This window comes from Pseudomonas sp. TH07, assembly GCF_016651285.1.
GTDB lineage: Bacteria > Pseudomonadota > Gammaproteobacteria > Pseudomonadales > Pseudomonadaceae > Aquipseudomonas.
Window position 1 is genome coordinate 5,335,029 of the sequence record NZ_JAEKED010000001.1, and the last position, 54,454, is coordinate 5,389,482.

Sequence of the window (54,454 nt, forward strand, 5' to 3'; positions counted from 1 at the left end):
CGCCGGTGTGACCCTGTTCACCCTGGTAGCACTGCTGATGCTGGTGCTGATCTGCTTTATCGCCGGACTGCTGGCCAAAACCGGCCCGGCTTCGAAGTTGCTCAATGCCCTGGAAGAAAACGTCCTCGGCAAGATCCCCGGCTACGGCTTGCTCAAAGACGCCACGGCTCACCTGGCCGGCCTGGAAAACGTCGAAGGCGCTCGAGTCGGCCTGATCTGCGAAGACGAGGGCTGGCTGTTTTGCCTGGTCCTGGAAACCCAGGGCACATGGCTCTCGGTGTACATACCAGACGCCGGGCCGGCGGGCGGCTCGTCCGGTGAGGTTCGGCTGGTCAGCACCAACCAGGTACGCCCCACCGAACTGGACTGGATGCCGGTGCTGGCCTGCGTACGCCGCGGCGGGCATGGCGCGTTGAAGCTGGCAGCGCCCTGGCTGCCGGAGTAACCGCTGCAGTTGGGCTCTATCGGGACCCGGGCAGCCTTTTGACCTCTCAGGCGATAAAGTCGGCTGGCCTTTTCCAGGTGACTCCTGCTACAAACCCTGGCGCTGTCGTCATTACTTTTACTGCGCAGAGGAGTTGCACATGAGCCAATGGCCTGACACCCGAATTATTGACTTGCTGGGGATCGAACTGCCGATCATTCAAGCTCCGATGGCCGGAGCCACCGGCTCCGCCATGGTTATCGCGGCGGCCCAGGCCGGCGCGCTGGGCTCCCTGCCCTGCGCCATGCTCAGCCCGGAACAGATTCGCCAGGAAGTGCAAAACATTCGCCAGGCCACCCAGGCCCCTCTGAACCTGAACTTCTTCTGCCACCAGACGCCTGCCCCCGATCCCGAGCGCGATGCCCAGTGGAAAAACCTGCTGCAACCCTATTACCGCGAACTGGGTGCCGACTTCGACGCGCCAACCCCGGTCAGCAGCCGCGCGCCCTTCGACCACGTGAGTTGCGAACTGGTGGAGGAACTGCGCCCGGAAATCGTCAGCTTCCACTTCGGTTTGCCGGAGCCCTCACTGCTGGAGAGGGTCAAGGCCACCGGGGCGAAAATCCTGTCGTCGGCCAGTACTGTCGATGAGGCCGTCTGGCTCGAACAGCATGGCTGCGACGCGATCATCGCCATGGGCTACGAAGCCGGCGGCCACCGGGCGATTTTCCTCGGCGAGGATCTCAACAGCCAGGTCGGGACCATGGCCCTGGTGCCGCAGATCGTCGACGCGGTGACGCTGCCGGTGATCGCGGCCGGTGGCATCGGCGATGCCAGGGGCATTGTGGCCGCGTTTGCCTTGGGCGCCTCGGCGGTGCAATTGGGCACGGCCTACCTGTTTACCCCGGAGGCCAAGATCAGCGCAGCCCATCACCAGGCCTTGCGCAGTGCCAAAGAGAGCCAGACCGCACTGACCAACCTGTTCACCGGCCGCCCGGCACGGGGCATCGTCAACCGGATCATGCGTGAAATCGGTCCGATCAACCCTCTGGCCCCGGCCTTCCCCCTGGCCGGTGGCGCCTTGATGCCATTGCGCGCCAAGGACGACGCCGACTTCGCCAACCTCTGGTCAGGCCAGGCACTGCGCCTGGGGCTCGAGTTATCCACCCATGAACTGACCCGGCGCCTGGCTGAGCAAGCCCTGGCCAAGCTGGCCCGGCGCTGAGGGTTCGCCACCACGATTGCACCCGTGGTGGCGCGCCGTTCACCCCATCCAGCAGCAGAGTTCCGTTCGTCGGCGATTCGCTATATATTCCGCTATACAGCGATTACCCCCCTTGCTTCGGTGCAGTCCACTTCCAACAACAAACTGCCCAGCGCACTTGCCCTCAACGGAGCCGTTTCATGACCATTCGTGCCTCAGGATTTGCCCCGACTTGCCTCGCCACCCTCCTCGCCGTGTTTGCCTTTGGTTCGGCCCAGGCCGATGAAGTGCAAGTCGCCGTTGCCGCCAACTTCACCGCGCCGATCCAGGCCATTGCCGCTGACTTCGAAAAGGACACCGGACACAAACTGGTCGCGGCCTACGGTGCCACCGGGCAGTTCTATACCCAAATCAAAAACGGCGCGCCGTTCGAAGTGTTCCTGTCGGCTGACGACACCACACCGCAAAAACTGGAAACCGAAGGCGACACCGTCAAAGGCTCGCGCTTCACCTACGCCATCGGCACCCTGGCCCTGTGGTCGGCCAAGGAAGGTTATGTCGACAGCCAAGGCAAAGTGCTCAAGGAAAACCAGTATCAGCACCTGTCCATTGCCAACCCGAAAGCCGCACCTTATGGCCTGGCTGCGACTCAGGTCCTGGCCAAGCTCGGCCTGACCGACCAGGTCAAGAGCAAGATCGTTGAAGGCCAGAACATCACCCAGGCCTATCAGTTCGTGTCTACCGGCAATGCCGAGCTGGGGTTTGTCGCCTTGTCGCAGATCTACAAGGACGGCAAAGTCAGCAGCGGTTCGGCGTGGATCGTTCCGGCCGAGATGCACGACCCGATCAAACAGGACGCGGTGATCCTCAACAAAGGCAAGGACAACCCGGCCGCCAAGGCACTGGTTGACTACCTCAAAGGCCCGAAAGCCGCCGCCGTCATCAAATCCTACGGTTACCAGCTCTAAATGCCGCTGGCGAGTGCCGACTTTTCCGCGATCTGGCTGACCCTGAAGCTGGCATCGTTGACGACCCTGATCCTGCTGGTCATCGGCACTCCGATCGCCCTCTGGCTGTCGCGCACCCGCTCCTGGTGGCGCGGGCCGATCGGCGCGGTGGTGGCCCTGCCCCTGGTGCTGCCACCGACGGTGATCGGCTTTTACCTGCTCCTGGCCCTTGGCCCCCACGGCTATCTCGGCCAGCTCACCCAGTCCCTTGGGCTGGGCACCCTGACCTTTAGTTTCAGCGGCCTGGTGATAGGTTCGGTGATCTACTCCATGCCGTTTGTGGTCCAGCCGCTGCAAAATGCATTCTCGGCTATCGGCACCCGCCCACTGGAAGTGGCGGCGACGTTGCGCGCCAACCCGTGGGACACCTTCTTCAGCGTGGTCCTGCCCCTGGCTCGCCCCGGGTTCATCACCGCGTCGATCCTGGGTTTCGCCCATACCGTCGGTGAGTTCGGCGTGGTGTTGATGATCGGCGGCAATATCCCGGACAAGACCCGGGTGGTCTCGGTGCAGATCTACGATCACGTAGAAGCCATGGAATACGCCCAGGCCCATTGGCTGGCAGGGGCCATGCTGGTGTTCTCGTTCCTGGTGTTGCTGGCGCTCTACTCCAGCCGCAAGACCAAAGCCGGCTGGAGTTGAACCCCATGAGTTCCGAGATTCGCGTCAGCCTCACCCTGGATTATCAAGACTTTGCCCTGGACCTCGACCTGCAGCTTCCGGGGCGCGGTGTCACGGCCCTGTACGGCCACTCCGGCTCGGGCAAGACCACGTGCCTGCGCTGCATCGCCGGGTTGGAAAAAGCCGGGCAAGGCCTGGTACAGATCAACGACGAGGTGTGGCAGGACAGCCGCAGGAAGATCTTCGTCCCACCCCATAAGCGCTCCCTGGGTTATGTGTTCCAGGAAGCCAGCCTGTTTCCCCACCTGTCGGTGCAAGCCAACCTCGAATTCGGCCTGCGGCGCATCCCCCGCGCCCAACGCAAAGTCGACATGGCCCACGCCACCGACCTGCTGGGCATCGGCCACCTGCTCGAACGCCATCCACATAACCTGTCGGGCGGCGAACGCCAGCGCATCGGCATTGCCCGCGCCCTGCTGACCAGCCCCAGGCTGTTACTGATGGACGAGCCCCTCGCGGCGCTGGATGCCAAGCGCAAAAGCGAGATTCTGCCCTACCTCGAACGCCTGCATGACGAGTTGGATATTCCGGTGCTGTACGTCAGCCACTCCCAGGACGAAGTTGCGCGGCTGGCCGATCATATCGTGCTGCTCAGCGAGGGCAAGGCAATGGCCAGCGGTCCCATCGGCGACACCCTGGCCCGGCTCGATTTGCCCCTGGCCCTAGGCGACGACGCCGGCGTGGTGATCGAGGGCCGGGTCAGCCACTATGACGCCAACTACCAATTGGTGACCCTGCAACTGCCCGGCAGCCAACTGACGATACGCGTGGCCCATGCGCCCCTGGCCATCGGCAAGAGCCTGCGCTTCAAGGTGCAGGCACGGGACGTCAGTCTCAGCCTGCAAGCCGGCGAACACAGCAGCATCCTCAATCGCCTGCCGGTCACGGTCAGCCAGGAAACTGCCGCCGACAACAGCGCTCACGTACTGGTGCGCCTCGATGCCGCCGGCACACCGCTGCTGGCACGGATCACCCGCTTCTCCCGCGACCTCCTGGCACTGCACCCCGGCCAGCAGCTGTGGGCACAAATCAAGGCGGTCGCGGTCCTCGCCTGAGGCACTCGAAAATCCTTGGCACGACTGCCGGGCGCCGTGGTCAATCCGATACAGGCCCGCTCGTTTTGCCAAGGATTACTGCCATGCCCGACACTACACTGCCCGTCGACCTGCCACCCGACCTGCATTACGTCGATGACAGCCAGCCCGGTATCCGGCGCAAAAAACTGCGCGGCAAATTCTACTACTTCGACGCCGATGGCCAACGTATCAAGGACCCGGACGAGATCAAGCGCATCAACGCCCTGGCTGTGCCGCCGGCCTACAGCGATGTGTGGATCTGTGCCGATCCGCGCGGCCACCTGCAAGCCACCGGCCGTGATGCCCGGGGCCGCAAGCAGTACCGCTACCACGCGCGCTGGCGCGAAGTGCGCGATGCCGACAAATACTCGCGCATGCTGGAGTTCGGTGGCGCCCTGCCAAAACTGCGCCGGCAACTGGAGGCGCTGCTGGCGGCGCCCGGGTTCAGCCGGGACAAGGTCATGGCCACCGTCATCACCTTGCTCGACGCCACGCTGATTCGCGTCGGCAACAGCCAATATGCCCGCGACAACCGTTCCTACGGCCTGACCACCCTGCGTAGCCGGCACGTTGAAGTCAAAGGCAGTGCGATCCTGTTCCAGTTTCGCGGCAAGAGCGGCATCGAGCATCAGATCACCATCAAGGATCAGCGCCTGGCCCGCATCATCAAGCGCTGCCTGGAGCTGCCGGGGCAAAACCTGTTCCAGTACCTGGACGAAAACGGTGAGCGCCACAGTGTCAGCTCCTCGGACGTCAACGCTTACTTGCAAACCCTGACCGGCGCCGATTTCACTGCCAAGGATTACCGCACCTGGGCCGGCAGCACCCTGGCCTTGGCGGTACTGCGCGAACTGCAATGGGAGTCGGAAACCGAGGCCAAAAAACACATCGTCGAGATGGTCAAGGACGTCTCCCGCCAACTGGGCAACACCCCGGCCGTGTGCCGCAAGTGCTACATCCACCCCGCCGTGCTCGACAGCTTCCTGCTCGGCGAACTGGCCAAGCTGCCAAAGCCCAGGACTCGCAAGGGGCTCAAGGCAGAAGAGGTGGGCCTGGCGATGTTTCTGGAAAGCCTGGTGGATCAAGTCGCCGCCAGTTGAAGCAAACCCGGGTTGTCAAAGGCCCGGGCTGCGCGTTAGGCTGTGCGCCTTCCCCCGTTCCAGGACGATTGCCGACGTGAACAACTAAGCCTTCCAAAATGTATTCGCAACAAGCCGCTCTGGCGCTTGTTGGCTTTTTTCGACATTTTCTGGAGGTGCTGATGACTCACGTCACACGGCTGCCTGCGCTGGTCTCTTTGCACCAGCTGAGTTTTCAATTGGCCAATGGCCAAACCCTGTTCGAAGCCCTCGACCTCAGTTTCGACCACCTGCCTACCGGCCTGGTCGGGCGCAACGGCGTGGGCAAATCCGTGCTTGCACGCTTGATCGCCGACGAACTCGCCCCTACCAGCGGCAGCATTCATCGCAGCGCCCGGGTGAAATACCTCGCCCAGCAACAGGACATCGCGCCCTGCCACAGCGTTGCCCAGGTCGCAGGTCTGGCTGAGGCTCTGGACGCCCTTGAGCGATTGGGCGCTGGCAACGCCTCGCTTGAGGACCTGGAGCAACTGGATGAACGCTGGGGTCTGGCCGAACGCCTGCGGCGCCAGCTGGACGCTGCCGACCTCGTTGATATCGGGCCAGGCACGGCAGCGGCCCACCTCAGCGGTGGCCAGTTGGCCCGCGTCGCCATGATCGGCGCCCTGCTGAGTGGGGCCGATCTGCTGGTGCTGGACGAACCGACCAACCACCTCGATGCCCAGGGCCGGCGCTGGCTGCAGGCACAACTGCAACAGTGGCGTGGCGGCCTGATCGTGATCAGCCACGACCGCCACCTGCTGGCCCACATGCAGCGCATCGTCGAGCTGACGCCCCAGGGTGCCCGGCTCTATGGCGGCAACTATGCCGTGTTCCAGCAACAGCGGCTGACCGAGAGTGACGCAGCCCAGGCCGCCCTCGAGCAGGCACGAACCGAACGCAGCCGGCAGCGCAAACGCCTGCAGCGCGAACACGACACCATCCTGCGCCACGCCGCCGGCGCCCGCAAAAATGCCGACACCGCTAATGTTTCCCGCTTCGAGCGGGCCAAGATGAAAGGTGCGGCGCAGGACATCATGGGCCACGTGCGCCATGCCCATCAGGCGCAAAAAACCGAGCTCGACCAGCAGGTCAGTCAGGCCTACGCCCGGGTGCTGCCAGACGCGCCGACTGTGGTCACACTGCCCGGAACCGCAGTGCCCGGCGGCCAGCAACTGTTCTGCCTGACTGCCGCACAACTGCCCTGGCTGCCCGCCAATGCACCTTCGAGCTACGTCACCTGCAGCGCCAGCGGGCCGTTGCGGATTGCCCTTCGCGGGCCCAATGGCTGCGGCAAATCGACCCTGCTGAATATGCTCGCCGGCAACCTTCAGCCCTTGAGTGGTGAGTGCCGGGTTGGGGTCCAGGGAGCCTATCTCGACCAGCAACTGGCCCTGCTCGACCCCGAGCGGTCGATTATCCAGCACCTGGGTGTGCTCGATACGCCATTGAACGAAGGCGAACTGCGCAGTCGCCTGGCACAGCTGCAACTCGATGCCCGGCGGGTGACCCAGCCTTGCGGCCAATTGAGTGGCGGCGAACGCTTGAAAGCGGCGCTGGCGGTCGCCTTGTGGAGCGCAACTCCCGCCAGGCTCCTACTGCTGGACGAGCCCACCAACCACCTGGATCTGGAATCGATACAGGCCTTCGAAGCGGCGCTGCGGGGCTTTCCCGGGGCGATGGTGGTGGCGTCCCACGATGAGGATTTTCTGGCGGCCCTGGCGCCCAGTCATCAACTGCAATGGACCATCCAGGGCTGGGTCTTTACCCAGGTCACGCCATGAATCCGTTGCCCGGCCGTACGGTTGCAGCCCAGGTTTCAGTCATACGGCCTTACAGCAAAATACCGTGCGACGGCAGGCCACATGATAATGTTCCGCCGCCCATCACCAACAAGGATCGTTAAGCCATGAAATTCGGTTACACCATCGTCTACGTCCCAGACGTTGCTGCCTCGTTGACATTCTTTGAACAGGCTTTCGGCTTCAGCCGCCGGTTCCTGCATGAGTCCGGCACCTATGGCGAGCTGGAGAGCGGCGCCACCACCCTGGCCTTCGCCGCCCATGAACTGGCGGCCATGAATTTCACCACCGGTCACGTCGCCGCACACTCCTCGCCGCAGCCCCTGGGTATCGAACTGGGCCTGGTCACCGACGATGTCCCTGCGGCTCATGCCAAGGCCCTGGCCCAGGGCGCCAGCGAACTCTCGGCTCCCAGCGCCAAGCCCTGGGGGCAGACGGTGTCTTACCTGCGCTGCCCGGACGGGACCCTGGTGGAGTTGTGTACCCCGATCCACCCCTGAACCTGCGGCGTCTATCTGAGTTTGACCGCGGTGCCGGTGACAAACACCACCACCATCCGACCACGACCTGACGACATGCTGATTTCGTAATCAAGGCCAACCACCGCGTCCGCCTGAAGCACCTCGGCGCGCTGGCGGATTTCCTCGGTGGCCTGGGCCCGTGCCTCTTTCAGGGCACGCTCCAGGGTCTGTGAACGACCGCCGAAGAAGTCGCGCAGGCCGGCAGATAAATCGCGCACGACGTTGATGCCCTGGACCGACTCGGCGCTGACGATATCCAGGTAGGCGGCAATCGTCCGGCCTTCAATGCTGTGGGTGGTGGTCAAGATCATGCTGTTCTCCCTGGTCCAACCTGCGCGCCAGCGTGAATACGGCAGCGCACGTAAAAAGCTATCGACACCCGGAGGCATCGCTGCAAGGTGGGCAATAAAAAAGCCCCGCTCTTAGGCGGGGCACGTCTCAAGGCTTCAGGGGCCGCTCTTCATCGCGCTCCGAAAGACTCTTGCCGTCGTCCGGGTGCTTCCAGGTCTGTGGCGGCGGCTCATCGTGCTCGACAAGGTCCCGATCCAGGTCCTGGTCCTGCGGCTGTTGAGGGTGGTTTTTATGCTCGTTAGTCATGCCCAGCTCTCCTGCAAAGGGTCAGATCCAGCCTTGTTCAGGGTAGAACATCTGTCGGCGGATACCCCGGCCCCGCAGGCCACCTTGACCAGGAAATGACTCACATCCTTGCCGTGGATCAGGCAAAGATGAATTTTCTTTCACTGTGCCCGGTGCCATCGCTGGTTATAGTCCGCCTGCTCATTCAAGAAACTACGTTCGCCCGCTCTCCCGCGGGCTTTTTTTTGCCTGTTCAAAAGACCGAGGTCGGGACTGACGTATGCCTCGACCCGCCTCATTCCAGACCAGGTAGCTCCTTGCAGTCTTTCAAGATGGATTCTTCCTCGGCAGTGTGGTCGGCAGCCATAAACGACAACATGCCGCGGTCGCCCTTGGTGTGCCAGCGATAACTGTTCTGTTCGTCATCGGCCACATACAACGCGCCGGAGCCGGACTGGCTGATGTGCATGGGAATCAGATGCCCTTTGTACTGAAGCGTGGCGAACGAGTCGCCATTGGGCAGGTTCAGATAAGCCGCCTCGATGCGCATTCCGCCTTCGCACTGGTAGCGAGCAACCGTACTTTGAGCTCCCTGCTCTTGAGAGTCGTCGGCTTGATCGAGGTCGTCCGTTGCTGCGTGGCTCAACAATGGCGAGGCCAGAAACACCAGCAAAGCAGCGAACCTGAAACGTTGAGAAAGCATGGGCTGAACCCTGGAAAATTGATCGTCCCTATCGGACGTTCGAGGCAGGGTTAAGTTCATGTCGAAGGGCATGCGCCGGAAGGGGAAGTTTGCAGTGCGGGCCGATAAAACCTGTTCAATCGGACAACCAATAATGTGCGCAATTGTGAAGGTGAAACAGTGGCTGCGACTAAATTTCAGGCAAAAAAAATCCCAAGTAGCTGATGGAAACTTGGGATTAAAAATGCATAAACCGTGGTAGGTGAACGCGACGCAATCTTATCTTATCGGCAGCAGATGTAACAAGATATTTGACGCCTTTCGTCGGAATTAAAATCACCTAAGTCCTTAAATAACCACATGTTTTTAAAGGTGTACGGTTTACAGGGATTAATTATCGCCCTGTTTTGGCGCACTTTTAAGGCGCTGAAACGGTGGCTGAAGTTCGATAAAACCAATGGCAATAACAGCCTTCTGTCCAAGGCAGCAAACGCAGGGCCCCACCGTATAAAACGCCCCAAAAAAGTGCGCGCACCAACAGCCCGATATTTGCCGAATCTTTCCTTCCTGCGTCCAAAATGCCCACCCGGGGAGGTGTCGCAAAAAGACGTGTCAGGCGCTTTGCGGGCAAAAAATTTGAATTTCGTGAGACGGGGCCAGGTCAAGAAGAGTAAGCACAGTCAATCTGACGAGGTAATAGCCATGACCATCGAAGCAGAGACACTTGTCCAACTCGCCGAAGCGCTTCAACACCAGGGCCTGGTGTTGGTTTGCGATGTGAACTTTATCCGCGCACCCTATCGTCACAACCATCGCTGGGTATGCCGCGTCGAGTGACAGCCTCCGACGCCGAATACTCGGTGCGCGTTCAACGCTGACAGTGCCAACAGGCTGTTAGCGTTGTTTCAGCGCTGACCCTGAGCGTCAAATAAATCTGAAACTGCGCTTGTTTAGCCCTCTTCTTGCGTGCCATTCCCCGCCTTAGCTCGCCTCTGCGGGCGTCACACGCTCATAAACTTTCTTGTTGTGCAGCAACAAGTTTATTTGTTGGACGCCTCCCCCCCGAGCCGCAATGATGCGGGCCACTGACGCTCGACCTTCCAGGTCAAATAATAAAAAACCGAGTCGGGCTGCCCGCCAAGCTCAGGAAGCGAACCAGACTGCTGGTCTTCTTCACTTCCGGCTTTTCTGGCGCCGCGGCACGCTGCTAAGGACCTCCACTCCATGCAAACTGTTGTGAACTTATGGCCGCTGATAGGCGTGCTCGTCATCGTGGTCGGCTTTGTCCTGCGCTTCAATCCGCTGCTGGTGGTGACCGCCGCCGCGATTGCCACGGGCGTTGCCGCTGACTTTTCCCTGGAGAAAATCCTCGCCGCCATGGGCGACGGTTTCATGGAAACCCGTGCCCTGCAACTGATCCTGTTATTGCCCCTGGCCGTCATCGGCCTACTTGAACGCCATGGCTTGCGCCTGCACGCGCAGAACTGGATTGCACGCTTCGAACGGGCCACCGTCGGGCGCCTGCTGATCATTTACCTGTTTGTTCGTGAAAGCACGGCCGCCATGGGCCTGACCAGCCTTGGCGGTCACCCGCAAATGGTGCGGCCGTTACTGGCCCCCATGGCGGAAGGCGCCGCGGAAAAACGCTATGGCCCGCTGCCGCAAGTGCTGCGTCACAAGGTCCTGGCCATGTGCGCTGCCACCGATAACGTGGGGCTGTTTTTTGGCGAGGACATCTTTGTTGCCTTCGGCGCGATCGCACTGATGCACACCTTCCTGCTGGGCTCGGGGATTGATGTCGAGCCGCTGCATATCGCCTTCTGGGGCATTCCCACCGCGATTTGCGCCTTCATCATTCACGCGATACGCCTGCACCGATTCGACCGCATGCTGAGCCGCAAACTGTCGGCCACCGACCGCCATGCCTCCCCAGTGGAGACCGCAGCATGATCATCTCCATTGAGTACCTGTACTGGTTGGCCGGGGTGCTGCTGCTGATTACCGCGGGCATGATCCTGGTTGACCGCAGCCATCCCAAGCGTTGGTCCAGCGGCCTGTTCTGGCTGTTGTTCGCCATGGTCTTCCTGATTGGCGAGCGCCTGCCCACGGTCGTGGTAGGCGCCGGCGTGGTGCTGATGGCGCTGATCGCCGGCCTGGGTGGCGTGGGCCGCGGCGCTCACGCCGAGTTGCATGTCAAGGCGGCGCGAGCCAGTGCCGGACGCCTGGGGCACAAGCTGTTCATTCCCGCGCTGGCGATCCCGCTGACCACGGTAATCGGCTCGGTACTGCTCAAACACTATGAGATTGGCGGCGTACCGCTGCTTGACCCGAAAAACACAACCTTTGTCTCCCTGGGCCTGGGCTGCCTGATCGCCCTGGCGCTGGCCTGCTGGCTGACCCGGGACACGCCGTTGCAAGCCTTGCGCGAATCGCGGCGTCTCACCGAAGCGCTGGGCTGGACCATGGTCCTGCCGCAGATGCTGGCGATGCTCGGGCTGCTGTTCAATGACGCGGGTGTCGGCAATGCCGTGGCTCACGTGGCCACCACCTATATCAACCTGGACTTCCGTCTGGTTGCGGTGATGGTCTACGTGCTGGGCATGGCGCTGTTCACGGTGATCATGGGCAACGGTTTTGCTGCGTTTCCGGTCATGACCGGCGGTGTCGGCGTGCCGGTACTGGTGGGCGTGTACGGCGCCAACCCCGCAGTGATGGCGGCGATCGGCATGTTCTCCGGCTACTGCGGCACGCTGATGACGCCGATGGCGGCCAACTTCAATATCGTGCCGGCTGCCCTGCTCGAACTGCCCGACAAGAACGCCGTTATCAAGGCCCAACTGCCGACCGCGCTGATGATGCTGCTGGTCAATATCGTTCTTCTTTACCTGCTGATGTGAGGCAATGATGCGTACTGTGCTGCTGACGGGTTTCGAACCCTTCGACCAAGACACCATCAACCCATCCTGGGAGGCCGTGCGCCGCCTGGACGGCACCGACCTGTGTGATGGCGTACGAATCATCGCCCGCCAGTTGCCCTGTGCATTTGTCACCTCGGGTACGCGCTTGAATGAACTGCTCGCCGAGCACAGCCCGCAGATGGTCATCGCCACCGGGCTGGCCTCGGGTCGCAGCGAACTGTCCATCGAGCGCGTGGCGATCAACCTCAACGATGCGCGTATCCCGGATAACCTGGCCTATCAGCCGATAGACACCCCGGTAGAGGCTGGTGGCCCGGCGGCGTACTTCAGCACGCTACCGATCAAGGCCATGGTCAAGGCGCTGCGCGAGGCCGGGATTCCTGCGGCGGTGTCGCAGACCGCCGGCACCTTCGTCTGCAACAGGGTGTTCTACAGCCTGCAGCACGCCCTGGTCGGTTCAGGGGTCCGCAGCGGGTTTATCCACGTGCCCTACCTGCCCGAACAGGTTGCGCGCAGTGCACCCGGGCAACCTTCACTGGCTCTGGAAACACTGGTCGAAGGCCTGCGAATCGCCGCGTTGAGTGCCTGGAACACCCAGGCCGATATTGCAGAAAGCGGCGGCCAAGTCTGCTGATTCCGCACAGCGCGATGAGGGGCACCGCCTCGCGCCGACATTGACTTCTCGGCAGCACATCGCCAGGATCCGCCGATGACCAACATTCGCCACACCGCCATGATGCGCCCGTACATGACCGCCTTCGGCGGGTCGTGAGGGCATACGCAGCGGTGTTGACGTATGACCAAAAGGCCCCGCCAGCGATGGACGGGGCCTTTTGGTTTCCGGGTCCTGCTGGCTTTCAAGGAGAAACGCCATGCTCACATTCAGACCCGCCAGGGAAGCGGATGCCCAGGCCTGCTGGGACATCCGAGTTGAGGCCATAAGAGCCGGCTGCTCAAGGGTGTATAGCCCCGAGCAGATCCGGATCTGGACCAGCGACAGCCCGTCCCCCGCCTATGCCGCCATGGTCGAGCGCCACTACCAGTTGGCAAGCATTGAGCAGCAGATCGTCGGCACCGGGATGATCGATCTGCAGAGCGGCAAAGTGGATGCCATTTTTATCAGGCCAACGTTCATGGGCCTGGGTGTAGGCCGGCAGATGCTGGCGCACCTGGAGCAACTTGCCCGGGAGCGGCACCTGCACCAAGTAAGCCTGGAGTCGACGCTTAACGCCGCGCCGTTTTATCGACACTGTGGCTACGCGGGAGAGCAGATCGCGACCTATGAGTCGCCACTCGGTATCTCCTTGGACTGCGTCCCCATGAGCAAAACATTGCGCCATTCGTTCGAGCATTGACCAACCTTTGAATTACCATGGGCGGCGTTTTTTATTGGCCGCCCATAAGGAGATCCGCGCCCATGAGTGAGTTTGATTTTGCCCAATTGCAGGCTGACCTTGAGTCCGCCTCGAAGCAGGCGCTGCTCCAGATCGCCAAAGCCCACCCTGAAGAAACACTGTGCAGCTTCGCCCTCTACAGCGATTGCGGGGCCATGACCGCCTGTATCGCCAGCAATACCCGGAGTCACCAGCAGCGTCATCAGGCCGAAAACCCCGATGACCAGGCCTACTACAAATTCTCACCGGCAGAGTGGCGTTTCGAAGGCCAGGGCGCCGACCAGGAAATCGGCCAGATCTGCACCCGACTGCGGGAGCGCGCCCTGGATATCGAGGACGATCCCGGCTTTGGTGCCTTCCGCGACCAGCTGTACCAGACCTGCGTCCAGGCCCTGGAGAACTTGCGCAACCAAGGGGTTTTCTCCGGGTTCGGCGAGGACTTTCTGCTGGTGTTCGCCGTGTCGGATGACGACCCGGATCCCGCCGTCGAACTGGCCACTCTCAGCCGCCTGAACTCGCCCGCCACCGTCGAGGAATACAAGGCCTGGCAAGCCACCTGGGCCGGGCAATAAACCCTCGAGGCTGGCAGTACGCTGTAGCCTCAGGCAGTCGCCCGTGTTTTGCACAGCTAAGGGTCTACATAGCCACTTGGGTCAAAGGAATGAGATCAGCAGAAAACACCAACCCAGTACCCTCTCGCCCCTCGATCGCCATCATCGGCGTTGCGCTGGGCCTGGCCGTTGCACTCTGGATCAGCGCACAAGGTCCGTACTTCTGGAGCAATTTCGCAGGCTATTGGTTACCGCAGGCGGCAGTGCTGGCTATGGCCATGCTGTTCAAGGCGTCACGGGCTGTGCTCGGTGGCGTCGCGCTGACGATGGCGCTGTACTTGTACCTTTTCGATAGCTGGGCCACCGAGTCCATGGCATGGCTGTTCTACCTGTTCAGCTTCCCTGGCGTGCTGGTTGGAGCACTGCTCGCCAGTGTCGCACCGTCACGCAAGCCCTACGAGGTCCTGATCGCTGCGGGCTGGGTGATCCTGGGCATCGTGGTGAACCTGACCATAATGCTGATCACGATGGCATAACACGGCACCTGGAGCCCCCTGGACGGGCATGAGGAGGCGGTCGGGCCTCATGCCTCCTCGGCAAACGCGTCCTTGATAAAAGCCTCCAGTTCCTTTTCTTCAAGCAGCTCAATGGAAAAATGCCCAAAGCGTTTCGGCAACCAGATGATGCGTGTGCCACTGGGTGATTGCAGATTATCGCGAGACAGCGGATTGCCGTTTTCATCTTCCGGCTGGACACCCTCCTCGACCAACTCGTCGTAGGCTGCCTCAATGTCCGGCGTGGAATAACAATGGCGGTAGATCATGCCTTCGCCGTTAGCGTCCATCAGCACCTTGAGATTGCCGGTAAACGGCTGCACGAGCATAAGGCGCTCCGTTCCAAACATCACAATCGCAAAATGCACGTGCAGGTCGCCACGCTGCCAGTCGAGCGTCTTTGAAATCCTTGCGCTAAAGACTCGAGCGTAATACCGGCAGGCTTCCTCAAGATCCTTGACCAGAACATCCACGTGGCTGAATTTTAATTTCAACGGCCTCACCCTTTTCCTGAAATGGGATTCATCGGTCTTCAGCCCGGCGCCACTGACCAAAGTGCTCAAACCTATCACTGATTGCGGCCCGGCAGGCGTTCCTCAACCCTCGAAAATGCTTGGGGCCAGCCCACCTGGAGCCGTACTTATAGAGATAACGCTGTCGCCGACACGTGCAATAATCCCGCACGTTCCAAAGCAACGTCGCCCTACAGCAAATGGAGTTGCCCTTATGAAGAAGTACATCCTGTATCCGCTGCTTGCACTGCTTGCCGGATGCAGCACGGGGCCTTATTTACATCCGGAATCGCCCCTGGGCGAAAACGCGCTGCTGTCACGCACCTGCCCCGGACCCAAGGCAGCGATGAGCTTTGCCCCGTTATCGGAAGAGCTCAATTGGGTGCACCTATTGGTTTATGTGGCGCCGCCAGGAACCTCAAGCTGGCCAGGCAACCAACGTTCGACGGACACTGAACTGCGCCTGTTTGGTCGCCTGTACACGCCTCCCTACCTGCGCAACCTCAACACCCCGGAGCAACGCAAAGCGGCCTACAGACAGACCCCGCCAGCACTGTGGCTCAGCGCTGCATCGCCGCAAGTCACGGTGACGCTGGCGACCGGGCAGCGCTATCAAGTCAGTATCGAACAGCTGAAAACCGGCTTTGATCCGCGAGAACAATTCCACAGCGGGTGGAAAGGAACGCCCCTGGGCAAAGGCGACATGGACGACTTCACCCTCACCTTCCCCGACCTTTTCATCAACGGCGAGAAAGTCCCCATGGCGCCCATCCACTTCAAGAAGCGCGAAGAACGCTACGCGCCAGTGTTCAACTGCTGACGGCCCATCATTCCTGATTGGCCGGCACAACGGGGATGACGTTCAAGACTGCGTGCGCTCCCCGTCGGATGGCAGCGCATCGAGCTGTATATAGGTGCGGAACACGTGGTCCCAGAGCGGCGAGGACACGCCGAAGTTTTTCTCGATGCCCTTGCGGTGATGCAGGTCGTGGTTGGCCACTAACCCGGAAATAAAGCGGTAGGCCCAATGCTCCGGACGGTGCATCACGTAATGCAACGAGATGTAGCAGAAGTAACCCACCACCACCCCGGCAAACACTGACGTCAGGTCCGTCCACCACGCGAGCAGCAAGAGCAGCGCGTACACCGAACTGGTTTTCCAGCTGGACACCCCGATGTAAGCCAGGACGTCGACATGGTGCGTCCAGTGTTCACGGCGGTACAGCGAGTGAAACAGGGAGCGGTGCACCCAATACTCGACCAGCGACCAGGCCAGCAGGCCGACCAGCGCCTGGCCAACATGAAAGGGCCCGAGGTACAGCGCCAACAGGACAAACAACGGCGCGGTGAAAAAATCGAGGTAATAAGCCAGCGAAGACATCAGCCATTTATTGGACGCAGCCATGCGCGAAATTCCTTGTGAGAGCCGACGGACATCAGGTTATGAGCGGATCGAAAAAAGCGTGCACACACTAACAGATGAGCCATGGGCAAACCTATGGCCTGAACCTCATCGGCTGCCACGTTGCAACTTCCGGTGCCGTTAGGACCGACGCCCAGGTCTTTGCGCAGCAGATGGATGCTCGCGCCTCAGCAATTCCAGGGGGCTTGAGCCTTCGCATCGATGCCATATTTCGTACGTGCACGGGCATGGGCGTCGGCATCAACCGAGGCCAGCGCCGCCAGTACGATGTGGTACCGATCCACTTCAAAAAAACTGCGCAAAGCCGCACGTGTGTCGCTACGCCCGAAACCGTCGGTCCCGAGGGTGATGTAGGGCGCCTGTAAATAGGGAGCCAGCAACTGCACATAGGCCCGTACGTAATCGCTGGCCGCCACGATCGGGGTGCTGCCCGGCAGGCAGCGCTGCAAGTGACTGGGTTGTTGCACGTCACCACCGAATATCTGTTGACGCTGCGTTTCGCGGGCTTCACGGGCCAGTTCGGAAAAACTCGTCACGCTCCAGACTTCCGCACTGAACTGCCACTCTTCGTCCAGCATCCGTGCCGCAGCGATCACCTCGCGCAGAATGGCCCCCGAACCGAGCAGGCGTACCGAAGGCACCTGGTCACCGTAACGAGCGTAGAGGCGCATGCCGCGAATGACGTCCTCATGTTCGCTGGGCTGCAGTGAAGCCTGGACGTAGTTTTCGTTGGTCACTGTCAGGTAATAGAACTCATCCTGCTGCTGTTCCAGCATGCGCCGGCTGCCGTGATCGATAATCACTGCGGCCTCGCTGGCGAATGCTGGATCGTAGGCGCGACAGTTGGGGACCGTGGCCGCCATCAGTTGGCTGGAGCCATCCTGATGCTGCAACCCTTCGCCCGCCAGGGTGGTACGCCCCGCAGTCGCACCGATCAGGAATCCCCTGGCCCGCTGGTCAGCGGCGGCCCATATCAGGTCGCCAATGCGCTGAAAACCGAACATCGAGTAGTAGATATAGAACGGCAGCATCGGCTCACCATTGACGCTGTACGAAGTAGCAGCGGCGATCCAGGAAGAGATGGCGCCCGCCTCGGTGATGCCCTCTTCCAGCAACTGCCCATCGACGGCTTCCTTGTAGTAGAGCAATGCACCGGCGTCTTCCGGCTCATACAACTGCCCCACTGCCGAGTAGATGCCGATCTGCCGGAACAGGTTGGCCATGCCAAAAGTCCGCGCCTCATCCGCCACAATGGGCACGATGCGCGGCCCCAACTGCTTGTCCTTGATCAGTTGGGTGAACAGGCGCACAACCGCCATTGTCGTGGATATCTCCCGCTCATCGGCGGTCAGGGCAAAGCGCCCATAGCTGTCGAGCGGCGGGATTTTGACCGAGGCAACCTGGCTGCTGCGCTTGGGCAGATAACCGCCCAAGGCTTGGCGCTGCCGATGCAGGTAACGCAACTCGGGGCTGTCTTCGGCTGGCCGGTAAAAACGCATTTCCTCCACGGCCTGGTCATCGAGCGGCAAGGCAAAACGATCGCGAAACGCCTTAAGCGCCTCGACATCCAGTTTTTTCTGTTGATGGGCAGTATTGCGCGACTCGCCGATCCGGCCCATGCCATAGCCTTTCTTGGTTTTGGCCAGCACCACCGTCGGTCGCCCCTGGTGTCGCCTGGCGGCGTCGAATGCAGCATGCAACTTGCGAAAATCATGTCCGCCCCGGCGCAACGCGTCGATCTGATCCGGGCTCATGTCGGCCACCAGTGCCTGCAATTGCGGGTCCTGATCGAAGAAGTGACTTTGGTTATAGGCGCCGTCATTGGCCCCAAGATTCTGGTACTGGCCGTCCACCATTCCGGCGAAATGACGTAACAGCGCCTGCCCCTCGTCACGGGCAAACAGTGGGTCCCAATCCGACCCCCAAAGCACCTTGATCACATTCCATCCGGCACCGCTGAACAACGATTCCAGCTCCTGGACGATCTGCCCATTGCCTCGCACGGGGCCGTCCAGGCGTTGCAAATTGCAATTGATCACAAACGTGACATTGTCCAGGTTTTCCCGCGCGGCCAATGACAACGCAGCCATGGACTCCGGCTCATCCATCTCACCATCACCAAAGACTCCCCAGACATGACGCCCCGCAGTCGAAGCCAACCCACGGTGCTGCAGGTAACGCAGAAATCGCGCCTGGTAAATGGCATTGATCGGCCCTATCCCCATGGAACCGGTAGGAAATTGCCAAAAATCGGGCATCAGCCACGGATGCGGATAGGAGCACAGCCCTGCGCCCTGCACTTCTTGCCGGTAGCGCTCGAGTTGCGCCTCCTGCAAGCGCCCTTCGAGAAAGGCCCGCGCATAGACACCGGGGGCAGAGTGGGCCTGGAAGTAAACCAGATCGCCCCGCCCCTCTTCACTGTCAGCCCGAAAAAAGTGATTGAACCCTACCTCGAATATCTCGGCGGCCGATGCGTAACTGGCGATGTGACCGCCTAGCTCGCCATAGGCCTTGTTCGCCCGGGCGACCATGGCCAGCGCATTCCAGCGGATGATCGAGGTGATTCGTTCCTCCATCACCAGGTTGCCGGGGTAAACCGGCTGCTGTTCGAGCGCAATGCTGTTCTGGTAGAGCGAATACGCATTCGCGGCGCCCGGGACACCCAGGCGATTGGCCTGCTCGGCCAACCGCTGCAGCAAGTACCGGACGCGCGGCCGGCCCCCTACCCGGGCTACGCCCTTCAGGGCTTCAAGCCACTCGTTGGTTTCACTGACGTCCACATCGTCGTCGACAGGTGATCCATGGGTTGGACGTTGCGTGAAGTCTTTCATTGCAGGGCACCCCGACAGACAGGAGCAACCACCCGGCACGCTAGCGTGCCTGAGAGGTTGAGTGGACGACTGAAATTGGCAACTGGGCTAGGCCGAAACTTGCTCAAGAAATATCAGTTGCAACGGCTGATCCAAAAGCGCGCCGGCCGTGGCGGCAAAGCGTTGAAAGTACGGCATGGCGAAATGAGCATCGAGCGCGGCTTGATCCTTGAAGGCTTCGCGCATATAGAACGTTCCGTGCTCATCGCGCAGCTCGAACAGCACGTAATCAAGGTTTCCAGGTTCCGCCCGGGTCGGTTCTATCAGTGCCAACAACGCCTCTTTCAACGCCTGCCGTTGGCCGGTCTTGGCCTTGAGCACTGCAATCGAGACCACTGCCTGATGGGACGCATTCATCATCAAACTCTCCAGGGTTCGCATTATGTAAACGGTGGCATGGGGTGCGATCAGCGGGTTGGCGCTGGCGCGGCGTCGATTTTGAGCCGCATCAGGCTGTAGGGCTTTTCCCGCTGATCCTGGCCGGAACGGAACACTGCCTGGCGGTGCAATTGGTTCGCGGTGAAGTACAGATAACCATCCGGACCAATTGCCAGGGTGTCGGGCCAGAGCAACCGGGGATCGTGCACCAGTGTTTGCCAACGCCCGTCAGGCAGGCGCTTGCGGATGGCGTTGTGCTCGTAGTCCCCCGCGTAAATGGCGCCGTCGGCGTCGGCTTCCAAACCATCGGAGGCGCCTTTTTCCCCCAGGTCCTGCACCGCGGCGGCAAGCTGCTGTTCGCTGACGTTGGCATCGCGCAGCAACGCCGTGGAGACAGCAAACAGATGCCGACTAGACAGTGGCGTGAAGTAGAGGGTGTTCCCGTCTGCTGACAAGGCGATACCGTCCGAGGCTACCGCCAGCGGCTTGCGCTCACCATTCGGTCCATCGACCATGACTGGCAAGCCTTCGACGACCGGCACAAATCCTGGGGCAACCGAGGTGGCCGGGGCGCCGCTCAAGCGCCGGATGGCACGTCCACTGGCGATATCCATGACAATGATCGCGCCGGGGCCACGCAGGGAGGAGTCGGTGATATAGACCGTGCCTTGCGTTCCCGTGCGAAAGTCAAAGCGCATGTCGTTGACATAGGTGCTGGGCAACATGACGTTATCCGGAAACACCAGCCGCTTGACGATACGGTTGCTGGCAAGATCCACCGCCACCAGCTTCGCCCCGCGCGGCTTCGGATCCGAGAACCCGGGAGCCGCGGTGTCGAGCAACCAGACACGGCCCTGACCATCGGCCACGACACTTTGCACGCTGATCAAACCATCGCCCGGATCCCGAGGGTTCTCCTGGTTGATCTGCGCATTGGGGTAGGCCACCACCTTTCCATCGCGAATTTCACCCACCGTAAACGGCACCGTGTCGCCCCAGCGTGGGAAGTTGACGAAAATCCGTCCGGTCTCGCTGACGGTCACCCCCGTGGGCATGGCATCGTAAAAAGCATGGACCTGCTCAAGCTTGCCGAAGGCTTTGTCGGCGGGTGCATCTTCAGCCAATCCGACGGCGGTTATTGCATGGGCCATCGGCACGGCGAACACCGCTGCCGAGACTATCGCGAGTACTGCGGGTAGGTTTTTAATGCGCATGGTGTGCTCCCGATGGGCCTGTCAGCGGCCCACCTGCAGGTGTGGGGACGATGATCAGAAACCTTCGAGAACGATCTTGCCTTTGGCTTTGCCGCTCTCGACCAGCCCATGGGCGCGGCGCATGTTAGCGGCATTGATGAGGCCGAAGTGCTCCCCCAGGGTGGTTCGTAAAACGCCCTGATCGATCAGGTTGGAGACGCGATTGAGCAAGTGGTGCTGCTTGATCATGTCCGGGGTTTCGAACAGCGAGCGGGTAAACATGAGTTCCCAGTGCAACGACAGGGACTTTCGCTTGAGGGGCATCACATCCAGGCTCTGCGGGTCGTCGATCACAGCCAGGCGCCCCTGCGGACGCAGCACCTCGATCAACTGCAAAAGGTGCAGCTCGGTATGGGTCAGGCTGGCCACATAGCTGACCTCTGCCACTCCCAGTGCTTCCAACTGGGGAAGCAGTGGCTGGCTGTGGTCGATCACATGGTGGGCCCCCATGTGCCGAACCCAATCTGCGGTCTCCGCCCGCGAAGCGGTACCGATAACGGTCAGCCGGGTCAACTGGCGGGCCAGTTGCACCAGCATCGAACCAACGCCACCGGCCGCACCGATGATCAGCAGACACTCGCCCTGCCCTGACTCCTCGGCGACCCCCAGGCGGTCAAACAGCAGTTCCCAGGCAGTTATCGACGTCAGCGGCAACGCTGCAGCGGAGGCTGCACCTAACGATCGCGGCTTATGCCCGACAATTCGCTCATCCACCAGGTGCAATTGGCTATAGCTGCCGGCGCGGACAATGGAGCCCGCGTAAAACACTTCATCGCCGGGATGAAACAGTGTCACTTCAGCGCCCACTTCACGGACGATACCTGCGGCGTCCCAGCCCAGGATTTTCGGTTCTCTGGTGAAAGTCCCAGCACGCACTTTGGTGTCGACCGGATTGACTGAAACCGCCTGCACTTCCACCAGCAGATCCCTGGGGCCAGGAGTCGGCACAGGAACGTCAATATCCTGCAGTGCCTGAGGATCTTCGATGGGCAAGGCGTGTTGGGTAAAGGAAATCGCTTTCATGGACACTCGCTGTATGAAGGGCTGATGCGCTCAATTGCGATCATCTTCGGCTTCCCATGGGCAAAGAAAAACCTGCAGAATGCGCCAACACTTTCACTGCAGGAGTGAAAATGATCCGTATTGATGACCTTGGCCTGTTCGTGCGCAGCGCCGCACTGGGCAGCTTCACCGCCGCAGCACTGGAAGCAGATCTGTTACCTGGCCAGGTTGCAGCGGCGATCAAGCGCCTGGAGCGCGAGCTGGATGTGCGTTTGTTCGCCCGCACCACCCGCAGCCTCAGACTGACTGCCGAGGGTGAGCAGTACCTGCCCACGGCCCTCTCTGTGCTTGAGACCTTGAAGCAAGGAGAGGAAAGCCTGCACGGAGCAAATGCCCGTCTTCGTGGAGTACTGCAAGTGGCGGCACCGTCCGATCTGGGGCGCAATATTCTGCTGCCATGGCTCTCGGCATTCCGCCGCCAGCATCCGGAACTCAGCTTGCGTTTTGTCCTCTCCGACCAGGTGGCGGATCTGTTTCGCGAACCGGTCGATGTGGCGATACGGTACGGATCGAATGAAGATGCCAACTATGTTGCCCTGCCCCTGGCGCCCTGGAATCGCAGGGTGCTGGTCGCTTCCACAGACTATGTCGAGCGCCATGGATACCCGAGCACCCCGGATGACCTGAGCCGCCATCCGTGCTTGCTCTACCTGCAAAACGGCAGGGTCTACGACAAGTGGCGCCTGGGTAACCAGTCGATCCAGGTGAGCGGCCCACTGTTCAGTGACGACGCCGATGTGGTTCGACGCTGGGCCCTGGGCGGAGAAGGTATCGCCAACAAATCCTGGCTGGATGTCAGCAGCGATGTAGCGGCAGGACGCCTGGTGGTGCTACTGCCTGAGTACCCCGGCGACGCCTCGCCGTTAAGCCTGGTGTGCCCGCACCGTAAACAGATCTCGCCAGCGGTGACTCAGCTCTACAGTTGGCTCAGCAGTCAATTCTCCATGCTGGAGCGCATCTGAGCTCATGCCGTGGGGCAGTAACATCCTCAGGTCCCGAGCAGTTACCGGCTAAGCCAGAACCACATCGAAAAACGAGCTGATCAGCCGACTGGAACGTCGCTCCGCCAGGCAATAGAGATAGGTTTCGGTGTAGAGCGGATCGCCCGCAATGCGGATCGTGCGAATACGAGGATCGGCAATGAACTCGGCCTCGGAGACAACACCCAGCCCCAGCCCCCGCACCACGGCCTCGCGCAAGGCTTCGCGACTGCCGATTTCCATGGCGATGCGCGGAACGATTGCTGCCGCGAGCAACGCCTGTTCCAGGACCAGACGTGTGGTCGACCCGGGCTCGCGTTGCAGCAGCCGTTGACCTTCCAGCTCCTCCAGGCGCACTGAACCACGCCCGGCAAAAGGATGCTCATGGTGGGCAAACAGAATGATCGGGTGGCGCGCGTAATGCACGGAGCAGAGCCCTGGATCATCGTTTCGACCGGCAAGCACCGCAATATCCGTCACATAGTTTTCAAGATCAGCCAGCACTTGGGCCGAGTTGCCGACCCGGATCGACACGTCGATGCGCGGATGGCGCTGAAGGTAGTTATCCACCATTTCGATCACGTGAAAGGGGCCGACCGCGCCAAGCTTCAACTGGCCACTGTCCAGCTGACCGGAGTCACGCAGCAGGTTGTGCGCATCCAGGTCCAGCGCCGCCATTGCTTGAGCGATCGGCAGCAACTGCCGGCCGACATCCGACAACTCGATGCGCCGTCCCCGGCGATTGAACAGTTCCAGATTGTACTGGCGCTCCAGGCTCTGCACCTGGGTGGTCAACGTCGGCTGGCTGAGCCCCAGCGCCCGTGCGCCAGCGCTGAAACTTGCGTGGCGGGCCACGGCGAGAAAGGCGCGCATCTTTGCGGTGGACATCCATAGATCCCATCAATAGTTGAGTGCTGAAATCCATATTGAATTGATCGTATGACTGTCACGTGACATTTCTAGCCTGAGGCCACTTCAACCAACCTCCTGGAATGCCATGAACAATTTCTCCAGATTCTTGCGTATCGCCGCTATTGTCTGCCTCTCGATAAGCGCTGCCTGCCAAGCCTCGGCGAACGACAAGCTGAGAATTGGCCTGATCCCATCAGAGGACTCCCAGGCAATGATCGAGTCCAGCAAGCAGGTACTCAGCAGCCTGGAGAAAAAGCTGGGCATGCCCGTCGAGCCCTTTGTCGCGACCGACTACAACGGCATCATCGAAGCATTGCGGGCCGGCAAACTGGACGTGGCCTATCTCGGTCCGTTCTCCTATGTGCTGGCTACGTCGGTGGCCGATGTCGAGGCCTTCGCGGTGGCGGTCACCAAAAAAACCGGCCAGAGCGCCTACCGCAGCCTGATCCTGGCGCACAAGGACAGTGGGATTGGTGAATTGTCCGACCTCAAGGGCCATACCTTCGCCTTTGTCGACCCAAGCTCTGCATCCGGTCACCTATTCCCCAAGGCCGGGCTGGAGCAGGCCGGCTTCGATCCGGAAAAACTGTTTTCACGGGTAATCTTCTCCGGCTCCCATGACGCCAGCATCCTCGCAGTCGCGAACCGCAAGGTCGACGCTGCCGCAGTGGCCGACCGCATTCTTGCCAACGCAGTGGCCAGAGGCCTGGTCAAAGACGATGACCTCCAGGTGGTTTGGAGTTCGCGGCCGATTCCGGAGTCGCCAATGGTCTGGCGCAAAAATCTCGACCCGGCGCTCAAAGAGAAAGTCGCTGCGGCCCTGGCTTCGATCAAGGACGTGCCTTGGGGTGACCAAGGCCAACTGGATGGCTTCCAGCCCACCACTGATGCGGCTTACGACGTGGTGCGCGAAACCGCCAAGGTCCTCGACCTCGATTTGCGGAGACTGAAATGATCAGCATCCGCCAACTGACCAAGCATTACGGCTCCAACACGGTCTTGCGCGGTGTCGACCTGGACGTCGCCGCCGGTGAGTTTGTGGTGGTGCTGGGCCAATCCGGCGCGGGCAAGTCGACGTTGCTGCGCTGTATCAATCGACTGGTCCAGGCTGATTCCGGGACGCTTACCGTGGCGGGCATGGATGCACTGGCCTGTCGCGATACCAGCGCCCTGCGACGTCAGGCGGCAATGATCTTCCAGCACCACAACGTCGTGCCACGCCTCAGCGTATTGAAAAATGTGCTCACCGGCCGCCTGGGCGCAGTGTCTACCTTGACCTCGATCTTGCAGCTGTTCAGTCGCGAAGATGTGGCGTTGGCCATGCAATGCCTGGAGCGCGTGGAGCTGGTGCATAAAGCCCGGGAGCGCACCGATGCACTGTCTGGAGGGCAGATGCAGCGGGTAGGCATTGCCCGGGCCCTGGCGCAACGACCGAAGGTGATCCTGGCGGACGAGCCGGTGGCCAGTCTCGACCCGAACACGGCGCGCCTGGTGCTGCAATACCTGCGCGATGCCACCCGTGAATTGGGGATCACAGTGGTGTGCAACCTGCACCAGGTTGATTACGCCCGCGAGTTTGGGGATCGGATTGTCGGCCTGGCCCACGGCAAGCTGGTGTATGACGGCAACGCTGCCCAGATGACCGAAGCTGATCTGCAGCGCATCTACCCTGGCCAGGCAGTGTCGGCAGAGGATGCAGAGGCGACAGCGGCCAAGCCGCTGATCCGAGCCACAGAGCTGAGGGTTTGAACATGAAACAGCAAAACTATCTGTGGACCGTGGACCTGCCTCGCGGAACCCGCAGTTGGCTATCGACGTGCGCGGTTGTACTGGCCGTGGTGTTGACACTTCACTGGAGCGCCGCGGGCGCGCAGTTGAGCGTGGGTGAACTGGCTGCCGGTCTGCCGCAAATCGGCGATTTCCTGGCGCGCACGGTTCCACCAGACCTGAGCATCCTCCCAAGATTGCTGGCGCCCGCCGTTGAAACGCTGCAAATCGCGATCTGGGGCACACTGCTCGGCGTGTTACTGGCCATCCCGCTGGCATTTCTCGCCGCGCGCAACCTGAGCCGGAATCGCCTGGTGTTCCTTGCGACCCGGCAGTTCCTCAACGTGACCCGCAGCATCAACGAACTGATCCTGGCGTTGATATTCGTCTCGGCCGTTGGCCTGGGCCCCTTCCCTGGCGTACTGGCATTGGCGCTGCACGGCCTGGGCATGCTGGGCAAGTTCTTTGCCGAAAGCATCGAGGAGATTGATCAGGGCCCGATAGAGGCATTGCAGGCGACCGGTGCCCGACCGTTGCAGGTCATCGTTTTTGGCGTGTTGCCACAAGTCATCACCGCCTGGATTGCCGTGATCCTGTACCGCTTCGAAGTCAATCTGCGCTCGGCCACCGTGCTCGGCATGGTCGGTGCCGGCGGACTCGGGTTTGAGCTGGTGAGCAGTCTCAAGCTCTTCAAGTATCAGGAAACCGCCACCTGCATCATCGTCATCACCCTGATGGTGATCGCCGCCGATGCCGTCTCCGGAAGATTGCGCAATGCGATTCAGCGAGGAGCTCATCGCTGAAGCCAGCGCATGCACAAGCACCTTGCTGGCTCAGGTATCGGGCCAGCCGATTAAAGCCTGCGAATTATCGATTTGAGCTGTTGTTGAAGGGCCCCGAGTATGGGGCCACTTCCAACAACAAAAACCAGGGACTCACCATGACCACCCGATTCCACAACCCTGTAGACACCCGTTTTGGCTGGAACAGCCTTATTGAACTGGTCGCTATCACCGAAAACCAGAAAGTCGCCCTCGTTACCTTTCCTGAAGCTCGCGGCCTGGGGTTGCTCGATCGGATTCATGACTTGCTGGGCGAGCGCCTGGTGTACGTCATCGACGATGTCCAACCCAACCCGGACGTGGCCCACCTGCGCGACACTTACGATCGTTTCTGGCAACAGGCCGGCGACTGCCAGACGGTCATCGCCGTCGGGGGTGGCAGCGCGATCGATACGGCCAAAGCGTTGATCGTGGGCACCGAGTCGGGGCGCTTTGATGAATTGCTCGCGCTGCTGTCCACGGGAAAGACGTTCGTCCCGGTGCGTAGCAAGGTACTGATCGCGGCTCCGACCACGGCGGGCACCGGCAGCGAAGTCACTCCCTGGGCCACGATCTGGGATTCGGCCAGCCACAAGAAATACTCCCTGCACCTGGAATGCACCTGGCCCAAAGTGGCCATTATCGACCCGCAACTGATGCTCACGGTTCCGGCGGGGGTCACGGTTTCAACGGGGCTGGATGCGCTGTCCCATGCCCTTGAGTCGATCTGGAACATCAATGCCAACCCGGTTTCGGACACCTTGGCCGTCTCTGCCATCAAGGACATTCTGGAATGCCTGCCGCAACTGCGCCGTGACTTATCCAACCATGAACTGCGCTCGCGCATGGCATTGGCCGCGCTAAAGGCCGGATTGGCGTTCTCCAATACCAAAACCGCCCTGGCCCATTCGATCTCCTACGAAATGACTTTGCGCTACGGCCTCGCGCACGGAATAGCCTGCTCCTTCACCCTGCCGCTGGTGCTGGGCCTGGCCTGGGGCCACGACGCCGCACGCGACCGGACTCTGCAGCGCATATTCGGTAACGACCTGCAAAAGGCTCAGGGTCAGTTACGTGAATTCCTGCACAGCCTGGATGTAAAAACCGAGTTTTCCGACTATGGGGTCACGGCATCGGAGGCCGAAGACATGGTCAACTTCGCCATGCAGGGCGCCAGAGGCAAAAACTTCATCGGCACACAAGCCGCCTAGAGCCCAACCACCCCCCAAGCACTGTCAGCGGCATGACGAGCCGCGACGATTTCCTGCAGCCCCTGAAAAGAGTGCACCCCTCCGAACTCACTCGGTGGGAACGAACAATAATAAGGAAAAGATCATGAATCGTGCCTACACCATGCCTGGTCTCGCCGTCCGCACTTCACCGTTCCGAGTCGCCCAATGGCGCATGCTGCTGGCGGCGATGTTCTGCTATTTGTTTTTCTACACCGGACGGCAAACATTCGGCTTCGCCATTCCGGGGATCCAGGCCGAGTTCGGCTTGAGCAAGGAAACACTGGGCTGGGCGTCTGCGGCCATGCTCTGGGCCTACGCTATCGGCCAAGCCATTAACGGTAACCTCGCCGACAAATTCGGCGGCCGCCGCATCATGACCCTCGGCGCCGTCCTGTCCTGTGGAGCTAACTGGGTGACCAGCTTTGCCTCGGGCTTCGTCGGCCTTATTTTGCCTTGGGGGATCAACGGCTACTTCCAGGCCCTGGGCTGGGCACCGGGGAGTCGGTTGATCTCCAATTGGTGGAGTGCCGGCGAGCGCGGCAAGGTGTATGGCTTCTATGTATTTGCCGCCGGGTGCGCCTCAGTCCTGTCCTACGTGACTTCAATCATTGTGCTTGAGGTGCTGCAACTGGAATGGCGCTGGATCTTTCGGCTGCCGGTTTTATTGATGTTGGCCGGCGGCATCATTTTCTACTTGGTGGCTCGTGAGCGCCCCCAGGACCTGGGCTTCGAAGCGCTGGCCGATACCGGCGTCGCCAATGCCGAGGATAAAAACCACGAGGTGGCAGACGGCGAAGCCGAATCCTCCGCGCAACGCTATAAAGCCGTGCTCAAGAATTTCCGCTTGATCGTCGCCGCCATCTCCCTGGGGTTTCAGAACGCTGCGCGCTACGGCCTGATCGTCTGGGTGCCGGTGCATTTTCTGGGGGCCAACTGGAAAAGCGGCGACAGCATGATCGATCCGAAGTGGATTACCGTTGCCCTGCCGGTGGGCATGGCGATTGGTGCCCTCAGTAACGGCTGGGTTTCGGACAAGCTGTTTGGCTCCAAGCGCTACCTGGCAATCATGCTTTACATGTTCCTTGGCGCCGCAACCAGCCTGTGGATGTGGAGCCTGCCCCCCCATAGCGCAATAGGGCTTGTGGCATTGTTTCTCTGCGGCTTCTTTGTCTACGGCCCCGCATCGAGTTTCTGGGCCCTGTGCCCCGACCTGGTCGGAGCAAAACGGGCCGGCACGGCAACCGGAGTCATGAACTTCTCGTCCTATCTGTTTGCCGGCCTGGCAGAGCCGTTGATCGGCAGTATGCTCGACAGTACCGGCAATACATCGTTGATCTTCATCGTGGTTACGTCGGCATGTGTGTGCAGTGCAGCGGTCGCGCTTTTCATCCGACGCTGACTATTCGACATAAAGACGCGACTCACGGCTGACCACTCACGAACAGGATCTTTTCATGTACCAGTACCACAAGTGGTTACGCTCCTTTCATGCAGTGGCGAAGACCGGCAGCTTCACACTCGCCGCCCAATACCTGAGCGTCGGCCAGCCAACGGTCAGTGAACAGGTAAACGCGCTGGAGAAAGCATTCTCGGTGGAGCTCTTCCATCGTCGTGGACGCTTTATCGAGATGAGTTCGGCGGGACACAAGCTCTATGGAATCACCCAGGGCCTGTTTGGCCAGGAAGATGAAGCCGTGCAACTTCTGCAAAGCTTCAAGCAACGCAAGACCGGCATGTTGCGCCTGGGTGCGGTCTCCCCACCGATTGCGATGAACCTGACGTATGAGCTGATGCAGCAACACCCGGACATTGAACTGGAAACGTCGTTTTCTCCTGAAAAAGAGACACTGGACCGCTTGTTCAACTTCGATATCGATGTGGCGATTCTTGCACTCTCCGAATTCGACCAGCGCTTTGATACCCAGCTTTACCGACGCTATCCGATTATTGCGGTGGTTCGCGACGACCACCCCTGGGCAAGCCAGGACGAGGTTCGGGTCGAGCAAATCAGCGGCGAGAAGTGGGTACTCCGCGAAAAAAGCTCACGCACCCGTCAATTAGTCGAGGAAAGCTGCAAGCGGCTGGACGTGGACCTGAACTGCGTCATGCAGCTCAACAGTCGCGAAGCCATTGTCCACGCCATCGCCAAGGGCATCGGCATCGGTTTCGTGTCCGCCGTGGAGTACGCAGAAACTCCGGGAACCAAACCGATCACCTTTGTTAACCACCCGTTCTCCATCGACTATCACCTGTGCTGCCTCGGTATTCGCCGAAACCGGCCGATGATCGCCGAGCTGTTCGACTCAAGTCCAACGCCGACAACTTGACCCACTAACGCGCTGCAACCATTCAAAGGCCTACTTCTCGCAGATGAGAGGGACGGCCGGACCCTACCGCAAAAATGGAGACTCACCATGCACTACCAACACCCTACCCAACTGCAAGCCGTGGTCCTGGACTGGGCAGGTACCGTCGTTGATTTCGGCTCCTTCGCCCCCACTCAAATCTTCGTGGAAGCCTTCGGTGAATTCGGCGTTGCCGTCTCGCTTGAAGAAGCCCGCGGCCCCATGGGCATGGGCAAGTGGGACCACATCCGCACCTTGTGCGACCAACCCCAGATCGCCGAACGCTATCGTGCGGTCTTCGGTCGCCTGCCGACCGATGCCGACGTCACCGCGCTATATGAGCGCTTCATGCCGCTTCAGATCGAAAAGATCGCCTTGCACTCGGCGCTGATTCCGGGAGCCCTGGACGCCATCGGCGCGCTGCGTGACAGGGGCCTGAAAATAGGTTCGTGTTCCGGCTACCCGGCAGTCGTCATGGCCAAAGTGGTGGAGTTGGCGCGACAAAACGGCTATGTCGCCGACCATGTAGTAGCGACCGATGAAGTGCCCAATGGACGCCCGCACCCAGCTCAGGCCTTGGCCAATGTGATTGCCTTGGGAGTCAGTGACGTTGCCGCCTGCGTCAAGGTCGACGACACCTGGCCCGGCATTCTCGAAGGCCGCAGTGCCGGCATGTGGACCGTCGCCCTGACCTGTTCCGGCAACGCGCTGGGCTTGACCTACGACCAGTACAAGGCGCTGCCTCACGAGCAACTGGCTGCAGAACGTGCCCGTATCGCCCACATGTTCGAAGGCACCCGCCCGCACTACCTGATCGACACCATTGTCGAATTGCCGACAGTCATCGATGACATCAATGCCCGCCTGGCTCGTGGAGAATCGCCGCAGGGCTGCTGACGCAATACGGCTTGGCCGGCTTGCGCCGGCCCGCCACCACGGCTAATTCAGGCGGGCATGTTCTGCATACCTGGCCTATAACCCAGGCGGAATGTACCCAGGTACAAAAGGAACATTTATACATTTGCCATGCAGGATTCGTCCGTCCTCAATTCTGAACAGTACGATTTTTTTGGCTTTATTGACGGTCGCCTCAAGTTTGCAATCAGAGCTGTGCCCAACGGTTTGGTAATACTCGGTGTAAACCATCCCATTGCCCGTGTGATTCATTGAAGTTCCGGCCGCTTCGGTGGTTGTCCAGCTGGAAGATTTATACCAAGTCAGAAGAACCAGCGTTTCGCCGCCAGCGCCGTTCTGTTTCTGCATTGAATCGGGTTTGCCAAATAAATCCAGGGCTTCCTGGACGTCTCGTCCTTCCCAGCGAGACTGGGCAATCAAGTGGCACCCGTTGATAAGCAAAACACTAGGCAAGATGAATATCAGTGAAAATGCCTTAATCCATTTGCACATCACTACTTCCTTTATCATAGGCAAGACAAAAATGTTGAAGACGGGTTCTTGACCCGCCAAGACCGGTGAATGTAAGGAAGAGCACTGGCCAGTCCTGCTACTGATCAATGCCCCAATTCCCACTTATTTTTCATTGCCCAACAGGGTGTCCAGGTCATCTATCATCTGATTCCTTTTCTGGCTCGGCCCCATCTTTTCGAACATTGCCTGGGCGGTCTGAATCATTTGCATGTATTCCATCTTGCCCATTGCAAGCATGTCATTTTTATTGCGATTACCCGGTGCACAGACAAAGGCAAAGGTGCGTTGTACCCAAGGTTCCTTTACATCCTGCCATTGAGTGGACACCGTCAGATGCCGCAGGCTGTAGTCAAAGCGTTTGACCGATTGACCATCGAGGAAGCGCATTTTGCGCTCGGCGCATTTGACTTCCATGTTGTACACATCAATCACCGGCTTGTTCATGTCTTCATAAACAATGGTGACCGCCGCGACTTTTGCACCCTTGGTCTTGTTGGACGGCACCACGGAAGTTAGGTCGGCCACATACATGACGTTTTGAGAGGCCACGCCGGTACCGTAGATAATCCACCAGTCTCCGACGAGGTTTCCTTCGGCTCTGACCGAAGTGGAAACTGCCAACAATGTTGCCAGCAGGGCAAAGTATTTATTGAACTTGAAGAACGATGGCATGGTGCTGTTCCATTCCTTGGGCCTTGTTGCTATCAACAAGGCTTATTTATTTTTCTGGGGAGAATTACTGGCACAGAGAACCCTGGATGACCGTTGCTTGCAGGCAGTTCAACGGTTCCATGGTTGTACGCACTGATTTTCCGAATCCGGCGCTTTCGCGCTCATATAGTCCGAACCTTATGAGGCGATATCCGGGCCATTTAGGACTTTAGTAATGAGCGCCTATAAGGGTCAATTAGGGCAGATGTGCTAATAGCCTATTGCCTTCTGAGACTGACGTTACCCTGAGCACGCTGCACAAGCCCCCAGCAAATAACCGCATCGACGGGATTGGCAAAAGAGCTCTTCCCTCAAGGTGTTACGATTACCGGCTTTCACTGCCAGGATCTGCCTTCCATGACACCTATCATCTGTGCCAATGAGTTCGACATCTGCGTCTCAATGCCCGACCTGGTCACATGGATCGAAGACAAGCACATCCCCAACGCCGATCTGTCGGCCGCATTGAATGCCGTTGGAATCGCGCTGAACATTACCGAACTTTACGATACCTACTTCGACGACACGCCTGCAGGCACCGGCGACGTGCATATTTACCCGTGCGCTGATAAGCAAAGTTTCCTGGTTATTGATCTATATCGTGACCTGACCGATCAGTTGGACATCGTGAGCGCCTCATTGAAAATCGAGCCAGCCGTGCTCCATTTGGCCCTGCCTTATCTGCGACGCTTTTTCGACGCAGCCGAATGTCAGGTGGCCTTCAGGCAATCCAGTCACTCACAGCAGTTGCGCTCATTGATCGATGAAAGCCGATACCCTGCACCGGTCGATAATGGTGGCTATCAGCAGCAGCTCATCACCCATGGTTGAGCCCTGCCCGTAGTCCCTTGAATGGCGTTTCATCCTGCTGCTCTGTTCATTCCTCGACTTGAATCCCATAAAAAACCGCCAGCGGCGTACTCCCGTGGCGGCTTTCATGACGACTGCCCAACCAAGGCCAGGAAATGCTCGACGGTGAACGCCGTTCCTGTTGACCTTGCAGGCCTTCAATTCATACCGGAACGGCTGCAGTTCCAGTCAGGACATGTGTAGGCCAAGGGCGAAACGCTCCATCAGCGAAGCTGTTTTTCAACATCCCCAAGGTGGCTTTCGAGCACCATGATGGACTCGCTCAGACCTGATATCGCGTCATGCAGCGCCTTGACGATGATGAGCATCTCGTCGCTGTGCTTGCTGGCCTGCTGCAAGGCAAATGTAGATCGAGCTTTGACGCGGTCCAGTGGTTCCTTGATGTGATTTCTCATGGCATATCCCTTCGATTTGAGTGGAGGCATAACGCCACTACGGCTCCCACTTTTTCAGCTACTGGGCTTTCATCCATGCTGGATACCCGGACAGACTATTCGGAATGCGGCGCCAGGTTCGCTACCGGGAAAGGTCGCGGCGCATCACCACCATTCCGATTTCAGCCTTGTCGGTGCTGAAGGGTATTTCGCCCACTGCCTCGAACCCGAAGCGTTCATAGAAGCGCTGCGCATTGGCATTGGTCCTCAGAACATCCAACGCTATAAAGCCTTCATCACGCTCTTTTGCCATCTGGCAAATGACCTGCAGAAGTTGCTTCCCGTAGCCATTGCCTGCCTGTGATTTCAGGAAGTAGATTTTCTGCAATTCCGCGCCCACCTCTGCTGATACAGGCATCGGTTTAGACCAATTGATCTTTGCAAAGCCTACAACACGGCCCTCTGCGTCGGATGCCAAGAGCCAGCTATGGGCGGCGGGCAACTGCAGTGACTTCTGAAGTGCGTCGATTGAGAAGTCCTGGTTCAGGAAGTCTTGCATGCCTGTGGCAGTCCAGATGTCCGAAAAATGCTCTCGGTAAGTCTCTATGCCAATATCACTCAGTGCTTGAATATCTTCGGTAGTCGCTTCTCGAATTGTGATCACTGCCTGCTCCCTGCCTTTGATTGGCGCCAAGCAATACTCGCAACCCGCCCCTCATTTCAAGCCCTGCCTGAGCGAGGGAACAAAGGAGTGTGTCGAGCACAGGTTGGCATTGCCGTGTACAACGTCCAAAGCAAATGCCTGGTTGACCCGGTCAAGCAACGGCTAACCTGCCATTGGAAAGAGGAATTCCCATGAATAAATACACGTTGGCCCCGCTTCTGCTGTCGCTGCTCACCCTGGCCACGACCGGCTGCAAACAGGAAGCGGCGGCAATCTACACCGGGCCTTTCGGCCTGCAGATGGGAATGACCATCGAGCAGGCCCGGGCCGTCACCCAGGTCTTGGGCAGCAACACTCGACGCAACGTTCTACTGGTCGAACGCCCACCAAGGCCCATTGCCGGGTTTGAGAAGTTGTCCCTCAAGTTCGGTAAAGAGGTTGGCCTCTGCGAAATCTACACGGCGGTCGAGATCCCGGGAGATACGCAGGACTCGGCTATCCGCGCCCGCTTCGAAGAACTGAGCCGGTTACTCGCCCAGCGATATGGCCCGCCTTCGGTCGCCATCGACCAAACCGTCGATGACGAGCGCCAGCAGGTTTTAGTATCCCAGTGGCTGGCATCCCGCGGAGCGAGCCTGGAGGGCGCGTCTGAGGCCGTACTGACGGTGGGTAGGCGCGATGTCGACCCCGTCAGCATCGGCCTGTCCATTTCAGGCCCTGGATCCGAGCAGTGCCAGCAGGAGCAACGCCAGGAATAGCTGATGGCTGGAGCTCTTACGGATAGGCCACCCAGAAAACCCTTGGCAATTGGAATGCTGCGATGAAGAAAAATACCCTAGGCCTGCTTTTCCTATCAGTTTTATTGGCGGCCTGCGGCCCCAACAAACTCGTTTCCGACCTGCCTTCGCCAAGTCGGCAATACCATGTCGAGGTCCGCCAATGCCCCCAAAGCGGTGCAATCACCTGGAGCGAGAAGATACAGGTCTCCATTCTTGAATCCGGCCTATCGGCAGACTGCCAATCAGCGGTGAACGCGCTGGCGCAGTTCGACGCCAGCGTGCCTGAGAGCCAGCTGCAACTCGAATGGGTTTCAGATACCGAACTCAGAGCCTGGCATCAGGATTTCAATCCCGGCTATGGGCCGGCTGCCGTGACTTACACACACGATGCTCCGGTCAAGGTGATCTTTTCGCCAAAGCGCTGACCCTGGGAATTCCCCATACCTGTCAGCCCTATGCAGAACACCCAGCGCATGAGCCAGAAGCGGCCAAGACAACCTATGGTTTTATGAAACAGAGACTGCCGGCTGCAACAGCAACACCGTAGCCGGCCCCGCGCGAAACGTTGGGTTACGCTTGGCTGCCTCCAGCATATGTGGCGCAAGATTGTGAGCCGCCAGCGCTTCTTTTGATGCCCACTTCTCGATCAACACAAAACTGTCGCTGTTGCCGGCCACGGGGTGCATGTCGTATTGAATGCACCCCGGCTCAGCTCGGACCAAGGGCGCAAGCAGTTCAAAAGCCGCCAGTTGCTCGGAACCTCGACCTGACTGGGTATTAATGATCACCACCAGCCGAACTTCATCAGACATAAGTAATACCGCAACGTTGGAGAGGGAAGACACAGTACGCCACAACGCTACGCAGATGCAGCCCCGTTGCAACTCCCGAACTCAGGTCGTGGCTAAAAAACCACGTAGAATACGTTTCCACTCAAACTAAGGATCAGTTACCCAGCATGAGGATTCCAACAGCGCCCACAGTGGACTTCCTGAATATCTCTCTCCGACAACTGGAGCGAACGGATGTAAAAGCCTGGTACGCCTACCTTTCAAACAGCGAGGTTACCCAACACACCAGTTGGAATTTGCGTTCCGAGGAAGATCTTTTTCCCATGTTTGACGAGATAGACTCGACACAACCCTCCTCGATAAGACGGCTGGCAATCATCAATCAAGCCAGTGGTGATCTGATCGGGACCATCGGCTTCCACAGCATTTCTGAAGCAAACCGAAGCGCGGAGATTGCTTATGATCTAGCGCCTGCGTATTGGGGAAAAGGCATTGCGAGCGCCGTCTGTTCGTCTGTAACGCAATGGGCATTTACGGAGTACGGCTTTATACGGGTGCAAGGCACAGTTCTTGAAACCAACCGTGGTTCAGCCAAGGTTCTTGTGAAGTGTGGATTCCAATACGAAGGAAAACTGAGATCGTTTCGCATGGTTCGCGGACGCCCTGGCAACTTTGAAATGTATGCCATTTTGAATACGGATTGACGATCCAAACAGGTGTGCTCGCCGCAGCCAAGGGCCGCCAAAAGACAATGAACATGCTCTGGCGCCGGTGCCCGCTTTTCCTGCGAAAAGCCTTACCGGGATAGCCACAACGCAGCGCAACTCAGAAAGCCCGCCGGCCTCGCCAAGCCTCGCTGCGCGTCCTTATTGGTTAGGGTCTGCCGGCCATCTGGCGAGCGTAATGTCGATCACTAAGGTCTTTATTGGGATCGGCCTTGGCCCAGCGCTGTGGTTGCGGGCAGTCCACGCAGCTCAGTGATTTCTTGTCAGCGCTGAGGGTATAAAGATGAGCCTTTGGCTCAGTTCCAATCTTCAGCCCAGTGTCGGTGACCTCAAATCCAGGATTCATCTGCGACAGACGATCCATGCTCTCAAAGTTGAACGACCACTGTTTGATCTGGCTTTTGCGCCAAATGGTCATAATGCTGAGCGGGTCTTGTTTGCTGACGCGCTGGTAGACCCACTCGCCTTCATACGGGCCAAGCTTCGCGGAGGCCTGCCCCCGCTTGGCGTCTTCCAGGATTTGCTCCTGCATCTTTTGCATTTTCGCATTCAGTGCCTCCTCATCCTTGCGCGCCTGATCCTTGAGCATTTGCTCTACGTCATAAGGCCCTTTGGGATCAAACTTCCAGAGCGTCTCGTCCTTGATGCCCAGCACCTTGCAGTTGAGGCAGTCGAGGCTTCGCTCGTCGACGTTACGCTTCAGGGCCAGGCGCTCAGTACCGTTCACATCATCGAGAAGAAGCTTCTCACCTTTGACCGAGACCTTCATTTTGACCAAGGGTTTGATACGGCCCTCTGCCCCGTCCTGCCCGAAAATCTCTGCTTCATCGCCGTGGACATTGAGGACCATCGTCCTCTCGCTGTTGGGGGCCTTGAATCGGTAAGCGCCTGTGAAGTTATCGCCGCCGCAGCCGGCTAGGAGTGAACCGGCAACAACAGCCGCCGCTAGTTTGAACAGGGAATTCATAGTGTCCTTGCTATCTGTTTCTGACGCCTGTCGCGAAGCGCGCTGTACGCATGAGTCAGTGGTTGGGGCGAGAAATGACTCGCCAAAAAAGAGGCGTCATTTTGCCATCATCTACCCAAATCGTCATCAATACAGAAAGCGATTACCCAGAGCAGAGCGCTCCACCCTCGCCGATAAGCTCATATTGGTCCTCGCTACCGGCTCTTAGATTGTGTTTTCTCCAGTAACCTCTGGAGAGGCTCACTTTGATCTTGCGCTTTGTATCTAGTTTTCGTGGCGTTCCCTGCATGGGGTCATCTCTTCTTTCTTTCATGCCTCATAGCGCAGACCTCGTGAACTTCGGGATCAAAAAAGCCCGCCGAAGCGGGTCTTGGTGCCAATGGTTGCTCGCTACCGGCTGATGGTCTTCAAAAACTGCACCGCATCAATAAACTGTTCGGCGGTCGCCTGGGTTCGCATGTGCACATTACGCAGGCCGCTGCCGTCAACACTGCGAATCACGACGGTGTAGCGCCCTTCGCGGCCGCGAGTTTTGTGAATGGTGGTAGTGCCCAGCGAGCGGAAATAGATACGCTGGCCCATCGCTTTGGTGACCGTGGTGCTGTTGCCCGCGGCAATTGCACCGTTACCAATAGGAGCGGCCGTGGCAAAGCCCGAGCTTTTGGAAATAGTCCCATCAGAAAGCAGGATGAATTCGTCTGTGACCTCAACATATTGAGGGCGCTTCTTGCTGAAGTCCTCATAGAACACCTGTTCAACCACCGATACAGCACGCTCCCGGGTCATGCCTGGCTGCGCCTTAGCGGCGTAATCGATCGGTTGAGAGCCACAGCCTGCAAGCGCTGCGACAGCCAACATGATCATTCCTATCCTTTTCATGCCTTCTTTCCGGTTTGTACGGTTAATGCCTAAGCGCTGGGTGAATCGACCTTAAGGCAGATTACCAACAGACTGAGCCAGCGCCGGCAGCGGTTACTGCCAACACTCGCGGCAAGATGCAGACACTTGTGTGTTTATGGTCCGCAATTAAGCTATTTGCTTTGGATTGACTGGAGTTTTGATTACTTTCGCCAAGTCGTCCTGAAAAACGGAAGCACGAGAAAAACCAAGCCTCCAGCAAGAATGCCCATCCCGAAAGTATGTACGAAACTCTCCTGGCTGGTTGCGACCATGGCCGCGCCTGCGACGATCCCGGCACAGCCTACGATTCGGATATTTTTGTTCGATGACTTCAGTTCCATTGCGAAAACACTCCTATCAAAAAATGGCAGTCGAGGTTCTGAATACCGCCGCAGATCGCTCTTGCTGCGCGGTCCTAGAACGCCTCAACGCTTATCGTGAACTTCAGCCGGCCAGGCACTGAAGAAAAATATGATTCCGGGAATCATTAAGTAGATCCAGTTAGTACTTGGATGCACAACCAGTCCGACGATCCACGCGACAAGTAAAACGCCGCCAACTCGACGCCGACGCTTGGCGGTGAACCACTCCTGAAAGACCTCAGGTTTTTCACTGGCCATCATTACGCTCCTTGTTTGAAAAGCAGCGAAGCATATCACCCACCTCAACAACTCATGCCAGCCGGCGAGGATCCTCTATGCCCGTCACACAGGGTTGAGTTTGCTTGGACATAGAGGCTTGTCTTGCTGAGGCACGAGCGCCAGCATTCCCTATCTAAATGCCCCGGCCTGCCTTCAGGCTGCGATGAGTAGTCAGCATTCCATTGTTATCAAACAGGAAAATCATTTGGTTCCCTGCGCCATCCTGGCAAACAACGCCGTCACTCTCGCCATCGACAATCCCTTGGCAAGCCATGTTCCAGACATAAGGTCGGATTTGGCACTTCAGCGTTTTACCGTCCTCAATCACCAAATGATGGGTGGCTGAGATGCTTTCCGGCGCCGGTTTAGGGCAAGCTCCCTCCCCCCAATTGACCCCATTGTGGTTGGGTTGCGAAACACAACCGGCCAACAGGATTACAGGCAGCAGATGTTTGTAATTCATGGTCACCATCCTTAGTTGTGACGACGCGATCGAGCGTCTGCCTTAGAGACGGGCATTATTGTGCGTCACTTCGCGTAGGCATTTAAAGGCTGTGCCCTGCCGTTCTCGACGGCAAGCGCGAGGCAGATCAAATTTATAGAGGGGCGAATTGGAGGTGACGACCAGCAATTGAGCGAGATGACAAGTAAGGCCAAGAGGTTACCTGAACCCGCCAACTGCACTTATCGTCAACACCGGAAAGCATCGCAGTCAGTATTCCTGCTCAGCTCATTTGAGAAGCTCGCCCGGCCCTGCAACGTTGAACCATAGGCAGTAGGCAAGTTATGGGCCGGGAGAGCGCAGGAACCATAACGAGGCGTGACGCCGGCGAAAATCAGAAAATTCTGAAACTCGCTATATGGAACGACAGCAAATACGGCCGCCCTTGCTAAGGAGGCTGGGCTATTTGGACACGAACTACCGAGGTTGGCGTAATCGCTGCAGTTCGGTCTGTAGCCAAGTACTTGCAGGTTGCGTCCCTGAAGGGCATCGCACCTCATAAGCTTTTCCACTGATGCTGCTTTTGCTGGCGGCGAGATTGATGAAGTCCTCGGCACTGCTCACCATATTTTTGTTTTCGAGATAACTCAGCTTTTTCTCGAGGTGCTGCCGTGCTTGCGGTGCTGGATACTCGGTCCCATTGCGTACGAACAAACAATCGCTGCGCTCAACAAAGCTCAGCAAGCCGTTTATTTCCTGCGTGGCCTGCGGCGTCGTCTGAGCCTGGAGATTACTAACCGTTAGAACTGCGCCAACACCCACTGCTGTCAGCCATTGAATCAGCCCACGCTTCATAATTTCCATACCGCTCCCTCATCTTGATTTGGCGGGACTGTAGCACTTTGAGCTACTCATAAACGAATTGGTATTAGCGCAGGACTTGCACAATAAACGCTATACGAGCTCAAGCGTGACCCCGCCGATGAAGTCAGTGATTTAGATCAGACCTTGGTTGACTGAGTGAAAGCCCAGCCAAATGCGATAGCGGCAATGCTGGGCCGTATCAGGTCTGTTGCTGGCGCCGAGCCAGTAACTATCTGCAGGCTGGCGATTATGAAGACTACAACTGCGGCAAGGATGCCCAGCACCGAAATCCAGCGGAAATATCTTGGAAACATCGAATGACTCCCTTTAAAGGGGCGCGATCGTAGTTGCAATTAGCCATCATTTCAACTGTCAGCACTTTTTGCCGATGCACATACGGAAAAGTTGATTCGCTTCGCCACTACGTGGCGACTAACAATAGCCGTATCTGAAAAGTAGTCGCGAAAGTTTGAAGAGCGCCGCAAGACTGGTATTAGCCCCGGGCAAACCACTCTAATCGCCGCAGTGAGCAACGGCGCAGGGCGTATGACCGGAGACTGTATACTTCGGCAGTACTACAGGCGCGGAGTGAAAATGAGCATCCCATCTCTGCATATGGGGTGCCTGAAGTGTTCGTGACCGAGCGCGACCAATACATCGGCGTGGTGCTGGAAAGCAATCCAAAGACCAGCAATGCGGCGAAATGTCGAAAGACTTCGCCGCTCAAGGAGTGGAAGGTGATTCCACCTTATTGGTGATTCCGCAACTGGATGCAGACGATTTGGGTCGCGACCACCACCAAGCTTTATACAAGAATTAAATAGTTGCAGGGCAACTGCTAAGGTCGCAAAGCACTGTGGTACTTCAAACACCGGCACACCTGACTCGCTTTCCCCAGAGTATTAAAAGTCTAGCCATTACCTCGGTCATACCAATTATTAGCAAACTCTTTGGGAATCGTTAAGGTCTTCGCTGTGGTTAGCTTCTGGCATGCAACTGAAGCGCGCTCTATTTCATTTCCGAAGTAGGCCAGCCAATCACCGTTCGGCTCCTGAATTACATCGCATAAGTAGGTTCCCACTTCGCCCTCGGTCAGGCCCGAAAACGCTGCGATGAGTTTGTTGCTTGGCTTTCTAATCATGACCACTCCCTCGATCTGGCTCTATGCCACACCATCAAGCAATAGCCCACTTCCTCGAATCATGCCAGTTAGCGAGGACTGCTATGTGCGTCCCGTAGGCTCGACTTGCTTGGACATTGAGGACTGACTGATCTTCCTAGCTGTATTGTCCAGGCCCTTGCCGGTCTTGCCCTAGTCGTTGACAGCTCTCACTTCCCCATCGGCTGCGCGATTCGTCTTCCTAGGTCCTCTGCGGCCTAACCTGCCTGCCTCGACTCAACCGCAATGCCCAGGGAGGCGAGATGATTGACGTCTCTCTTTTATTTCGGTTGCCTCACAAGCTGATGTTTTTCTTAGGGCAATAAAAAACCCGCTCGAAGCGGGCTTTTTACGCAAGCAAATCCAGTGCAGTCTTCCATGCGGCTCTACGTGAGTTTTCACATAGAGGATGACGCCAGTCTTACAGACAGTCACCCATCGTTGTCGAGATCAAGCGTCCAACTTAACAGTGCTAATTGCCTCAAGAAAAATACGAATGTTTTCCTGGACCGCCCTATTTATGGACTCTTTGAGTCTCGTGACACCATAAAATGCATAGGTGCCAGACACAGTGCCGATATTAGAGACCTCCCTTTCATAAATGACCTTTCCTGTCTTCCTGTTTACGATTTGATAGATGGCCCTCGCTTTGGTGGTCATAGAAACACCACCGCCCGGAATGTCCAGCTCTGTGATCTTCACAAAAACATTCACCTTTCGGGCCGAGTCATCATCGAAGACCGCGATTCGGTTGACACCTTCCCTCAGGGAGCTCTCCCACAGTCCAGGAACCCCTTCTCCACTTGAAGGTATTTCTCCGCGAGTTTCGGACGGTCCGGCAAATGAGACGGATATAGACTTAAGGTCCGCATCAATTTTCTGGGTGGAAGGCTCAAGCCCCTGAACGGAAAAGTTCAACGGTGGCGGTGATGCGCACCCGGCCAAAAAAGCGACTGCCAGTGCTCCAATCAAAACTCTCATGCTGATCCCTCATCGTGATTTGGCGAGACTCTACCATCGCATGAAGGGGCCGCCAAAATCCCGTATGGGCGAGACTCTTCGGGTTCGTGGAATATCCAAGCTGGGGCGAGTTGTAGGGACAGTTGTAATTCCTCGAACTGGGCAGAGGGGCAACCGGCATTTCACCGATAGCGGTCTTTCAGATAGACAAGTCCGACTGCCTCTAAAAATCAGTACCTAAAGCCCGCCTCTATCGCGGGCTTTTTTATCGGCGCCGCGCTCAGCCAGCGCGACCAAAACCGCAATCCGACAGCGGCCTGCCAACCGATCCCTTGCACTTTCATCGCGAGCCTTGGCGATGTACCAGCGGGGTCGAGGCGTTCGGCTGAAGACCTCCCCGCCCACAACCGCACGTGGCGCAGCAAGCTTGAAGGCTGCGCCGTTACCGGACGTCAAGCAGAGACACTAGGGTCGCAGGTAGGCGAACATGTGCTGTACATAATCGGCTTTTCCGAGAGGTACGCCGTTATGGCGCAAGATGTTGTATGCCGTGATCAGGTGAAAGTAGAACTGTGGAGTAGCCCAGTTCACAGCGTACTCATTACCGGTCATATCGAAGGCCATGCCATTGGGTAACTCAATAGCGATTTCGCGCTCAGCCCCTTCCTCTATTTGAGTGCGGTCCGCCGAATCAAGAACTGCCAGCGTACGCTCGATCAACACCTTCGCTGCTGCCAGGGTTTCGGGAGGAGTGAACGATTTTACTGGCTGCTGCGTCAGTCGCTGGACCGCCTCCTGCGCCTGCGTACAGGCGTACTGAACTTGCTGGGCAAGATTGTGCATATCCGGTGCGAGTCGAGATTCAAGCAGAATGTGTGGGTCGTAACCACGCTCTAAAGCAGTGGCTTCGCCCTTAGACAAAAGAGAAGACAACGCTCGCAGCATCTGCGCGAAACAGGGGATGGTAACTGAGTAGACCGACATGTTTTTCCCTAGATAGCCATTCAATGCGGTCTGAATCCTAGCAGATTGCAGCACGACTCCTGGCAATAGAAGCGCCCTCTTCCCCGACCGAATCCGCATGCGCTCCGCTCCATGCCCATCGGCATCCAGTGGAGTGTAAGCGTGCATCCGAGTCTTGAAGGATCAGCATCTGCCGCACTGGAGACAAGCCTCTCGAGACTACGCAGAGCACAGTTCGAACACGACAACTGTGTGCCTCCACCGATAAGCAAGGACGGCCTAGCCGAGTCGAAAGAGCTTGAGGCGCACGCGGAACATCTGCTGATGGGATAGTGACCGGCAGTAAGGTCTTAGAAGGCCTGGCGCACGACAGCCCCTCATCACAAGGGGCCATCGAACAACGCGTCAGAATAGATCAGTAACGGCGATGAGGATCGTTGTAGGCGCTCCAGTCGAAACTGAAGTGCCCGCTATTGCTGGCTGGGTTGTAGTTCTCCATCAGTACATTGCGCTGGACAGTATCCCAATCCAGCGGCGCGATGGCCTTGCTGGACTCGACAATGACCGTACTGTTCTGAGTAATGGCCGACAGGTAGTACAGGTCCAGGCGCGAGCCCACCGTCTGGGTCTTGTTGTAGGCGAAGGCATTACCATTCTGCCTGCCCGCCGAAGTGGCGTTGTGCGCATAAACAAGAACAACCTGATAGACAATGAAGGTGCCAGGCCCCGTCAATTGAGTGCTTTCGCTGAACGTCTGAGTAGTAGACCAGGACTCACTGCTGCTAAATCCAACGGAGATATCAGAACCGACGTTGACGATACCAATGCTACCTCCAACGCTGTATTTGGCAGTGACACTGGTCGTGAACGTTTTGGTGTGCCCCTTAGTCAACTGGTAGCTGCGAGTCTGTGTCACCTGCTGCGGAATGGAAATGGTGTCCATGTACTGCAGGTAAGCAAAGACCGGGCGAGTGTAGGTGCCCCAATTCTGCTTGCCGATAAAGATATCGCCGTAGACGGTGATGCCATCTACCCAGCAGCCTTGTTTGGGCGCGCTGTAATCCAGCAGGTAACTGTCGATCGCATAACCACCCCGCTTAGTCGGGAACTGATCGAAGTTGCCGGCAAAGTTGGATGTCAAAATGGCGCGGGCATTTCCTTGCTCGCTGTTCAGGTCGTCAAGTTCAATCGAATGACTTTGGGGTTGGTTCAGTTCTTCCTTGATCGTCATACTCGCATCCCTCGTTGGGTGTGTACAAAGTGCCAGATGGCGCTGCGAAGTATTGAGCATTTCAATGAGTGTTCAAGGCGGATTGTTCGTGCCGCTAAAGAGGAGATTGCCGCCGCCAGGCGTAAGCAAAAAGCACACAGCGCTTAAATTCAATGACTTGGATGGGGCTCTATCTCAGGAGCACTAGGCACGTCCTCACCCTGGTAACTCGCCTGATTTACTGAATGCCATGACCAGGTGCAGTGCGCGCCCACTATGGTGTCCAGCAATAAGCGGTATACCGATGGCCAACTCGCGCGATGCCATCGTCGCGAAATTGAGCCGCCAGGCCGAACGGATGCGCCTGGCCCTTGAGGTCTGCAAGCATGCTGAAAATAGGCTCACCGCCACTCAGATCGCCACGGCAATGTCGATCGGGGTGAAGCGCGGGTCAGTGCACCACTGACGGTTGGGTAGCGATCGAGACGGTGAAGATCACGATAAACAGCACGACGAGAACCCAGAACATCACCACGACTATCAGCATGACGACCTTCAGGCTTTGATAAAGCCAGCGCAACCAATGGCCTTCGGGCTTTGCTTCTGAGCGGGTTCTGAGTACGCCTTTCAAATAGAAGCCAAGGAGGGCAAGCAGTGCGCCATCAATAAACAGCGCAGGCAGCCCGGCTTCCGGGAAAATGCTCCCCCACCCATAGAATGGCGAGCGGCTCAGGAACACTACATAACAAATGAGGCTGCCATAGGGGACGGCTCTCCACCACCTACCGGCCAGCGCTCCGACCATCAGGCACATAATCACCATGAATGGGTTGAGGAGAATATTGATCATCCAGTCCAGTACGTTGGGAAAGTAGCCCGGGGAATTGATACTGCGCCAGATGTGCTCCCACATTGTTCGGTTTCCTGCCTTCGATGGAGTAAGTGCTGCTTGCGTACTTGCGTGCCGCTGCAAGGTATCGGCGTATTGTCGGGTTACATAAGTGCTGTTGTGTAAATTTGCGCCCGGACGAAAAGTCGCCGAGTGTCAATCAGCCCGTCTTCGTACAGCGCCTAAGATCCAGATCAGACAAATCGGGATCAAGAATCGCCGGAAACAGCTCCCGAATGTGATGTTCACTCAGTCACTTGTCGCTGGTTTATGGAAGTAGATGCTCTGCCTGGCTCATTGTGGCCATTGCTCAAGCAGGATCGAGACGAACTTCTCCGCCGCCGGCGAAAGCGATGCCCCGCGGCGGTAGACAAGGCCCAAAGAACGGTTCACCACCGGCTCGATCAAGGGGACGCTGACCAAGGTGGGATGATCCTGTGCCGGCATGGCCAGGCTTGGCATTGCTGAGACGCCCAACCCGGCTTCCACCAACCCCAGGGAGGTTGAGAGGTGTTGAACCTCGTAGAACCACTGCGGGCGCCAGCTCAAGCCGGACAAGGCGTGATCCAGCAGCATGCGGTTGCCGCTCAGGCGCCCAACCCCGATAAGGCGGTAGTCGCTCAACTCAGACCAAGTGACCGAAGTGCGTCCAGCCAACTCATGATCACGTCGGCAGGCCAACACAAACGGCTCGATGACCAAGGGCACGAACTCGATATCCGGATGCTGCCCACTCATCATATTGATCCCGAAATCAGCCTCTCCTCGCAACACCGCTTCAAGCCCCTCGTTGGCACTCAAATCCAGTAAGCGGATGCGAATCTGGGGGTAGCGCTCGTTGTACAGACGAATCACCGAGGGCAAGAAATAGAATGCGGCCGTAGGGATACACGCCAGGGTCACTCGGCCAATCTGCCGCTCGGCAAGTTCGCGGATATTGAGAATCGACTCATCGAAGTCATCCAGCAATCGACGCGCCTTAGGCAGAAAGTCGCGTCCGACACTCGTCAGGCTGACCTTGCGCGTGGTGCGATCGAGCAACGCGGTGCCCAACCCTTCCTCGAGTTTTTTGATGCGGCGGCTGAGCGCAGGCTGAGACAAGTGCAAGGCATCGGCGGCTTCGTGGAAGCTGCCTAGTTCGGCGATTTTCACGAAAGATCGAATATCGTTGAGCTCATAGTCCATGTCTTGTCTCATCTGCAGAAGAAGTCGGGCAGCAATTTAACGCAAATTTATCATTCGTAAAACGCAATAATCACGTCAATCTTTGCATTGGAAACATTTTTCAAAGCTTGAGACTCTTGCCTCCGGAGCATCAATTACCTCGATTGATTAACAAGAGTCGGTCTCATGCAAAGAATTCCCTGTGTGCTGATGCGCGGTGGCACCTCCAAAGGCCCGGTTTTTCTCGACTGGGATTTGCCGGCAGCCATTGAGGCCCGTGACGAACTGCTGCTCAACTTGATGGGCTCCGGCCACGAGCTGGAGATCGACGGGATCGGTGGTGGCAGTCCGCAAACCAGCAAGGTTGCGATTGTCAGCCCTTCGCTGCACCCGGACGCGGATGTTGACTACCTGTTCGTCCAGGTAATGGTTTCGCAACGCAGGGTCGACAGCGCGCCCAACTGCGGCAACATGCTGTGCGCCGTCGGCCCTTTCGCTATCGAGCAGGGCCTGGTCAAAGGCACCCCGGGCCGCACCCGTGTCCGCATTCGCAACGTAAACACAGGGACCTTTGTCAATTCCGACGTGTACACACCGAATGCCAAGGTCAGTTACGAGGGCGACACCGCCATCGACGGCGTGCCGGGTACCGCAGCGCCCGTACAATTGACGTTCCTCGATGCGGCCGGCAGCAAGACCGGCAAGCTCTTCCCTACCGGCAATACGCAAGACGTGATCGATGGCATTTCGGTGACTTGCATCGATATGGCAATGCCCATGGTGCTGATCGAGGCCAGTCAACTGGGCAAGCGTGGCGATGAAAGTCCCGCAGAACTGGACGCCGATAAAGACTTCCTGCAGCGCCTTGAGTCATTGCGGCTTCAGGCGGGCCGGGCCATGGGCCTGGGCGATGTCGGCGACAAAGTGATTCCAAAGCCAGTGCTGGTCTCACCCCCAAAAGCCGGCGGCACGATCCAGGTTCGCTATTTCATGCCACATAGCTGCCACCGCGCCCTTGCCATTACCGGCTCGATTGGTTTGGCGACCGCGTGCGTGATAGAAGGCAGCGTCGTCGCACAGATGCTCGGCGGGATCAGTACACCGCGCCTGGAAGCGGTGCGTATCGAGCACCCAAGCGGCGCAATTGATGTCGTATTGTCATACACCGGCGTCAACGGTGAGACAATCCAGGCTTCTGTCGTACGCACTGCCCGCAGGCTTTTCTCCGGCTTCGTCTATGCCGCGGACTCTCAGCGCCTCGCCGGATAACCCCGGTGGTCGTTGGCATTTTTGCATCCGCACAATTCTAAAAATGGGTGATGCCATGAAAGTTGTTAAATCGCTCTACTTCCAGATTCTCTGCGCCGTGGTACTGGGCATCGTGGTCGGACACTTCTGGGCCCAGCAGGCCATCGCGCTCAAACCATTGGGTGATGCCTTTATCAAGCTCATCAAGATGATGATTGCCCCCGTGGTGTTCTGCACCATCGTCACCGGCATCGCCGGGATGAGTGACAAACGCTCACTCGGTCGACTGCTCAGCAAAACCATGTTGCTGTTCTTCGTACTGACGGTGATCAGCCTGATCATTGGCCTGGTGGCGGTGTATGTGTTCCAGCCGGGCGCTGGCATGAACATCGATCCCAGCCAACTGAGCACCAAAGGCTTGGCCCAGTACACGGAGTCGGCCGCAAAGCTTGGGTTTGTGGAGTTTTTCATGCACATCATTCCCGAGACCTTTATCGGTGCCTTCAGTAAAGGAGAAGTGCTGCCTGTGCTGTTCATTGCCGTGCTGTCCGGCTTTGCCTTGTCATCACTGGGCGAGCGTGGCAAGCCGGTTCTCGACGTACTTGAATCGGCCTCGCACATGGTCTTCAAGATCTTCGCCTACCTGATGCGTTTTGCACCGTTCGGCGCTTTTGGGGCCTTGGCATTCACCGTCGGCCAGTACGGCATCACATCGCTCGGCTCGCTGGCGAAGCTGATCATGACCTTGTACATCGCCTGCGGCTTCTTCGTGTTCGTAGTATTGGGCAGCATCTGCCGCGCCAACGGCTTCAGCCTGTGGAAACTGCTTCGTTACTTTCGCGAAGAGTTCCTGGTGGTGCTCGGGACCTCGTCCACGGAACCTGTCATGCCGCGAATGCTGGAGAAGCTCGAAGCACTGGGCTGCAAAAAAGGGGTCGTGGGCCTGGTACTGCCCACCGGCTACTCGTTCAACCTGGACGGCACCGCCATCTACCTGTCGTTGGCGGCGATCTTCATTGCCCAGGCCTGCAATATTGACCTGAGCCTGACGCAAATCATCACCATGCTGGCGATCATGCTGCTGTCCTCCAAAGGCGCCGCCGGCGTTACTGGCAGCGGGTTCGTGGCACTGGCCTCGACACTGACGGTCATTCACGACATCCCGTTGGCCGGCCTGGCGTTACTGATCGGCGTTGACCGCTTCATGTCTGAAGCGCGAGCCCTGACCAGCCTGGCCAGTAACGCTGTTGCGACGGTGGTGATTTCGATGTCTGAAAATGCCTGCCACCGCGAAACGCTGTCCCGGGTGCTCGACGCAAAACCCGATCCTGCAACCGGAGAAGCCTGGCAAGACCTGAAGGTCGCCAAACGCATCTAGCGAAAGCCGCAAACAGCTTCCCCTCACTTAACTGCCCCCCTCCCCGCCAGGCGCCATTGTGCAGCCAGGCGGGTCAGGACTCGTGCGCCTCGGCGTTAGCCATTCTTACGATAACAACAAGAGAATCGTCCTATGCTCGCTTTCCTTGGCCTGGCCATGGTGGTCGTATTCACCGTCCTCATCATGACGAAGCGTTTGTCGCCAATCGTCGCGCTCACCGTTGTACCTATCGTATTCGCCGTGATCGGCGGTTTCGGCGGCACCACCGGCAAAATGATGCTCGACGGTCTGAAGATGGTCGCGCCGTCTGCCGCATTGCTGCTGTTTGCGATCCTGTTCTTCGGCCTGATGATCGACGCAGGCTTGTTCGATCCGCTGATCCGCAAGATCCTCAAGCGGGTCAATGGTGACCCGATGAAGATCGCGGTGGGCACCGCTCTCCTGTCTTTGCTGGTCGCACTCGACGGCGACGGCACCACAACCTACATGATTACCTGCGCGGCGATGCTGCCGCTGTATAAGCGTATCGGCATGAATCCGATGATCCTGGCGACTATTTCCATGCTGTCGCTGAGCATCATGAGCGGCATGACACCTTGGGGCGGCCCCGCCACGCGGGCCATCGCCGCGCTGGGCCTGGATGCCGGCGAATACTTCGTGCCGTTGCTGCCAACCATGATCGGCGGCGCCATATGGGTGGTCTTCACGGCTTTCATACTGGGGCGAGCCGAGCGCAAGCGTATCGGCAACGTGCAACTGCAAAGCGGCGGCGGCAATTGCTACATCAACGCGATTCTTGAGGACACCCCCCACAAGCGTCCGAAACTGGCCTACGTCAACCTGGTTCTGGTTATCGCGGTGATGGCGGCCTTGGTGATGGGACTGATGCATTCCGCGATCCTGTTCCTGATCGGCTTTGTGCTCGCGCTGATGATCAACTACCCGCAATTGGATATTCAGAAAGAACGCATCCTGGCGCACTCAGGCAATGCCATGACCGTCGTGCTACTGGTGTTTGCCGCCGGGATTTTTGCTGGAATTTTTTCCGGCACCAAAATGGTCGATGCCCTGGCCCAGACCCTGGTCGACTGGATCCCGCCGTCTTGGGGCCACTTGTTTCCACTGGTGGTTGCGATCACCAGCATGCCGCTGACCTTCGTGCTCTCCAATGACGCCTACTACTTTGGTGTGGTGCCGATCCTGGCCAATGCCGCCGCGGCTTACGGCATCGATCCGGTAGAAATCGCGCGGGCCTCGATTCTGGGGCAGCCCGTGCACCTGATGAGCCCGTTGGTTGCCTCGACCCTGTTGTTGGTCGGTATGGTCGACCGCGACATCGGCGACTTCCAGAAAGCCACCGTCAAATGGGCGGTGCTGACCTCCCTGGTCGTCACCGCGCTGGCCTTACTGACCGGGGCCATCAGCCTGTTCACCTGATTCACCTCCCTGCTGCCTTTCAACGCGCCTCCCCTCGGGGCGCGTGCTGTCCTGCACTCCAAATAACAACAATGAGACATTTGCCATGAACCCTGTGTATGCCCGTCGGGCCCTGTTTTGCGTGTTAGGTCTAGTGCCATTCGCCGGCGCCAGTGCCGAAGGCTTTATTGATGACAGCACACTCAAACTGCAACTGCGCAATGTGTATTTCAACGAGAATTTTCGCGACGAGCACGGCTTGAGTGCACGAGCGGCCAGAACGGCGAAAAGCGAGCGCACTGAATGGGCCCAAGGATTCTTGCTGGACTATCAGTCCGGATTCACCGTCGGCACCCTCGGCTTTGGCGTCGATGCCCTGGGGCTGTATGGCGTAAAGCTTGACTCAGGACGCGGTCGCAGCGGCACCGGGCTAATGCCGGTTCATGACGACGGCCGCGCAGCCGGCGAACTTGCCAGCGCTGGCGCCACCGCAAAAGCGAGGTTCGCCAAAACCACGATCAAGTACGGCACCCTGCTGCCCAAAACACCGGTACTGATTTACAACGACGCGCGCTTGTTGCCCCAGACCTATCAGGGCACTCAGATCAGCAGCAACGACATTGAAAACCTGACCGTCACCGGCGGGCACCTGGACCGTTTCAAATTACGCGACTCCACAGACAGCGTGCCGATCGTGCCTGACGGCTACAGCGGGGGGGAATCGGGGGACTTCAACTATGTTGGGGCCGAGTACAAATGGGGGAAAAACACCCGCCTGAGTTATTTCTACGGGGAACTGGAGAATTTTTACCGGCAGAACTTCGCCGGCATCCAGCGCGACCTGCCACTGGCCGGTGGCGTGCTGACCGGTGACCTGCGTTACTTCGCCAGCGTGGATAGCGGCTCTGCCTACGCAGGTAAAATCGATAACAACATGCTCAGCGGCCAATTGTCCTACGCGATCGCTGGTCACACCGTCGGTGGGGGCTACCAGAGCCTGCGTGGCGACGCCGGTTTGCCCTACATCAGTGGCGCAACCGTGTACTCGTTCAGCAACGCCGGCATTGGCAAGTTCATCGAGGAAGACGAAAAGACCTGGATGCTCAGTTACGGCTACAACTTCGCCACCGTCGGCGTGCCCGGCCTGACCTTCTCTACGCGCTACCTGAGCGGCAATGACGGCAAGTCCACGACCACGGTTAAGGAATGGGAGCGTGATGCTGAACTTGCCTACGTGGTGCAAACCGGCACGCTCAAGGGGCTGGGTGTGCGCATGCGCAACTATGTCTACCGCTCTGAGTTCTCCCGAGGGCGCGACAGCAATCGCCTCTACCTCACCTATGACATCGCCCTCTGGTAAGTCGACGATTGCGGCCCTTGCGGCCGCTTTCCTAAAGGTTCAGGTGAGGAATCCCCTACATGCTGTTCAAGAACAAAGTACTGATCCTGGTGCTGGCCCCCGTGGTGCTGTTGTCCTCGGTGCTGGCACTGACAACAAGCGCCACCTTGCTGTCGAGCGCCGAACACGAAGTCACGGTGACCCGCGAGCGTCTGCTCGATGAAAGCCGGGAACGCTTGAAAGACTACGCCACGCTTGCGCAAACTTCTGTGGCCGAACTGTATGCGCAGGCTGAGGCAGGGGACAAGGCAACACGTGAGCTGGCGATAGCGCGACTGTCCAAAATGAAGTTCGGCGACGATGGCTATTTTATCGGTTACGACAGTCAGGTCGTGCGCCTGTTTCGTGGCGACAGCAGCGAAGGCGTCGGCACCAATATGAGTGACCGCAAAGACAAAAACGGGATTTACCTGAATCGGGAAATGGTTGCCGCAGCGAAGAACGGCAGCCACTTCGTCAACTATTCCGGAGCCCTGATCAACACAGATAAAGTCGTTCCAAAACTGGCCTACAGTCTTTACCTGCCGGCCTGGGACATGGTGGTGGTGACGGCCATTAACCTCGACACCATCGAAAACCAGGTGGCCCAGGTGCGAGGGGAAATCCACCAGCGTGTACGCAGCCTCGTCTATGGGATAACCGTCATAGCCCTGATTGCGCTGGGAATCATCAGCGTGCTGGCGTTGTTATTGGTGAAAAAAAGCCTGCGTCCCCTGTCGCGAATTCGCGAACATCTCGATGAAATCGCAGCGGGCGAAGGCGACCTGACGCGACGCTTACCCAGCAGCCGCGATGAGTTCGGACAGGTGGCGGTGTCGTTCAATGCATTTGCCGACAAGATTCACGGGCTGGTCAGCCAGATCATTAGCATGGCCCGGGAGCTGAATGAGTCGGTCACCCAAGTAGCGGAACAGAGCCAGTGCATCGATCACGTCATGGAGCAACAGCGCCACGAAACCGATCAGGTCGCCGCAGCAATCAATCAGATGTCCTCCGCGGCGCAGGAGGTGGCCGTCAGTGCCCAGAGCGCTTCAGATGCAGCAGCCGAAACCGACCAGCAGGCCCAGCATGCCAGGCAGGTCGTGAATGAAAGCATCGCCCGCCTGGACGCGCTGACCGCTGACCTGTCCACGGGCGGAGTGTCGTTAAAAAGTCTGCAAGGCGATGTAGAAGGCATTGTCACGGTGCTGGATGTCATCCGCTCAATCGCCGAGCAGACCAACCTGCTGGCACTCAATGCTGCTATCGAAGCGGCACGGGCCGGGGACGCGGGGCGCGGGTTTGCAGTGGTAGCCGATGAAGTACGCGCATTGGCAAGCCGGACGCAACTAAGCACCCAGGAAATTCAGGCCATGATCGAGCGGCTTAACCAGGCCACGACCAAGGTCGTCACCGCGATGAGCCACTCCGGCGAAGCGGGCAATGGCGCCAGCCTGCACGCTGAGCAGGCTGGCCAGTCGTTGGGCAAAGCGGTCAAACTGATCGTTACCATCAATACGATGAACGCGCACATTGCCAGTGCCGCTCAGGAGCAGACGTCAGTGGCCGAAGAAATCAACCGTAGCGTCCATCAAATTGCTCGCGCGATTGAAAGCGTCGCGGACCAGACCCAAAACGGCGTGAAAACTGTCGATGAGCTATACGCCATAGGCCATCGCCTTGAAGGTCTGTTAAGGCAATTCAAGATTTAACCAGGCTACGCGTGACCGGCAATGCCAATCGAATTGAGTTTCCTCTGGCTTAGTAGACGCTGAATGACTGCTCCAAAAGCGGTCGCCCACTCCCTAAGAAACCCAGGGCGATTCAATTCTTAGTGTAAAAAGTAGCTAACGCTTCCATTCGCATCTGTCTCTATCCAAATGAGTGAGGCGCTAATTCTACTCCACAGCACAGCACGTACGGAGCCAAAACGCTCTGCGCAACTAAGCCTATTTGCATTTTTTAACAGCCCGGAAGAGGCGATACATCAATGAGCGATCGCGACTCCAGCCCCCCATTGGGGCACCTGGCCCTGAACCCCGCCGTGCGCGCCAAGCCCCTGCAACTGCTGACCGATATCCAGCGCTCCGGCTCACTGCAAGCGGCGCAGATCGCCATCATGAAGTTGGATTTGATGGGCGACGACGAGTTGCTCGAGTTTTTGAGCTATCCGCACCACGAAATTGTGATTAGCGAAAACGTGACGAGGGAATTTCATACTCAACGCTTAAGCGAGTTGAGGCGCGACCCGCGCCGACAAGATCATTGATCCCAAAGCAGCTCAATCAAAGGCTCCGTTGAGAACTTCGTAAATGATGCCGGTAGCAATTGTGACGAGTATCAGGTCAGTGCCCGCTTGTTGCCATTCATAGCCGTCGTAGTGGGGCAACCTGCCCAACAAGCGACCATCCAGCTTCTTTGCAATGCCTGGAGGAAGAGATTTTCCTCTAGCTAGGTTCTTTTGTATTCC

63 protein-coding genes and 1 pseudogene (2 of these 64 only partly in view) are annotated in these 54,454 nt (G+C 58.3%); 37 read left to right on the plus strand and 27 right to left on the minus strand.

Going from position 1 to position 54,454, the window contains the following annotated elements; translation table 11 throughout:
- From JFU57_RS24335 to JFU57_RS24370, 8 genes are all read left to right on the plus strand, one after another.
- Positions 1-445, plus strand: the 3' portion of a protein-coding gene (locus JFU57_RS24335; protein WP_078473017.1) for a hypothetical protein. It extends 146 nt beyond the left edge of the window; only the last 445 of its 591 coding nucleotides appear in the window; its start codon lies off the left edge, out of view; it ends in the stop codon at positions 443-445.
- Between the two features lie 139 nt (positions 446-584).
- A complete protein-coding gene (locus JFU57_RS24340) occupies positions 585-1,649 on the plus strand; it encodes an NAD(P)H-dependent flavin oxidoreductase (protein WP_078473018.1) in 1,065 nt (354 codons plus the stop codon).
- Between the two features lie 179 nt (positions 1,650-1,828).
- Positions 1,829-2,596, plus strand: coding sequence for a molybdate ABC transporter substrate-binding protein (gene modA, locus JFU57_RS24345; RefSeq protein ID WP_207202228.1), 768 nt, complete (start codon positions 1,829-1,831; stop codon positions 2,594-2,596).
- On the plus strand, positions 2,597-3,277 hold the full coding sequence (modB, locus tag JFU57_RS24350) for a molybdate ABC transporter permease subunit (protein ID WP_201131029.1): 681 nt from the start codon (positions 2,597-2,599) through the stop codon (positions 3,275-3,277).
- A gap of 5 nt (positions 3,278-3,282) precedes the next feature.
- Entirely contained in the window at positions 3,283-4,371 is a 1,089-nt protein-coding gene (gene modC / locus JFU57_RS24355) for a molybdenum ABC transporter ATP-binding protein (protein ID WP_078473021.1), read from the plus strand.
- Between the two features lie 83 nt (positions 4,372-4,454).
- Positions 4,455-5,492, plus strand: a complete 1,038-nt coding sequence (locus JFU57_RS24360; RefSeq protein ID WP_201131030.1) for a DNA topoisomerase IB — start codon at positions 4,455-4,457, stop codon at positions 5,490-5,492.
- 161 nt (positions 5,493-5,653) lie between these two features.
- Complete coding sequence (locus tag JFU57_RS24365) at positions 5,654-7,294, plus strand: ABC-F family ATP-binding cassette domain-containing protein (RefSeq protein WP_201131031.1); 1,641 nt, start codon at positions 5,654-5,656, stop codon at positions 7,292-7,294.
- 125 nt (positions 7,295-7,419) lie between these two features.
- Positions 7,420-7,812 (plus strand): VOC family protein, encoded by a 393-nt coding sequence (locus tag JFU57_RS24370; RefSeq protein ID WP_078473023.1) that lies wholly within the window; start codon positions 7,420-7,422, stop codon positions 7,810-7,812.
- An 11-nt stretch (positions 7,813-7,823) separates the two neighbouring features.
- On the opposite strand, the gene JFU57_RS24375 is transcribed toward JFU57_RS24370, so the two are convergent.
- The 3 genes from JFU57_RS24375 to JFU57_RS24385 form a co-directional block, all read right to left on the minus strand.
- Entirely contained in the window at positions 7,824-8,144 is a 321-nt protein-coding gene (locus tag JFU57_RS24375; protein WP_078473024.1) for a YbjQ family protein, read from the minus strand.
- 127 nt (positions 8,145-8,271) lie between these two features.
- A complete protein-coding gene (locus JFU57_RS24380; RefSeq protein WP_178102991.1) occupies positions 8,272-8,430 on the minus strand; it encodes a hypothetical protein in 159 nt (52 codons plus the stop codon).
- Between the two features lie 274 nt (positions 8,431-8,704).
- Entirely contained in the window at positions 8,705-9,112 is a 408-nt protein-coding gene (locus tag JFU57_RS24385) for an MliC family protein (protein ID WP_242487524.1), read from the minus strand.
- Positions 9,113-9,451: 339 nt separating this feature from the next.
- Between JFU57_RS24385 and JFU57_RS24390 the strand changes: the two genes are divergently transcribed.
- The 7 genes from JFU57_RS24390 to JFU57_RS24420 all read left to right on the plus strand — a co-directional run bounded on the left by JFU57_RS24390 (position 9,452) and on the right by JFU57_RS24420 (position 14,490).
- Positions 9,452-9,928 (plus strand): hypothetical protein, encoded by a 477-nt coding sequence (locus tag JFU57_RS24390; protein ID WP_201132255.1) that lies wholly within the window; start codon positions 9,452-9,454, stop codon positions 9,926-9,928.
- A gap of 387 nt (positions 9,929-10,315) precedes the next feature.
- Positions 10,316-11,041 carry a DUF969 domain-containing protein gene (locus JFU57_RS24395; protein ID WP_201131032.1) on the plus strand — a complete coding sequence of 242 codons (726 nt, stop codon included), beginning with the start codon at positions 10,316-10,318 and terminating at the stop codon, positions 11,039-11,041.
- A complete protein-coding gene (locus tag JFU57_RS24400; protein WP_078473027.1) occupies positions 11,038-11,988 on the plus strand; it encodes a DUF979 domain-containing protein in 951 nt (316 codons plus the stop codon). Before JFU57_RS24395 ends, JFU57_RS24400 begins: the two co-directional genes overlap by 4 nt.
- 7 nt (positions 11,989-11,995) lie before the next feature.
- On the plus strand, positions 11,996-12,643 hold the full coding sequence (pcp, locus tag JFU57_RS24405; RefSeq protein WP_201131033.1) for a pyroglutamyl-peptidase I: 648 nt from the start codon (positions 11,996-11,998) through the stop codon (positions 12,641-12,643).
- Between the two features lie 238 nt (positions 12,644-12,881).
- Positions 12,882-13,364 carry a GNAT family N-acetyltransferase gene (locus tag JFU57_RS24410; protein WP_078473028.1) on the plus strand — a complete coding sequence of 161 codons (483 nt, stop codon included), beginning with the start codon at positions 12,882-12,884 and terminating at the stop codon, positions 13,362-13,364.
- A gap of 62 nt (positions 13,365-13,426) precedes the next feature.
- Positions 13,427-13,975: a DUF4303 domain-containing protein gene (locus JFU57_RS24415; protein WP_201131034.1), complete on the plus strand. Its 549-nt coding sequence runs from the start codon at positions 13,427-13,429 to the stop codon at positions 13,973-13,975.
- 89 nt (positions 13,976-14,064) lie between these two features.
- Positions 14,065-14,490 (plus strand): hypothetical protein, encoded by a 426-nt coding sequence (locus tag JFU57_RS24420; protein ID WP_201131035.1) that lies wholly within the window; start codon positions 14,065-14,067, stop codon positions 14,488-14,490.
- Positions 14,491-14,537: 47 nt separating this feature from the next.
- Here the strand turns inward: JFU57_RS24420 and JFU57_RS24425 are convergent, their stop codons facing one another.
- Positions 14,538-15,002, minus strand: a complete 465-nt coding sequence (locus tag JFU57_RS24425; RefSeq protein WP_201132186.1) for a VOC family protein — start codon at positions 15,000-15,002, stop codon at positions 14,538-14,540.
- Between the two features lie 232 nt (positions 15,003-15,234).
- Between JFU57_RS24425 and JFU57_RS24430 the strand changes: the two genes are divergently transcribed.
- A complete protein-coding gene (locus JFU57_RS24430; RefSeq protein ID WP_201131036.1) occupies positions 15,235-15,840 on the plus strand; it encodes a hypothetical protein in 606 nt (201 codons plus the stop codon).
- Between the two features lie 42 nt (positions 15,841-15,882).
- Here JFU57_RS24430 and JFU57_RS24435 read toward each other — a convergent pair whose 3' ends face one another.
- The 5 genes from JFU57_RS24435 to JFU57_RS24455 form a co-directional block, all read right to left on the minus strand.
- Positions 15,883-16,425 carry a sterol desaturase family protein gene (locus tag JFU57_RS24435; protein WP_078473032.1) on the minus strand — a complete coding sequence of 181 codons (543 nt, stop codon included), beginning with the start codon at positions 16,423-16,425 and terminating at the stop codon, positions 15,883-15,885.
- A gap of 185 nt (positions 16,426-16,610) precedes the next feature.
- Positions 16,611-19,274: an alpha-ketoglutarate dehydrogenase gene (mdeB, locus tag JFU57_RS24440; protein ID WP_201131037.1), complete on the minus strand. Its 2,664-nt coding sequence runs from the start codon at positions 19,272-19,274 to the stop codon at positions 16,611-16,613.
- A gap of 87 nt (positions 19,275-19,361) precedes the next feature.
- Positions 19,362-19,670 carry a putative quinol monooxygenase gene (locus JFU57_RS24445; RefSeq protein WP_201132187.1) on the minus strand — a complete coding sequence of 103 codons (309 nt, stop codon included), beginning with the start codon at positions 19,668-19,670 and terminating at the stop codon, positions 19,362-19,364.
- A 50-nt stretch (positions 19,671-19,720) separates the two neighbouring features.
- Positions 19,721-20,905: an L-dopachrome tautomerase-related protein gene (locus JFU57_RS24450; RefSeq protein WP_201131038.1), complete on the minus strand. Its 1,185-nt coding sequence runs from the start codon at positions 20,903-20,905 to the stop codon at positions 19,721-19,723.
- A gap of 54 nt (positions 20,906-20,959) precedes the next feature.
- Positions 20,960-21,967, minus strand: coding sequence for a zinc-binding alcohol dehydrogenase family protein (locus JFU57_RS24455; RefSeq protein WP_078473035.1), 1,008 nt, complete (start codon positions 21,965-21,967; stop codon positions 20,960-20,962).
- Positions 21,968-22,077: 110 nt separating this feature from the next.
- Between JFU57_RS24455 and JFU57_RS24460 the strand changes: the two genes are divergently transcribed.
- Entirely contained in the window at positions 22,078-22,968 is an 891-nt protein-coding gene (locus JFU57_RS24460; protein ID WP_078473036.1) for a LysR family transcriptional regulator, read from the plus strand.
- Between the two features lie 48 nt (positions 22,969-23,016).
- Here JFU57_RS24460 and JFU57_RS24465 read toward each other — a convergent pair whose 3' ends face one another.
- Positions 23,017-23,874 carry a LysR substrate-binding domain-containing protein gene (locus JFU57_RS24465; RefSeq protein WP_201131039.1) on the minus strand — a complete coding sequence of 286 codons (858 nt, stop codon included), beginning with the start codon at positions 23,872-23,874 and terminating at the stop codon, positions 23,017-23,019.
- A gap of 109 nt (positions 23,875-23,983) precedes the next feature.
- On the opposite strand from JFU57_RS24465, the gene phnD reads away from it, so the two are divergent.
- The 7 genes from phnD (at position 23,984) to phnX (ending at position 30,960) form a co-directional block, all read left to right on the plus strand.
- Positions 23,984-24,853: a phosphonate ABC transporter substrate-binding protein gene (gene phnD / locus JFU57_RS24470; RefSeq protein WP_201131040.1), complete on the plus strand. Its 870-nt coding sequence runs from the start codon at positions 23,984-23,986 to the stop codon at positions 24,851-24,853.
- Positions 24,850-25,647: a phosphonate ABC transporter ATP-binding protein gene (gene phnC, locus JFU57_RS24475; protein ID WP_201131041.1), complete on the plus strand. Its 798-nt coding sequence runs from the start codon at positions 24,850-24,852 to the stop codon at positions 25,645-25,647. The genes phnD and phnC overlap by 4 nt, the downstream gene beginning before the upstream one ends.
- Before the next feature lie 2 nt (positions 25,648-25,649).
- Complete coding sequence (phnE, locus tag JFU57_RS24480; RefSeq protein ID WP_201131042.1) at positions 25,650-26,468, plus strand: phosphonate ABC transporter, permease protein PhnE; 819 nt, start codon at positions 25,650-25,652, stop codon at positions 26,466-26,468.
- A 137-nt stretch (positions 26,469-26,605) separates the two neighbouring features.
- On the plus strand, positions 26,606-27,697 hold the full coding sequence (gene psrA, locus JFU57_RS24485) for an iron-containing alcohol dehydrogenase PsrA (protein ID WP_201131043.1): 1,092 nt from the start codon (positions 26,606-26,608) through the stop codon (positions 27,695-27,697).
- Positions 27,698-27,821: 124 nt separating this feature from the next.
- Complete coding sequence (locus tag JFU57_RS24490; RefSeq protein ID WP_201131044.1) at positions 27,822-29,117, plus strand: MFS transporter; 1,296 nt, start codon at positions 27,822-27,824, stop codon at positions 29,115-29,117.
- A 55-nt stretch (positions 29,118-29,172) separates the two neighbouring features.
- Positions 29,173-30,045, plus strand: coding sequence for a LysR substrate-binding domain-containing protein (locus JFU57_RS24495; RefSeq protein ID WP_201131045.1), 873 nt, complete (start codon positions 29,173-29,175; stop codon positions 30,043-30,045).
- A gap of 87 nt (positions 30,046-30,132) precedes the next feature.
- Complete coding sequence (gene phnX / locus JFU57_RS24500) at positions 30,133-30,960, plus strand: phosphonoacetaldehyde hydrolase (protein WP_201131046.1); 828 nt, start codon at positions 30,133-30,135, stop codon at positions 30,958-30,960.
- Positions 30,961-31,035: 75 nt separating this feature from the next.
- On the opposite strand, the gene JFU57_RS24505 is transcribed toward phnX, so the two are convergent.
- Complete coding sequence (locus JFU57_RS24505) at positions 31,036-31,470, minus strand: hypothetical protein (RefSeq protein ID WP_201131047.1); 435 nt, start codon at positions 31,468-31,470, stop codon at positions 31,036-31,038.
- 123 nt (positions 31,471-31,593) lie between these two features.
- Positions 31,594-32,163, minus strand: coding sequence for a hypothetical protein (locus JFU57_RS24510; RefSeq protein WP_201131048.1), 570 nt, complete (start codon positions 32,161-32,163; stop codon positions 31,594-31,596).
- Positions 32,164-32,559: 396 nt separating this feature from the next.
- On the opposite strand from JFU57_RS24510, the gene JFU57_RS24515 reads away from it, so the two are divergent.
- The gene (locus tag JFU57_RS24515) at positions 32,560-33,033 is read left to right on the plus strand and encodes a hypothetical protein (RefSeq protein ID WP_201131049.1); all 474 of its coding nucleotides are present in this window, start codon (positions 32,560-32,562) and stop codon (positions 33,031-33,033) included.
- A gap of 242 nt (positions 33,034-33,275) precedes the next feature.
- Here JFU57_RS24515 and JFU57_RS24520 read toward each other — a convergent pair whose 3' ends face one another.
- Positions 33,276-33,467 carry a hypothetical protein gene (locus JFU57_RS24520; protein WP_078473045.1) on the minus strand — a complete coding sequence of 64 codons (192 nt, stop codon included), beginning with the start codon at positions 33,465-33,467 and terminating at the stop codon, positions 33,276-33,278.
- 121 nt (positions 33,468-33,588) lie between these two features.
- Positions 33,589-34,110, minus strand: a complete 522-nt coding sequence (locus tag JFU57_RS24525) for a GNAT family N-acetyltransferase (RefSeq protein WP_078473108.1) — start codon at positions 34,108-34,110, stop codon at positions 33,589-33,591.
- Between the two features lie 191 nt (positions 34,111-34,301).
- Between JFU57_RS24525 and JFU57_RS24530 the strand changes: the two genes are divergently transcribed.
- Positions 34,302-34,868, plus strand: coding sequence for a hypothetical protein (locus JFU57_RS24530; RefSeq protein WP_201131050.1), 567 nt, complete (start codon positions 34,302-34,304; stop codon positions 34,866-34,868).
- A gap of 62 nt (positions 34,869-34,930) precedes the next feature.
- The gene (locus JFU57_RS24535) at positions 34,931-35,314 is read left to right on the plus strand and encodes a hypothetical protein (protein ID WP_201131051.1); all 384 of its coding nucleotides are present in this window, start codon (positions 34,931-34,933) and stop codon (positions 35,312-35,314) included.
- 81 nt (positions 35,315-35,395) lie between these two features.
- On the opposite strand, the gene JFU57_RS24540 is transcribed toward JFU57_RS24535, so the two are convergent.
- Entirely contained in the window at positions 35,396-35,701 is a 306-nt protein-coding gene (locus JFU57_RS24540) for a putative quinol monooxygenase (RefSeq protein WP_078473048.1), read from the minus strand.
- A gap of 146 nt (positions 35,702-35,847) precedes the next feature.
- Between JFU57_RS24540 and JFU57_RS24545 the strand changes: the two genes are divergently transcribed.
- Positions 35,848-36,384: a GNAT family N-acetyltransferase gene (locus JFU57_RS24545; RefSeq protein WP_201131052.1), complete on the plus strand. Its 537-nt coding sequence runs from the start codon at positions 35,848-35,850 to the stop codon at positions 36,382-36,384.
- Between the two features lie 169 nt (positions 36,385-36,553).
- On the opposite strand, the gene JFU57_RS24550 is transcribed toward JFU57_RS24545, so the two are convergent.
- From JFU57_RS24550 to JFU57_RS24570, 5 genes are all read right to left on the minus strand, one after another.
- Positions 36,554-37,372 carry a hypothetical protein gene (locus JFU57_RS24550; RefSeq protein ID WP_201131053.1) on the minus strand — a complete coding sequence of 273 codons (819 nt, stop codon included), beginning with the start codon at positions 37,370-37,372 and terminating at the stop codon, positions 36,554-36,556.
- 390 nt (positions 37,373-37,762) lie between these two features.
- Complete coding sequence (locus JFU57_RS24555) at positions 37,763-38,230, minus strand: hypothetical protein (protein WP_201131054.1); 468 nt, start codon at positions 38,228-38,230, stop codon at positions 37,763-37,765.
- A gap of 467 nt (positions 38,231-38,697) precedes the next feature.
- On the minus strand, positions 38,698-38,892 hold the full coding sequence (locus JFU57_RS24560; RefSeq protein WP_078473052.1) for a hypothetical protein: 195 nt from the start codon (positions 38,890-38,892) through the stop codon (positions 38,698-38,700).
- A gap of 154 nt (positions 38,893-39,046) precedes the next feature.
- Positions 39,047-39,376: a hypothetical protein gene (locus JFU57_RS24565; protein WP_201131055.1), complete on the minus strand. Its 330-nt coding sequence runs from the start codon at positions 39,374-39,376 to the stop codon at positions 39,047-39,049.
- A 456-nt stretch (positions 39,377-39,832) separates the two neighbouring features.
- Positions 39,833-40,219: a DUF5329 domain-containing protein gene (locus JFU57_RS24570; RefSeq protein ID WP_201131056.1), complete on the minus strand. Its 387-nt coding sequence runs from the start codon at positions 40,217-40,219 to the stop codon at positions 39,833-39,835.
- 635 nt (positions 40,220-40,854) lie between these two features.
- Between JFU57_RS24570 and JFU57_RS33460 the strand changes: the two genes are divergently transcribed.
- Positions 40,855-40,977 carry a hypothetical protein gene (locus tag JFU57_RS33460; protein ID WP_274609831.1) on the plus strand — a complete coding sequence of 41 codons (123 nt, stop codon included), beginning with the start codon at positions 40,855-40,857 and terminating at the stop codon, positions 40,975-40,977.
- 152 nt (positions 40,978-41,129) lie between these two features.
- Here the strand turns inward: JFU57_RS33460 and JFU57_RS24575 are convergent, their stop codons facing one another.
- The 4 genes from JFU57_RS24575 to JFU57_RS24590 all read right to left on the minus strand — a co-directional run bounded on the left by JFU57_RS24575 (position 41,130) and on the right by JFU57_RS24590 (position 44,532).
- Positions 41,130-41,360 (minus strand): hypothetical protein, encoded by a 231-nt coding sequence (locus JFU57_RS24575; protein WP_201131057.1) that lies wholly within the window; start codon positions 41,358-41,360, stop codon positions 41,130-41,132.
- Between the two features lie 468 nt (positions 41,361-41,828).
- Complete coding sequence (locus JFU57_RS24580; RefSeq protein ID WP_207202230.1) at positions 41,829-42,359, minus strand: UDP-N-acetylglucosamine acyltransferase; 531 nt, start codon at positions 42,357-42,359, stop codon at positions 41,829-41,831.
- Positions 42,360-42,803: 444 nt separating this feature from the next.
- A complete protein-coding gene (locus tag JFU57_RS24585; protein WP_201132189.1) occupies positions 42,804-43,322 on the minus strand; it encodes a DUF1993 domain-containing protein in 519 nt (172 codons plus the stop codon).
- Between the two features lie 394 nt (positions 43,323-43,716).
- Positions 43,717-44,532, minus strand: coding sequence for a monalysin family beta-barrel pore-forming toxin (locus JFU57_RS24590; RefSeq protein WP_201131058.1), 816 nt, complete (start codon positions 44,530-44,532; stop codon positions 43,717-43,719).
- A 283-nt stretch (positions 44,533-44,815) separates the two neighbouring features.
- On the opposite strand from JFU57_RS24590, the gene JFU57_RS24595 reads away from it, so the two are divergent.
- Complete coding sequence (locus JFU57_RS24595; RefSeq protein ID WP_201131059.1) at positions 44,816-44,977, plus strand: hypothetical protein; 162 nt, start codon at positions 44,816-44,818, stop codon at positions 44,975-44,977.
- Here the strand turns inward: JFU57_RS24595 and JFU57_RS24600 are convergent.
- A complete protein-coding gene (locus JFU57_RS24600) occupies positions 44,963-45,424 on the minus strand; it encodes a hypothetical protein (protein WP_201131060.1) in 462 nt (153 codons plus the stop codon). The genes JFU57_RS24595 and JFU57_RS24600 overlap by 15 nt on opposite strands.
- Positions 45,425-45,694: 270 nt before the next feature.
- Complete coding sequence (locus JFU57_RS24605) at positions 45,695-46,585, minus strand: LysR family transcriptional regulator (RefSeq protein WP_078473058.1); 891 nt, start codon at positions 46,583-46,585, stop codon at positions 45,695-45,697.
- A 165-nt stretch (positions 46,586-46,750) separates the two neighbouring features.
- Here JFU57_RS24605 and JFU57_RS24610 point away from each other — a divergent pair, with 165 nt between their 5' ends.
- The 7 genes and pseudogenes from JFU57_RS24610 to JFU57_RS24635 all read left to right on the plus strand — a co-directional run bounded on the left by JFU57_RS24610 (position 46,751) and on the right by JFU57_RS24635 (position 54,253).
- Positions 46,751-47,833 (plus strand): 4-oxalomesaconate tautomerase, encoded by a 1,083-nt coding sequence (locus tag JFU57_RS24610; RefSeq protein WP_078473059.1) that lies wholly within the window; start codon positions 46,751-46,753, stop codon positions 47,831-47,833.
- A 43-nt stretch (positions 47,834-47,876) separates the two neighbouring features.
- A complete protein-coding gene (locus JFU57_RS24615; RefSeq protein ID WP_078473060.1) occupies positions 47,877-49,190 on the plus strand; it encodes a dicarboxylate/amino acid:cation symporter in 1,314 nt (437 codons plus the stop codon).
- A gap of 132 nt (positions 49,191-49,322) precedes the next feature.
- Positions 49,323-50,627, plus strand: coding sequence for a CitMHS family transporter (locus tag JFU57_RS24620; protein ID WP_201131061.1), 1,305 nt, complete (start codon positions 49,323-49,325; stop codon positions 50,625-50,627).
- A gap of 85 nt (positions 50,628-50,712) precedes the next feature.
- Entirely contained in the window at positions 50,713-51,966 is a 1,254-nt protein-coding gene (locus JFU57_RS24625; protein ID WP_201131062.1) for an OprD family porin, read from the plus strand.
- A gap of 59 nt (positions 51,967-52,025) precedes the next feature.
- Positions 52,026-52,838: pseudogene (locus tag JFU57_RS33720) on the plus strand (cache domain-containing protein); the annotation flags it as partial.
- Positions 52,839-52,940: 102 nt separating this feature from the next.
- Complete coding sequence (locus JFU57_RS33725) at positions 52,941-53,696, plus strand: methyl-accepting chemotaxis protein (protein ID WP_446739678.1); 756 nt, start codon at positions 52,941-52,943, stop codon at positions 53,694-53,696.
- Between the two features lie 278 nt (positions 53,697-53,974).
- Positions 53,975-54,253, plus strand: coding sequence for a hypothetical protein (locus JFU57_RS24635; RefSeq protein ID WP_078473065.1), 279 nt, complete (start codon positions 53,975-53,977; stop codon positions 54,251-54,253).
- Between the two features lie 12 nt (positions 54,254-54,265).
- On the opposite strand, the gene JFU57_RS24640 is transcribed toward JFU57_RS24635, so the two are convergent.
- A protein-coding gene (locus tag JFU57_RS24640) for an anti-virulence regulator CigR family protein (protein ID WP_201131064.1) crosses the window boundary here: on the minus strand, positions 54,266-54,454 show its 3' portion. It continues 273 nt past the right edge of the window; 189 of the gene's 462 nt are visible here — the last part of the coding sequence; the start codon falls outside the window, past its right edge; the stop codon is at positions 54,266-54,268.

Bases quoted from the DNA above. Each gene is read 5' to 3' on its own strand.
- JFU57_RS24340 (WP_078473018.1), top strand. From the start codon at position 585: ATGAGCCAATGGCCTGACACCCGAATTATTGACTTGCTGGGGATCGAA.
- modA (WP_207202228.1), top strand. From the start codon at position 1,829: ATGACCATTCGTGCCTCAGGATTTGCCCCGACTTGCCTCGCCACCCTC.
- modB (WP_201131029.1), top strand. From the start codon at position 2,597: ATGCCGCTGGCGAGTGCCGACTTTTCCGCGATCTGGCTGACCCTGAAG.
- modC (WP_078473021.1), top strand. From the start codon at position 3,283: ATGAGTTCCGAGATTCGCGTCAGCCTCACCCTGGATTATCAAGACTTT.
- JFU57_RS24360 (WP_201131030.1), top strand. From the start codon at position 4,455: ATGCCCGACACTACACTGCCCGTCGACCTGCCACCCGACCTGCATTAC.
- JFU57_RS24365 (WP_201131031.1), top strand. From the start codon at position 5,654: ATGACTCACGTCACACGGCTGCCTGCGCTGGTCTCTTTGCACCAGCTG.
- JFU57_RS24370 (WP_078473023.1), top strand. From the start codon at position 7,420: ATGAAATTCGGTTACACCATCGTCTACGTCCCAGACGTTGCTGCCTCG.
- JFU57_RS24375 (WP_078473024.1), bottom strand. From the start codon at position 8,144: ATGATCTTGACCACCACCCACAGCATTGAAGGCCGGACGATTGCCGCC.
- JFU57_RS24380 (WP_178102991.1), bottom strand. From the start codon at position 8,430: ATGACTAACGAGCATAAAAACCACCCTCAACAGCCGCAGGACCAGGAC.
- JFU57_RS24385 (WP_242487524.1), bottom strand. From the start codon at position 9,112: ATGCTTTCTCAACGTTTCAGGTTCGCTGCTTTGCTGGTGTTTCTGGCC.
- JFU57_RS24390 (WP_201132255.1), top strand. From the start codon at position 9,452: ATGTTTTTAAAGGTGTACGGTTTACAGGGATTAATTATCGCCCTGTTT.
- JFU57_RS24395 (WP_201131032.1), top strand. From the start codon at position 10,316: ATGCAAACTGTTGTGAACTTATGGCCGCTGATAGGCGTGCTCGTCATC.
- JFU57_RS24400 (WP_078473027.1), top strand. From the start codon at position 11,038: ATGATCATCTCCATTGAGTACCTGTACTGGTTGGCCGGGGTGCTGCTG.
- pcp (WP_201131033.1), top strand. From the start codon at position 11,996: ATGCGTACTGTGCTGCTGACGGGTTTCGAACCCTTCGACCAAGACACC.
- JFU57_RS24410 (WP_078473028.1), top strand. From the start codon at position 12,882: ATGCTCACATTCAGACCCGCCAGGGAAGCGGATGCCCAGGCCTGCTGG.
- JFU57_RS24415 (WP_201131034.1), top strand. From the start codon at position 13,427: ATGAGTGAGTTTGATTTTGCCCAATTGCAGGCTGACCTTGAGTCCGCC.
- JFU57_RS24420 (WP_201131035.1), top strand. From the start codon at position 14,065: ATGAGATCAGCAGAAAACACCAACCCAGTACCCTCTCGCCCCTCGATC.
- JFU57_RS24430 (WP_201131036.1), top strand. From the start codon at position 15,235: ATGAAGAAGTACATCCTGTATCCGCTGCTTGCACTGCTTGCCGGATGC.
- JFU57_RS24435 (WP_078473032.1), bottom strand. From the start codon at position 16,425: ATGGCTGCGTCCAATAAATGGCTGATGTCTTCGCTGGCTTATTACCTC.
- mdeB (WP_201131037.1), bottom strand. From the start codon at position 19,274: ATGAAAGACTTCACGCAACGTCCAACCCATGGATCACCTGTCGACGAC.
- JFU57_RS24445 (WP_201132187.1), bottom strand. From the start codon at position 19,670: ATGAATGCGTCCCATCAGGCAGTGGTCTCGATTGCAGTGCTCAAGGCC.
- JFU57_RS24450 (WP_201131038.1), bottom strand. From the start codon at position 20,905: ATGCGCATTAAAAACCTACCCGCAGTACTCGCGATAGTCTCGGCAGCG.
- JFU57_RS24455 (WP_078473035.1), bottom strand. From the start codon at position 21,967: ATGAAAGCGATTTCCTTTACCCAACACGCCTTGCCCATCGAAGATCCT.
- JFU57_RS24460 (WP_078473036.1), top strand. From the start codon at position 22,078: ATGATCCGTATTGATGACCTTGGCCTGTTCGTGCGCAGCGCCGCACTG.
- JFU57_RS24465 (WP_201131039.1), bottom strand. From the start codon at position 23,874: ATGTCCACCGCAAAGATGCGCGCCTTTCTCGCCGTGGCCCGCCACGCA.
- phnD (WP_201131040.1), top strand. From the start codon at position 23,984: ATGAACAATTTCTCCAGATTCTTGCGTATCGCCGCTATTGTCTGCCTC.
- phnC (WP_201131041.1), top strand. From the start codon at position 24,850: ATGATCAGCATCCGCCAACTGACCAAGCATTACGGCTCCAACACGGTC.
- phnE (WP_201131042.1), top strand. From the start codon at position 25,650: ATGAAACAGCAAAACTATCTGTGGACCGTGGACCTGCCTCGCGGAACC.
- psrA (WP_201131043.1), top strand. From the start codon at position 26,606: ATGACCACCCGATTCCACAACCCTGTAGACACCCGTTTTGGCTGGAAC.
- JFU57_RS24490 (WP_201131044.1), top strand. From the start codon at position 27,822: ATGAATCGTGCCTACACCATGCCTGGTCTCGCCGTCCGCACTTCACCG.
- JFU57_RS24495 (WP_201131045.1), top strand. From the start codon at position 29,173: ATGTACCAGTACCACAAGTGGTTACGCTCCTTTCATGCAGTGGCGAAG.
- phnX (WP_201131046.1), top strand. From the start codon at position 30,133: ATGCACTACCAACACCCTACCCAACTGCAAGCCGTGGTCCTGGACTGG.
- JFU57_RS24505 (WP_201131047.1), bottom strand. From the start codon at position 31,470: ATGTGCAAATGGATTAAGGCATTTTCACTGATATTCATCTTGCCTAGT.
- JFU57_RS24510 (WP_201131048.1), bottom strand. From the start codon at position 32,163: ATGCCATCGTTCTTCAAGTTCAATAAATACTTTGCCCTGCTGGCAACA.
- JFU57_RS24515 (WP_201131049.1), top strand. From the start codon at position 32,560: ATGACACCTATCATCTGTGCCAATGAGTTCGACATCTGCGTCTCAATG.
- JFU57_RS24520 (WP_078473045.1), bottom strand. From the start codon at position 33,467: ATGAGAAATCACATCAAGGAACCACTGGACCGCGTCAAAGCTCGATCT.
- JFU57_RS24530 (WP_201131050.1), top strand. From the start codon at position 34,302: ATGAATAAATACACGTTGGCCCCGCTTCTGCTGTCGCTGCTCACCCTG.
- JFU57_RS24535 (WP_201131051.1), top strand. From the start codon at position 34,931: ATGAAGAAAAATACCCTAGGCCTGCTTTTCCTATCAGTTTTATTGGCG.
- JFU57_RS24540 (WP_078473048.1), bottom strand. From the start codon at position 35,701: ATGTCTGATGAAGTTCGGCTGGTGGTGATCATTAATACCCAGTCAGGT.
- JFU57_RS24545 (WP_201131052.1), top strand. From the start codon at position 35,848: ATGAGGATTCCAACAGCGCCCACAGTGGACTTCCTGAATATCTCTCTC.
- JFU57_RS24550 (WP_201131053.1), bottom strand. From the start codon at position 37,372: ATGAATTCCCTGTTCAAACTAGCGGCGGCTGTTGTTGCCGGTTCACTC.
- JFU57_RS24555 (WP_201131054.1), bottom strand. From the start codon at position 38,230: ATGTTGGCTGTCGCAGCGCTTGCAGGCTGTGGCTCTCAACCGATCGAT.
- JFU57_RS24560 (WP_078473052.1), bottom strand. From the start codon at position 38,892: ATGGCCAGTGAAAAACCTGAGGTCTTTCAGGAGTGGTTCACCGCCAAG.
- JFU57_RS24565 (WP_201131055.1), bottom strand. From the start codon at position 39,376: ATGAATTACAAACATCTGCTGCCTGTAATCCTGTTGGCCGGTTGTGTT.
- JFU57_RS24570 (WP_201131056.1), bottom strand. From the start codon at position 40,219: ATGGAAATTATGAAGCGTGGGCTGATTCAATGGCTGACAGCAGTGGGT.
- JFU57_RS24575 (WP_201131057.1), bottom strand. From the start codon at position 41,360: ATGATTAGAAAGCCAAGCAACAAACTCATCGCAGCGTTTTCGGGCCTG.
- JFU57_RS24580 (WP_207202230.1), bottom strand. From the start codon at position 42,359: ATGAGAGTTTTGATTGGAGCACTGGCAGTCGCTTTTTTGGCCGGGTGC.
- JFU57_RS24585 (WP_201132189.1), bottom strand. From the start codon at position 43,322: ATGTCGGTCTACTCAGTTACCATCCCCTGTTTCGCGCAGATGCTGCGA.
- JFU57_RS24590 (WP_201131058.1), bottom strand. From the start codon at position 44,532: ATGACGATCAAGGAAGAACTGAACCAACCCCAAAGTCATTCGATTGAA.
- JFU57_RS24595 (WP_201131059.1), top strand. From the start codon at position 44,816: ATGGCCAACTCGCGCGATGCCATCGTCGCGAAATTGAGCCGCCAGGCC.
- JFU57_RS24600 (WP_201131060.1), bottom strand. From the start codon at position 45,424: ATGTGGGAGCACATCTGGCGCAGTATCAATTCCCCGGGCTACTTTCCC.
- JFU57_RS24605 (WP_078473058.1), bottom strand. From the start codon at position 46,585: ATGGACTATGAGCTCAACGATATTCGATCTTTCGTGAAAATCGCCGAA.
- JFU57_RS24610 (WP_078473059.1), top strand. From the start codon at position 46,751: ATGCAAAGAATTCCCTGTGTGCTGATGCGCGGTGGCACCTCCAAAGGC.
- JFU57_RS24615 (WP_078473060.1), top strand. From the start codon at position 47,877: ATGGGTGATGCCATGAAAGTTGTTAAATCGCTCTACTTCCAGATTCTC.
- JFU57_RS24620 (WP_201131061.1), top strand. From the start codon at position 49,323: ATGCTCGCTTTCCTTGGCCTGGCCATGGTGGTCGTATTCACCGTCCTC.
- JFU57_RS24625 (WP_201131062.1), top strand. From the start codon at position 50,713: ATGAACCCTGTGTATGCCCGTCGGGCCCTGTTTTGCGTGTTAGGTCTA.
- JFU57_RS33725 (WP_446739678.1), top strand. From the start codon at position 52,941: ATGGAGCAACAGCGCCACGAAACCGATCAGGTCGCCGCAGCAATCAAT.
- JFU57_RS24635 (WP_078473065.1), top strand. From the start codon at position 53,975: ATGAGCGATCGCGACTCCAGCCCCCCATTGGGGCACCTGGCCCTGAAC.